The 55,088-nt window shown below is 68.9% G+C and carries 61 protein-coding genes (2 of these 61 running past the window's edge); 38 read left to right on the top strand and 23 right to left on the bottom strand.

What is annotated here, in order from left to right; translation table 11 throughout:
* The 3 genes from ACIBH2_RS21405 to ACIBH2_RS21415 form a co-directional block, all read right to left on the bottom strand.
* Positions 1-533: the beginning of a M13 family metallopeptidase gene (locus ACIBH2_RS21405; RefSeq protein ID WP_397119927.1), read on the bottom strand. 1,537 nt of this gene lie to the left of the window's left edge; the window shows 533 of its 2,070 coding nt (coding positions 1-533); its start codon is at positions 531-533; its stop codon lies beyond the left edge, outside the window.
* An 80-nt stretch (positions 534-613) separates the two neighbouring features.
* Positions 614-1,978 carry a glycoside hydrolase family 76 protein gene (locus tag ACIBH2_RS21410; protein WP_397119929.1) on the bottom strand — a complete coding sequence of 455 codons (1,365 nt, stop codon included), beginning with the start codon at positions 1,976-1,978 and terminating at the stop codon, positions 614-616.
* 53 nt (positions 1,979-2,031) lie between these two features.
* Positions 2,032-2,448, bottom strand: coding sequence for a VOC family protein (locus ACIBH2_RS21415; protein ID WP_397120951.1), 417 nt, complete (start codon positions 2,446-2,448; stop codon positions 2,032-2,034).
* An 85-nt stretch (positions 2,449-2,533) separates the two neighbouring features.
* On the opposite strand from ACIBH2_RS21415, the gene ACIBH2_RS21420 reads away from it, so the two are divergent.
* Together ACIBH2_RS21420 and ACIBH2_RS21425 are read left to right on the top strand one after the other, a co-directional pair.
* Positions 2,534-3,394: an LLM class flavin-dependent oxidoreductase gene (locus ACIBH2_RS21420; RefSeq protein ID WP_397119931.1), complete on the top strand. Its 861-nt coding sequence runs from the start codon at positions 2,534-2,536 to the stop codon at positions 3,392-3,394.
* A 294-nt stretch (positions 3,395-3,688) separates the two neighbouring features.
* Positions 3,689-4,480, top strand: coding sequence for a hypothetical protein (locus ACIBH2_RS21425; RefSeq protein WP_397119933.1), 792 nt, complete (start codon positions 3,689-3,691; stop codon positions 4,478-4,480).
* A 1-nt stretch (position 4,481) separates the two neighbouring features.
* Here the strand turns inward: ACIBH2_RS21425 and ACIBH2_RS21430 are convergent, their stop codons facing one another.
* Positions 4,482-5,348 carry a MinD/ParA family protein gene (locus ACIBH2_RS21430; protein ID WP_397119935.1) on the bottom strand — a complete coding sequence of 289 codons (867 nt, stop codon included), beginning with the start codon at positions 5,346-5,348 and terminating at the stop codon, positions 4,482-4,484.
* 317 nt (positions 5,349-5,665) lie between these two features.
* Between ACIBH2_RS21430 and ACIBH2_RS21435 the strand changes: the two genes are divergently transcribed.
* From ACIBH2_RS21435 to ACIBH2_RS21475, 9 genes are all read left to right on the top strand, one after another.
* Positions 5,666-6,505 carry an SDR family oxidoreductase gene (locus tag ACIBH2_RS21435; protein ID WP_397119937.1) on the top strand — a complete coding sequence of 280 codons (840 nt, stop codon included), beginning with the start codon at positions 5,666-5,668 and terminating at the stop codon, positions 6,503-6,505.
* 39 nt (positions 6,506-6,544) lie between these two features.
* Positions 6,545-6,874 carry a plasmid stabilization protein gene (locus ACIBH2_RS21440; RefSeq protein WP_397119939.1) on the top strand — a complete coding sequence of 110 codons (330 nt, stop codon included), beginning with the start codon at positions 6,545-6,547 and terminating at the stop codon, positions 6,872-6,874.
* Positions 6,875-7,006: 132 nt separating this feature from the next.
* Positions 7,007-7,282, top strand: coding sequence for a hypothetical protein (locus tag ACIBH2_RS21445; protein WP_397119941.1), 276 nt, complete (start codon positions 7,007-7,009; stop codon positions 7,280-7,282).
* A 100-nt stretch (positions 7,283-7,382) separates the two neighbouring features.
* Positions 7,383-7,940 (top strand): type 1 glutamine amidotransferase domain-containing protein, encoded by a 558-nt coding sequence (locus tag ACIBH2_RS21450; RefSeq protein WP_397119943.1) that lies wholly within the window; start codon positions 7,383-7,385, stop codon positions 7,938-7,940.
* A gap of 58 nt (positions 7,941-7,998) precedes the next feature.
* Entirely contained in the window at positions 7,999-8,712 is a 714-nt protein-coding gene (locus ACIBH2_RS21455) for a phosphatase PAP2 family protein (RefSeq protein WP_397119945.1), read from the top strand.
* A gap of 91 nt (positions 8,713-8,803) precedes the next feature.
* Positions 8,804-10,924, top strand: a complete 2,121-nt coding sequence (locus ACIBH2_RS21460; RefSeq protein ID WP_397119947.1) for a TRAP transporter permease — start codon at positions 8,804-8,806, stop codon at positions 10,922-10,924.
* Positions 10,921-11,910 carry a TAXI family TRAP transporter solute-binding subunit gene (locus ACIBH2_RS21465; protein ID WP_397119949.1) on the top strand — a complete coding sequence of 330 codons (990 nt, stop codon included), beginning with the start codon at positions 10,921-10,923 and terminating at the stop codon, positions 11,908-11,910. Before ACIBH2_RS21460 ends, ACIBH2_RS21465 begins: the two co-directional genes overlap by 4 nt.
* Positions 11,911-11,959: 49 nt before the next feature.
* Positions 11,960-12,994: an AraC family transcriptional regulator ligand-binding domain-containing protein gene (locus ACIBH2_RS21470; RefSeq protein ID WP_397119951.1), complete on the top strand. Its 1,035-nt coding sequence runs from the start codon at positions 11,960-11,962 to the stop codon at positions 12,992-12,994.
* A 122-nt stretch (positions 12,995-13,116) separates the two neighbouring features.
* Entirely contained in the window at positions 13,117-14,550 is a 1,434-nt protein-coding gene (locus ACIBH2_RS21475) for an amino acid permease (RefSeq protein WP_397119953.1), read from the top strand.
* A 20-nt stretch (positions 14,551-14,570) separates the two neighbouring features.
* Here ACIBH2_RS21475 and ACIBH2_RS21480 read toward each other — a convergent pair whose 3' ends face one another.
* Positions 14,571-15,479, bottom strand: a complete 909-nt coding sequence (locus tag ACIBH2_RS21480; RefSeq protein ID WP_397119955.1) for a DMT family transporter — start codon at positions 15,477-15,479, stop codon at positions 14,571-14,573.
* Positions 15,480-15,664: 185 nt separating this feature from the next.
* A complete protein-coding gene (locus ACIBH2_RS21485; protein ID WP_397119957.1) occupies positions 15,665-16,978 on the bottom strand; it encodes a DUF2786 domain-containing protein in 1,314 nt (437 codons plus the stop codon).
* A gap of 121 nt (positions 16,979-17,099) precedes the next feature.
* Between ACIBH2_RS21485 and ACIBH2_RS21490 the strand changes: the two genes are divergently transcribed.
* Positions 17,100-17,615, top strand: a complete 516-nt coding sequence (locus tag ACIBH2_RS21490) for a hypothetical protein (protein WP_397119959.1) — start codon at positions 17,100-17,102, stop codon at positions 17,613-17,615.
* Positions 17,616-17,732: 117 nt separating this feature from the next.
* Positions 17,733-18,149, top strand: coding sequence for a PPOX class F420-dependent oxidoreductase (locus ACIBH2_RS21495; RefSeq protein ID WP_397119961.1), 417 nt, complete (start codon positions 17,733-17,735; stop codon positions 18,147-18,149).
* Here ACIBH2_RS21495 and ACIBH2_RS21500 read toward each other — a convergent pair.
* Positions 18,146-18,949, bottom strand: coding sequence for an LLM class flavin-dependent oxidoreductase (locus tag ACIBH2_RS21500; RefSeq protein WP_397119963.1), 804 nt, complete (start codon positions 18,947-18,949; stop codon positions 18,146-18,148). The two genes, ACIBH2_RS21495 and ACIBH2_RS21500, sit on opposite strands and share 4 nt — an antisense overlap.
* A gap of 143 nt (positions 18,950-19,092) precedes the next feature.
* Between ACIBH2_RS21500 and ACIBH2_RS21505 the strand changes: the two genes are divergently transcribed.
* Together ACIBH2_RS21505 and ACIBH2_RS21510 are read left to right on the top strand one after the other, a co-directional pair.
* The gene (locus ACIBH2_RS21505; RefSeq protein WP_397119965.1) at positions 19,093-19,536 is read left to right on the top strand and encodes a hypothetical protein; all 444 of its coding nucleotides are present in this window, start codon (positions 19,093-19,095) and stop codon (positions 19,534-19,536) included.
* Between the two features lie 457 nt (positions 19,537-19,993).
* Positions 19,994-20,788, top strand: a complete 795-nt coding sequence (locus ACIBH2_RS21510; RefSeq protein WP_397119967.1) for a hypothetical protein — start codon at positions 19,994-19,996, stop codon at positions 20,786-20,788.
* Between the two features lie 41 nt (positions 20,789-20,829).
* On the opposite strand, the gene ACIBH2_RS21515 is transcribed toward ACIBH2_RS21510, so the two are convergent.
* Entirely contained in the window at positions 20,830-21,465 is a 636-nt protein-coding gene (locus ACIBH2_RS21515) for an SRPBCC family protein (protein WP_397119969.1), read from the bottom strand.
* Between the two features lie 121 nt (positions 21,466-21,586).
* Between ACIBH2_RS21515 and ACIBH2_RS21520 the strand changes: the two genes are divergently transcribed.
* Positions 21,587-22,222: a TetR/AcrR family transcriptional regulator gene (locus ACIBH2_RS21520; protein ID WP_397119971.1), complete on the top strand. Its 636-nt coding sequence runs from the start codon at positions 21,587-21,589 to the stop codon at positions 22,220-22,222.
* Between the two features lie 41 nt (positions 22,223-22,263).
* Positions 22,264-23,271, top strand: a complete 1,008-nt coding sequence (locus ACIBH2_RS21525) for a PHP domain-containing protein (RefSeq protein WP_397119973.1) — start codon at positions 22,264-22,266, stop codon at positions 23,269-23,271.
* Positions 23,272-23,276: 5 nt separating this feature from the next.
* Here ACIBH2_RS21525 and ACIBH2_RS21530 read toward each other — a convergent pair whose 3' ends face one another.
* From ACIBH2_RS21530 to ACIBH2_RS21540, 3 genes are all read right to left on the bottom strand, one after another.
* The gene (locus ACIBH2_RS21530) at positions 23,277-23,597 is read right to left on the bottom strand and encodes a PepSY domain-containing protein (protein ID WP_397119975.1); all 321 of its coding nucleotides are present in this window, start codon (positions 23,595-23,597) and stop codon (positions 23,277-23,279) included.
* Positions 23,598-23,731: 134 nt separating this feature from the next.
* The gene (locus ACIBH2_RS21535; protein WP_397119977.1) at positions 23,732-24,052 is read right to left on the bottom strand and encodes a hypothetical protein; all 321 of its coding nucleotides are present in this window, start codon (positions 24,050-24,052) and stop codon (positions 23,732-23,734) included.
* Positions 24,053-24,081: 29 nt separating this feature from the next.
* On the bottom strand, positions 24,082-24,921 hold the full coding sequence (locus ACIBH2_RS21540; RefSeq protein WP_397119979.1) for an NAD(P)H-binding protein: 840 nt from the start codon (positions 24,919-24,921) through the stop codon (positions 24,082-24,084).
* Positions 24,922-24,984: 63 nt separating this feature from the next.
* Here ACIBH2_RS21540 and ACIBH2_RS21545 point away from each other — a divergent pair, with 63 nt between their 5' ends.
* Positions 24,985-25,377, top strand: a complete 393-nt coding sequence (locus ACIBH2_RS21545) for a winged helix-turn-helix transcriptional regulator (protein WP_397119981.1) — start codon at positions 24,985-24,987, stop codon at positions 25,375-25,377.
* Positions 25,378-25,448: 71 nt separating this feature from the next.
* Complete coding sequence (locus ACIBH2_RS21550) at positions 25,449-26,591, top strand: serine hydrolase domain-containing protein (RefSeq protein ID WP_397119983.1); 1,143 nt, start codon at positions 25,449-25,451, stop codon at positions 26,589-26,591.
* 3 nt (positions 26,592-26,594) lie between these two features.
* On the opposite strand, the gene ACIBH2_RS21555 is transcribed toward ACIBH2_RS21550, so the two are convergent.
* Complete coding sequence (locus ACIBH2_RS21555) at positions 26,595-28,127, bottom strand: carboxylesterase/lipase family protein (RefSeq protein ID WP_397119985.1); 1,533 nt, start codon at positions 28,125-28,127, stop codon at positions 26,595-26,597.
* A gap of 59 nt (positions 28,128-28,186) precedes the next feature.
* Here ACIBH2_RS21555 and ACIBH2_RS21560 point away from each other — a divergent pair, with 59 nt between their 5' ends.
* Positions 28,187-29,419: an ROK family protein gene (locus ACIBH2_RS21560; protein ID WP_397119987.1), complete on the top strand. Its 1,233-nt coding sequence runs from the start codon at positions 28,187-28,189 to the stop codon at positions 29,417-29,419.
* On the opposite strand, the gene ACIBH2_RS21565 is transcribed toward ACIBH2_RS21560, so the two are convergent.
* Positions 29,416-29,622, bottom strand: coding sequence for a CsbD family protein (locus ACIBH2_RS21565; RefSeq protein ID WP_397119989.1), 207 nt, complete (start codon positions 29,620-29,622; stop codon positions 29,416-29,418). The genes ACIBH2_RS21560 and ACIBH2_RS21565 overlap by 4 nt on opposite strands.
* 212 nt (positions 29,623-29,834) lie before the next feature.
* On the opposite strand from ACIBH2_RS21565, the gene ACIBH2_RS21570 reads away from it, so the two are divergent.
* From ACIBH2_RS21570 to amaP, 9 genes are all read left to right on the top strand, one after another.
* On the top strand, positions 29,835-30,350 hold the full coding sequence (locus tag ACIBH2_RS21570) for an RNA polymerase sigma factor (RefSeq protein WP_397120953.1): 516 nt from the start codon (positions 29,835-29,837) through the stop codon (positions 30,348-30,350).
* Positions 30,341-30,934, top strand: a complete 594-nt coding sequence (locus tag ACIBH2_RS21575) for an Asp23/Gls24 family envelope stress response protein (protein WP_397119991.1) — start codon at positions 30,341-30,343, stop codon at positions 30,932-30,934. Before ACIBH2_RS21570 ends, ACIBH2_RS21575 begins: the two co-directional genes overlap by 10 nt.
* Entirely contained in the window at positions 30,931-31,299 is a 369-nt protein-coding gene (locus tag ACIBH2_RS21580) for an Asp23/Gls24 family envelope stress response protein (RefSeq protein WP_397119993.1), read from the top strand. Before ACIBH2_RS21575 ends, ACIBH2_RS21580 begins: the two co-directional genes overlap by 4 nt.
* Positions 31,296-31,610: a hypothetical protein gene (locus ACIBH2_RS21585; RefSeq protein WP_397119995.1), complete on the top strand. Its 315-nt coding sequence runs from the start codon at positions 31,296-31,298 to the stop codon at positions 31,608-31,610. The genes ACIBH2_RS21580 and ACIBH2_RS21585 overlap by 4 nt, the downstream gene beginning before the upstream one ends.
* A 93-nt stretch (positions 31,611-31,703) precedes the next feature.
* Positions 31,704-32,192, top strand: a complete 489-nt coding sequence (locus tag ACIBH2_RS21590; protein ID WP_397119997.1) for an Asp23/Gls24 family envelope stress response protein — start codon at positions 31,704-31,706, stop codon at positions 32,190-32,192.
* Positions 32,193-32,250: 58 nt separating this feature from the next.
* On the top strand, positions 32,251-32,439 hold the full coding sequence (locus ACIBH2_RS21595; protein WP_397119999.1) for a hypothetical protein: 189 nt from the start codon (positions 32,251-32,253) through the stop codon (positions 32,437-32,439).
* Positions 32,436-32,783, top strand: a complete 348-nt coding sequence (locus ACIBH2_RS21600) for an Asp23/Gls24 family envelope stress response protein (protein WP_397120001.1) — start codon at positions 32,436-32,438, stop codon at positions 32,781-32,783. Before ACIBH2_RS21595 ends, ACIBH2_RS21600 begins: the two co-directional genes overlap by 4 nt.
* A complete protein-coding gene (locus ACIBH2_RS21605) occupies positions 32,780-33,319 on the top strand; it encodes a DUF6286 domain-containing protein (protein ID WP_397120003.1) in 540 nt (179 codons plus the stop codon). The genes ACIBH2_RS21600 and ACIBH2_RS21605 overlap by 4 nt, the downstream gene beginning before the upstream one ends.
* On the top strand, positions 33,319-33,894 hold the full coding sequence (amaP, locus tag ACIBH2_RS21610) for an alkaline shock response membrane anchor protein AmaP (protein ID WP_397120005.1): 576 nt from the start codon (positions 33,319-33,321) through the stop codon (positions 33,892-33,894). The genes ACIBH2_RS21605 and amaP overlap by 1 nt, the downstream gene beginning before the upstream one ends.
* A gap of 29 nt (positions 33,895-33,923) precedes the next feature.
* On the opposite strand, the gene ACIBH2_RS21615 is transcribed toward amaP, so the two are convergent.
* The 5 genes from ACIBH2_RS21615 to ACIBH2_RS21635 all read right to left on the bottom strand — a co-directional run bounded on the left by ACIBH2_RS21615 (position 33,924) and on the right by ACIBH2_RS21635 (position 40,827).
* A complete protein-coding gene (locus ACIBH2_RS21615) occupies positions 33,924-35,090 on the bottom strand; it encodes a polyprenyl synthetase family protein (RefSeq protein WP_397120007.1) in 1,167 nt (388 codons plus the stop codon).
* 168 nt (positions 35,091-35,258) lie between these two features.
* A complete protein-coding gene (locus tag ACIBH2_RS21620) occupies positions 35,259-36,236 on the bottom strand; it encodes a terpene synthase family protein (protein WP_397120009.1) in 978 nt (325 codons plus the stop codon).
* A 71-nt stretch (positions 36,237-36,307) separates the two neighbouring features.
* Positions 36,308-38,071 carry an amidohydrolase family protein gene (locus ACIBH2_RS21625; protein ID WP_397120011.1) on the bottom strand — a complete coding sequence of 588 codons (1,764 nt, stop codon included), beginning with the start codon at positions 38,069-38,071 and terminating at the stop codon, positions 36,308-36,310.
* Positions 38,072-38,140: 69 nt separating this feature from the next.
* On the bottom strand, positions 38,141-40,384 hold the full coding sequence (locus tag ACIBH2_RS21630) for an acyl-CoA dehydrogenase (protein WP_397120013.1): 2,244 nt from the start codon (positions 40,382-40,384) through the stop codon (positions 38,141-38,143).
* Between the two features lie 11 nt (positions 40,385-40,395).
* A complete protein-coding gene (locus ACIBH2_RS21635) occupies positions 40,396-40,827 on the bottom strand; it encodes an SRPBCC family protein (protein WP_397120015.1) in 432 nt (143 codons plus the stop codon).
* A 135-nt stretch (positions 40,828-40,962) separates the two neighbouring features.
* On the opposite strand from ACIBH2_RS21635, the gene ACIBH2_RS21640 reads away from it, so the two are divergent.
* Positions 40,963-41,985, top strand: coding sequence for an AraC family transcriptional regulator (locus ACIBH2_RS21640; protein WP_397120017.1), 1,023 nt, complete (start codon positions 40,963-40,965; stop codon positions 41,983-41,985).
* Between the two features lies 1 nt (position 41,986).
* On the opposite strand, the gene ACIBH2_RS21645 is transcribed toward ACIBH2_RS21640, so the two are convergent.
* Both ACIBH2_RS21645 and ACIBH2_RS21650 read right to left on the bottom strand, forming a co-directional pair.
* Positions 41,987-43,009, bottom strand: coding sequence for a PrsW family intramembrane metalloprotease (locus ACIBH2_RS21645; RefSeq protein ID WP_397120019.1), 1,023 nt, complete (start codon positions 43,007-43,009; stop codon positions 41,987-41,989).
* Positions 43,006-43,548 carry a hypothetical protein gene (locus ACIBH2_RS21650; protein ID WP_397120021.1) on the bottom strand — a complete coding sequence of 181 codons (543 nt, stop codon included), beginning with the start codon at positions 43,546-43,548 and terminating at the stop codon, positions 43,006-43,008. The genes ACIBH2_RS21645 and ACIBH2_RS21650 overlap by 4 nt, the downstream gene beginning before the upstream one ends.
* A gap of 187 nt (positions 43,549-43,735) precedes the next feature.
* Between ACIBH2_RS21650 and ACIBH2_RS21655 the strand changes: the two genes are divergently transcribed.
* On the top strand, positions 43,736-45,241 hold the full coding sequence (locus ACIBH2_RS21655) for an amidohydrolase (protein ID WP_397120023.1): 1,506 nt from the start codon (positions 43,736-43,738) through the stop codon (positions 45,239-45,241).
* Here ACIBH2_RS21655 and ACIBH2_RS21660 read toward each other — a convergent pair whose 3' ends face one another.
* Positions 45,242-46,372: a glycosyltransferase gene (locus ACIBH2_RS21660; protein ID WP_397120026.1), complete on the bottom strand. Its 1,131-nt coding sequence runs from the start codon at positions 46,370-46,372 to the stop codon at positions 45,242-45,244.
* Positions 46,373-46,521: 149 nt separating this feature from the next.
* Here ACIBH2_RS21660 and ACIBH2_RS21665 point away from each other — a divergent pair, with 149 nt between their 5' ends.
* The 4 genes from ACIBH2_RS21665 (at position 46,522) to ACIBH2_RS21680 (ending at position 50,356) form a co-directional block, all read left to right on the top strand.
* Positions 46,522-47,157: a hypothetical protein gene (locus tag ACIBH2_RS21665; protein WP_397120028.1), complete on the top strand. Its 636-nt coding sequence runs from the start codon at positions 46,522-46,524 to the stop codon at positions 47,155-47,157.
* A 61-nt stretch (positions 47,158-47,218) separates the two neighbouring features.
* Complete coding sequence (locus ACIBH2_RS21670; protein WP_397120031.1) at positions 47,219-48,559, top strand: S1 family peptidase; 1,341 nt, start codon at positions 47,219-47,221, stop codon at positions 48,557-48,559.
* 18 nt (positions 48,560-48,577) lie between these two features.
* Positions 48,578-49,429: a DUF4239 domain-containing protein gene (locus ACIBH2_RS21675; RefSeq protein WP_397120034.1), complete on the top strand. Its 852-nt coding sequence runs from the start codon at positions 48,578-48,580 to the stop codon at positions 49,427-49,429.
* Positions 49,430-49,456: 27 nt separating this feature from the next.
* A complete protein-coding gene (locus ACIBH2_RS21680) occupies positions 49,457-50,356 on the top strand; it encodes a hypothetical protein (RefSeq protein ID WP_397120036.1) in 900 nt (299 codons plus the stop codon).
* A gap of 10 nt (positions 50,357-50,366) precedes the next feature.
* On the opposite strand, the gene ACIBH2_RS21685 is transcribed toward ACIBH2_RS21680, so the two are convergent.
* The gene (locus ACIBH2_RS21685) at positions 50,367-51,230 is read right to left on the bottom strand and encodes a MetQ/NlpA family ABC transporter substrate-binding protein (protein ID WP_397120038.1); all 864 of its coding nucleotides are present in this window, start codon (positions 51,228-51,230) and stop codon (positions 50,367-50,369) included.
* A gap of 91 nt (positions 51,231-51,321) precedes the next feature.
* On the opposite strand from ACIBH2_RS21685, the gene ACIBH2_RS21690 reads away from it, so the two are divergent.
* The 3 genes from ACIBH2_RS21690 to ACIBH2_RS21700 are packed head-to-tail and all read left to right on the top strand — an operon-like array spanning position 51,322 to position 53,932.
* A complete protein-coding gene (locus ACIBH2_RS21690; protein WP_397120040.1) occupies positions 51,322-52,233 on the top strand; it encodes a MetQ/NlpA family ABC transporter substrate-binding protein in 912 nt (303 codons plus the stop codon).
* The gene (locus ACIBH2_RS21695; RefSeq protein ID WP_397120042.1) at positions 52,230-53,243 is read left to right on the top strand and encodes a methionine ABC transporter ATP-binding protein; all 1,014 of its coding nucleotides are present in this window, start codon (positions 52,230-52,232) and stop codon (positions 53,241-53,243) included. The genes ACIBH2_RS21690 and ACIBH2_RS21695 overlap by 4 nt, the downstream gene beginning before the upstream one ends.
* Positions 53,244-53,269: 26 nt before the next feature.
* Positions 53,270-53,932, top strand: a complete 663-nt coding sequence (locus tag ACIBH2_RS21700) for a methionine ABC transporter permease (protein WP_397120955.1) — start codon at positions 53,270-53,272, stop codon at positions 53,930-53,932.
* Positions 53,933-53,975: 43 nt separating this feature from the next.
* On the opposite strand, the gene ACIBH2_RS21705 is transcribed toward ACIBH2_RS21700, so the two are convergent.
* On the bottom strand, positions 53,976-55,088 hold the 3' end of the coding sequence (locus tag ACIBH2_RS21705) for an Hsp70 family protein (RefSeq protein ID WP_397120044.1). The gene runs 1,449 nt beyond the window's last position; only the last 1,113 of its 2,562 coding nucleotides appear in the window; its start codon lies off the right edge, out of view; its stop codon occupies positions 53,976-53,978.

A 55,088-nucleotide genomic window follows, 5' to 3' on the forward strand; every position in this document is an offset into this window, starting at 1 on the left:
CGGTCGGCTTCGACGCGGAAACCGATGAGCCCCTGCACTCCCAGCCGGTTGAGCCGTCCCATCACCCGTGCGAGATCCGCCTTGCCGGAGGCGTTGTCGATCTCGCTCAGCAGATCGGCCAGTGGCGCGATTCCGGCGCGGTCGCGGGCTGCGGTATCGAGGAAGCTCGCGTAGATATCGCGCATCCGCTGTTCGTCGGTATCCGGCGCTGCGTCGGAAAGTCCTTCGAGGATGTCCCGCTGCCGTGTCTCGTTGCGGTCGATGAGTTCCTCGAAAGCCCCGTAGGAGGGCTTGTCGGCCGGTAATTGGAACTCCCGCAGCCAGGTTCCATTGATGTGCCGGTACAGGTCGTCCTGCGGTCGTACGGCCGCATCCACCCCTGACAGATCCGGTCCGGTCGCGCGCGGTGCGCTCGCCGACGAGCACGAGGCCAGTGTCGCGAGCAGCGGCAGCGCCGCCGCGGCCGCGAGAAACCCCCGCCGATTCGGTCGGAACCCCTGGTTGTCTGTCGAATCCTTGTCCCACCCAGTCATATTCGCGACTGTACGTATCGACGCGGCGCGTTGAATCGTCCTGAAGGCTGACCCGCACCCCGAGACGGACCCGGGGTCGACTACTCCGCGTTGAGTGCGTCGATGGCGGCCGCCTGGGTGGCGAAGGTCGGCGTGTCGTCGGGCTGTGCCGGTGCCTGCCAACGGAATCCGTACTCGTCGTCCACGCCCGGCAACGAGTTCGCCTGGCGAGCGAGGAAATAGGGAGACGCGCTCTGAGAGCGCCTGGTATCGACGAGTTCTCGATAGGCGCGCACGAAGACGCCCTTGAAGGTCTCCGCGTCCTTGCAGTCGGGGCCGGGGCAATCCTTGGCGGCGGATTCGACCAGGACACCGTCGCGCAGGAACGGCGATCCGGCACCGGTGCTCGCGGCCATGACCCGATCGGCGTCACGCAGCCGCGCCTTGTTGCCGGTGGCCCGGTACATGGCCACCAGGCCGCTGACCATCGCGCCCTGGCCGTAGGTCCACCGGGTGCCGACATCGGCTGGCACACAGGTGTCGCCCTGCTGGTCGAGGTGATCGTTGATCAATCCGGAGGGGTCGAGCAGCATTCGCCCGGCGCGCTGGGCGAACCACTCCCAGGTCTGCTGTGCCCGCGCGAAATACGAAGCGCGGGCGGCTGATTCGACCCGGATGCTCAATCGCGCGGTCGCCGTCAGGTACAGCTCGTTGGTGATCGAATTGACCTGGGTCCACGGCCGAAGATGCGGGTCGACGCCCCTGCGCGCCCACGCCAACCCACCGTCGCAGAATGTCGCGTGCTGATCATCGAGACTGTCCACGATCGTGCGGGAAGCCGCGAGGTAGCGCTGCTCGCCGGTGAGATCGAAGGCGTCCAGCCAGGCCAGCGCCCACCACAGCGCATCGTCGTTGTAGCCGGTGTCGCGGGGCAGCCCCGTCCGCGAAACCATTCCGTGCCTGTAGGTTTCGTCGAGATAACCGACGTACTGCCGATCGCCGGTGCGCGCCATGTAGCCGATGAGCGAGGTGAGGGCATTGGCGCTCTGCCACACGCTGGCGTCGCCGCCCCACCGGCCGTTCTCGTGGTCGTAGCGGTCGAGCAGTCGCTCCACCGCGCGCAGTCCGCGGTCCGGATTCGGATCGTGGCGGCCCATCCAGCGGGTGCACCGCACCTCCGGTCGGTCACCGGCGCGCCCGCAGGCCCGCAGCACACCGTCCTCGAAGCCGAAAGCCGCTGTGCGCGCGGCCGTCTCGTTCGCGGCCACCTCGATCTCGCCGAGCTGAACCTGCTCGGTATCGGTCCGCCGATCCAGCCACACCCGATCCCCGGGCCGCCCGTCCGCGATGGTCGCCGTCGCCGTGCCCGCCGCCGTGGTGAGCGTGATGGTGCGCGCCCACTGCCGAACCTGCGACACCGTACTGGTATCCGGTACGGGCCGCTCGTGGTGGAACAGTGGCCGCACGGCCAGGAATGTCCCGACCGCGAGTACGCAGCCGAGGACACCCCACCGCGCCCTCATACTTTGCGGACGACCAATTCGAGGGCGATGTTGTCCGGGTCGCGGAATTCCAGAATGTACATCGGCCCAAGGTCTTTCACGCCCGCGTGGGCGATGCCGAGTTCGTCGAGCAGCGTCGCCGCCGCCTCGAGGTCCGCGCGTGATTTCAGTGAGAAGGCGAGATGGTCGAGCCCTACGCGGTTTTCGTCGAAGGCGTCCGCGCCGACGGGCCGCAGCCCCAACAGCGTGTTGCCCATCTGGTAGATCACGCCGCCGAACAGGAACCAATAGCGTTCGCGGGTCTCGGCATCCGCGTCGGCGGGCATCTCCCAGGCGATCGGCCAGCCGAACACCGCCTCGTAGAAGGCGCGGGACCGGTCGATATCGGTCACCGTCAAACGGACATGGTCGAACGAATCGCAGGCAATCGGCACGTCCCGATGCTGCCACAGCACCGGGTGATCCGGCTCGACCACCGATCCGACCGGGGATGTCGGTGGGATCTGGTAGGCATGGGACATGACGATCCTGGGAGCGGTGTTTCGGCCGGAGACGCCACCGGAGCGCCTGCGCGAAGTGGTTCGCGTGGCGGATGATTCGGGGCTCGAGGAGCTGTGGCTGTGGGAGGACTGCTTCCTCGAAGGAGGCGTGTCGGCGGCCGCGCTCGCCCTGGCCTGGAGCGAGCGGGTGCGCATCGGAGTCGGTGTATTTCCCGTGCCGCTGCGCAATGTCGCGCTCACCGCCATGGAGGTCGCCACGCTGGAGCGGTTGTTTCCCGGCCGGGGCATATGGGGTGTCGGGCACGGCGTCCAGGACTGGATGGGCCAGGTCGGCGCACGGGTCGCCTCCCCGATCACCCTGCTGCGCGAATACCTCGATGCTCTGCGCGGACTGCTCGCCGGTGAGCGCCTGACCGTGAAGGGGCGCTACATCCAACTCGACGATGTGGCCCTGGACTGGCCCCCGGCCGCCGCCCCCGCGATCCTGGCCGCCGCCACCGGCCCGAAAACCCTGCGCCTGGTGGGCGAATCCGCCGACGGCCTGGTCCTCACGGCAAGCACCACCTCCGACGGCGTCCGTACCGCCCTCGACCTCGCCCGCCCCGAACCCAGCGCCGATCCCTTCCCCGTGGTCGTCTACCTCCTGACCGCCACCGGCCCCGACGCCGCCGACCGACTAGCCGCCGAGCTGCGCGCCGAACACGGCGACGCCGCCCCCGATGTCGGCGTGGCGGGTGATGCTCGGACCATCGCCGCGGCCGTCACTCGCTACGCCGAAGCCGGTGCCACCCACGTCATCCTCCAACCCACCACCACCGAACCCGACCCGGTCGGCTTCGTCCGCTTCGTCGCCGAACAGGCCCGCCCGCTGGTGCGCTGAGCCGTCCACCAGGGTCGCCAGGCGCGATACCACCGGTCGAGGCGGAGTCCGCCGCCGCGACCGGTGTGGTGCAGGCGGGGCTCGCTACCGCGAGTGGTGTGGTGCAGGCTTAGCCCGCCACCGCGAATGGTGCAGTGCAGGCGGTTTCGCTGCCGCGAAGGTGCACTGCCGGAGGGGTCCGCTGCCGCGAACGGTGTGGTGCGAGCCCGGATTACCGCAGTCGGGCGCGCTCGACGCACCGGCCGCAGCGGCGTACGACAACGGTGGGTGACGGATGGTCAGTAGCATCGGGATGTGAGCAACGGCGAGGTGTGGGGCTCGATCGGGTTGGCCGCGGTGGCCGCGTGCGCGCTCCTGACGGGGTGCGGCAGCGGCGACGAGCACGGTGGGCACGCGGCGACGACCACGCGGGCGGTGTCTTCGGTTCCGCCGCAGCGGGATTCGACCGGCACGACCACATCCACTGCGCCGGAGGCGACCGTGCCGGTGGGGGAGGTGCCCGGCAATCCCGCTGCCGCCGAGGCACTTCGGCCGTGGGTGCGCGACCTCGTGGCGGGGGACGTCGACCAGGTGGTCCGCAAGTGCTGGACCATCGAGCCCGACAACGCGCGGCGGATGTATGCCGACACCGACGGGATTCTCGCCGCCGTCGCGCAACCCGGGATCGACGGGCAGTTCGCGGTGTCGTGGCGGGGACCCGCGCTCACCGTCAGCGTCAAGCGGGGCGAGATCGCCTCCGGGTACGCGTGTCCTCGGGTCGCTCCGGCCGAGGCCACCTCGACGTTCAACGAGGCCGACGCGCGCTATGCCGTGCGGCGGTACCTCTCCCGATGGGTGGGCAAGCCCGTCGACCCGGACGACACCGAGGGCAGGTACCCGCTCGTGTGCGCCGGGTCCGTTCTGGCGAACAATCCCGGAAAGCTCACCGGGACAACCGCGTTCGGCGACCTCACCTCGAACCCCACGGGGATCTCCGATGTCGAGGTATCGGTACCGGTCACCAACTCCTCGGGCGTCACCCGGCCGGTGGTCTTCACCGCGACCATCCAGTCCGAGGGCTACTGCCTCACCGACGCGGTGGGCTGAGCTACCGCAACAGGTTCACGATCTTGCGGTACGCGGATCGAGTAGGCGGCGACAAGCGCTTCCAGGACATCGGGCCACCGGCGGCCAGATGCGCGTCATAGGGGATCTCGGTGACCGCGCGCACCAGCTTGCCCAGATAGTGCCGGGCGTGCTCGGCGATCAACGGCCCGTCGCTGCGGTGCTGGCGGGTGACCACGATGACCGCCTCGGCCAGATGGAACTGGCTGTAATTGTCATCGAGCCAGATCAGCGCCGGTTTGAGCCGGTTCACCGCGTCGGCGCGGGCGGCCAGCGTGATGACCAGCGCGATCCGGGAATCCGCCAGCAGCGGCGCGATCATCCGATTGCTGACCGGGGCCCCGCCATCGTAGATCGGCAGGCATCCGGCCGCGCACAGGTCGCGGTGCACCGAGGCGTAGGTCTCGCGCCGAGGCAGCGCCTCCGGCCCGCGCGGCAGCACCCCGAATCCGGCGCTGTTCTCCCCGGAACTGTCCAGCACCGACGGCGCGAGCCCGCGCGGGGTCATATTCAGCCAGTTCTGCACCGTCCCCGCGGCATCGATGGTGTCGCAGCCGCGCTGGGCCAGATCGCCGCCGGTGGCCGTGGCATCGACCACGATCGGCGAACGCTCCCCGTACTCCGCGGCGGCGGCCGAGGCGATCCCGAGTGCGGTGGTGGTGGCCCCCGCACCCCCGGAACTGCCGATCACCAGTGCGGCGGGTATTCCGGCCCACAGCAGAAACCCGTCCCCGCCGTGCGTGCGCACCAGATCGGTCGGCGATCCGGGGGGAGCCGGGCGCAACAGCAGTGAGAGGTCCGTCGGCGTTGTCGAAGGGTCGGCCGGATGATCGGGGAAATTGTCGAACACTGGAGATTCCTTTGTGCAAGCGGCAATTCGGATCTGCGGAATCGGGATGACGAGGGCGCGCCGATGCGCCCAACCCCCTGCGTGCCCCCTTCGGTCCCACTACCGATGCAGAGTCCAAAAGTTCTGCTGTTCAACGCCTTTCAGTGACGCAGAATATTACACGAATCGCGCCCGCGCGATGGTTCATCGGCAACCGTTCACCCGCCGGTTCCCCGGCCCCGTCGCCGCCTTCCCACCTGCCGCGCACGCTGCTGTTTTGCCGCCGCGTAGGCGGGTAGCGCTGCCATGTACGGGTTCCGACAGGAAGGGCAGCAGCCATGGGATTTCCCGAGCAGCAGCAACAAGTGCCCGGAACGCAGCAGCAGATGCGCCCGGCGCCGGATTGTGGTGAGGACAGCTACCAGGGTTCGGGCAAGCTGACCGGCAAGGTCGCCGTGATCACCGGGGCCGACAGCGGTATCGGTCGCGCCGTCGCCATCGCCTTCGCGCGCGAGGGCGCGGATGTGGTGCTGTCGTACCTCAACGAGCACGACGACGCCGCCGAGGTGGAGAAGTACGTGCGCGACGCGGGCCGCCGCGCGGTCCTGATCCCCGGCGATCTCTCCGACACCGCGCACTGCTATTCGATTATCGAGACCGCGGTGCGGGAATTCGGCGGCATCGACATTCTGGTGAGCAATGCCGCCTACCAGATGACGCACGAAACCCTCGAGGAGATCAGCGACGAGGAATTCGACTACACCTTCAAGGTGAATGTCTCCGCCTACTTCACCCTGGTGAAGGCGGCGCTGCCGCATCTGAAGCCCGGAGCCTCGATTATCGGCAGCTCCTCGGTGAATTCCGATATGCCCTCGCCGACGCTGGCCCCCTACGCCGCCACCAAGGCCGCCATCGCCAACTTCTCCGCCAGCCTCGCCCAGCTGCTGGGGCCGCGCGGCATTCGCGTCAACAGCGTTGCGCCCGGTCCGATCTGGACGCCCCTGATCCCCTCGACCATGCCGGTCGAGAAGGTCACCAAGTTCGGTGACGATGTGCCGCTGGGACGGGCGGGGCAGCCCGCCGAACTCGCCGCGGCCTACGTCCTGTTGGCCAGCGACGACGGCAGCTACATATCCGGCGCGCGAGTGGCGGTGACCGGCGGTCGCCCCATTCTCTGACGCGGTGACACACAGGAAAACGAGTCGAGGAGAAATGCCATGCCCAAGGAATGGACCGACAAGCAGGAACGACAATACGAGCACATCAAGGACTCCGCGCAGGACCGCGGCGCGAGCACCAAGCGCTCCAAGGAGATCGCGGCCCGCACGGTGAACAAGAACCGCGCCCAGGCCGGTCAGACCAAGACCGCCAGCCGCAGCTCGGTCAAGGACAAGTCACCGCAGCAGCGCGGCGGCCAGCGCTCGGGCCGCAGCGGACCCAAGGGTCCCACCCGCGACCAGCTCTACAACGAGGCCAAGAAGCGCAATATCAAGGGCCGGTCGAAGATGACCAAACACGAACTGGAGAAGGCCCTCGGCCGCGGCTGAGCGGCCCGATTCCAGACCGCCGCGCGATCGGACCGCGCACCGCCGAATCGGCGTGGCGTGGTTCGGTCGCCGGTTGCTGGGTATTGCCCAGATACGGGCAGGTCTGCACCGCCCGTCTACTGGAGGTGCGTCATGACACATGCATGGATGGGACGCGACCGGCGGATCCGCCACCACGCCGGAGAAGGTATCGAGGACGGCTACAACGTGCCGGGCATCGTCATGTGCGGTTTGGCCGTCGTGGCCTTGGCCCTGACGCTCACCGCCGCCGGATACGGCTACGAGGGATGGGCGATCATCGGCGCGATCGGCTGCGCGGTGCTGTTCCTCAGCGGCGCGACGTGGCTGTGGGCCGAGTATCGGCGCGAACGCCGACACCGTCCCGAGGAGATTCGCCAAGGGCACTGATCGCCCGCGAAACGATCTTGGACATATTGGTGCCGGGCCGCCGTTTCGGCGGCCCCGCGCCGGGTAGTGCGCACAGGTAATCGATCGAAGGAGGAAACCTGTGTCCGCACAACTCGACGGCGCGCGTGTCCTGATCGTCACCTCCAATGCGGGGGTGGAGCACGACGAATTGCTGGTGCCCCGCGACAAGCTGCGCGAACGCGGTGCCCGGGTGATGCACGCGGCCATGAAAGGCGAAGGAGTCCAGACCTATCGGCACGACCTCGAGCCCGCCGAGACGGTACAGCCGGATATGGCACTCGACGCCGTGGACCCGGCCGATATCGACCTGCTGGTGATTCCCGGCGGCACCGTCAACGCTGACAAACTGCGCATGGACGAACGCGCTCAGGATCTGGTGCGCACCCTCAGCTCCGCCGGAACGCCCGTCGCCGCGATCTGCCACGGCCCGTGGCTGCTCGTCGACGCAGGGGTGGTGCCCGGTAAATCGCTGACGTCCTACGCCTCGGTGCGCACCGATATCGTCAATGCCGGAGGCCGGTGGGTGGATGAACCGGTGGTGCGCGACGAGGAGAACGGGTGGACGCTCATCACGTCCCGCAAACCGGATGATCTGCCGGATTTCGTCGATGCCATCACCGACCGATTGACGAGCTGACGCGAATCGCGTTCGGCCTCTCACGGTTATCTCAGCTATTCGGTGGCATTGTCGAGATGTGCCGTTCACACCACTACTGCATCCCGAACACCCGACAGCCGCCACCGGACGACAACCGAGCGGGCGGCTGTTCCTCGCCGGTATCGCCACCATGGTGATGTGGTCGGTGATGTTCACCGGACTCACCGCCGTGGTGGTGCGGGCGAACGGTCCGACCGAGGTGGATATCGACGGCATGCAGTGGATCGTCCAGCACCGCACCAAGGCGCTCACGGTGGTGGCCGAGGTGCTGGCCATCCTCGGCGGGACGGTGTGTATGACCCTGCTCGCCATGACCGCCTGCGGACTGCTGATCTGGCAACGCCAGTGGGACGCGGCAATCCTGGTGGGGGTCACGGGCTTCGGGGCCGGGGTGCTGGTCGTGGTGCTGAAGTACCTCGTCGGACGCGATCGGCCGCCGGTGACGGGCAGCCTCGCCTCGGAGACCTCGCACGCCTACCCCTCCGGCCACAGTCTGGGCTCCTTCGTCGTCATCGGCATCGTGATGATCGTGGCGCTGCGCTTCCTGCACGGCATCGTGCACCGGGTGCTCCCCGCCGCGGCGGCGATCGTGGTGGCGGCCGTCGGACTCTCGCGCATCTATCTCGGAGTGCACTGGCCCACCGATGTTCTCGCCGGGTGGATACTCGGCGCGCTCTGGCTCACGCTGTGCCTCACCGTCTTCGGCTACGTGAGCACGGTGCTCGCCCGAGACGCGCTGCGCGAGTCCTGACTCCGCGAGCCCGGTCGTCCGGGAGCGCCGAGTCCACCCGGATACCCCCGTTTCGGGTGCCGACCACGCGGTCCGGTGTTAGTTTCTCGCCATGTCGGCCCGACACGATCTTGCGACACCGGCCGAACTGGGGGTCGACGACGAGGAGCGGCCCGCGCGGATACTCTCCGGGTGGGCCGAGCGCTTCGTCGCGATATGCGGTTTCGGTATCGCGATTCTGGTGCTGTGGCAGGTGTTTCGGCCCTTGCCGCAGGGGAGCCAGTACTACCTGGTGGTCTTTCTGGCCGCCACGCTGCCGCTGATCTTCCTGAGCTACCGGTCCGGATGGGGTCGCCTCGATCGCGGGCGGGGCCTGCTCGACCGCGATGACGGTCCGGCCGTGCTGGACTGGGTGCTGGCCGCGGTGGCGCTGGCGGTGTGCCTGTATCCGGTGCTGCCGTTCACCATTGGCAGCGGCGGGGGCGGGTACGACGCCTTCCTGGATCGGCAGGGGCTGCTCGATCCGGTCGATATCGCCATGGGCGCGGTGGTGTTGGCGCTCGTACTGGAGGCCTGTCGCCGCACCACCGGGTGGGTGCTGCCGGTGGTGTGCGGGCTGTTCTTGGCCTACGGCTACTACGGCGGATTCCTGCCGCAGGACTGGTCCATCGCCCACGCGGGACTGGATTTCGCGCAGATCGTCGACGCGCTGTACAACTCCGGCAGCGGGTTCTACGGGACGCCGCTGGATGTGACGGCCAGCTATATCGCGCTGTTCACCATTTACGGCGCGGTGCTCGAATTCTCGGGTGCGGCACGGTTTTTCGTGGATCTGTCGGTCGCGCTGTTTCGGCGGTCGCACAGTGCGGCGGGGCGCACGGCGGTGTCCTCCGGATTCCTGCTGGGCACCGTCTCCGGGTCGGGCACCGCCACGGCGGTGAGTACCGGCGCGGTCACCTGGCCGATTCTGCGCCGGGCTGGATATCGGCCCGAACAGGCCGGTGGCGTGCTGGCCGCGGCCGGTGTCGGCGCGATTCTCTCCCCGCCGACCCTCGGGGTGGCGGCCTTCATCGTGGCCGAGTACCTGGAGGTCTCCTACCTCACGGTGCTGCTGTGGGCCTCGATTCCGACCCTGCTGTACTACCTGGGAATCCTGCTAGCGGTCGAGATCGACGCACGCCGATTCCATTCGCGCGCAGTGGCACTCGGCCCGGACGAGGTGGGGGAGGAGCCCACTCCGGCCTGGAAGCTGCTGGCGCGCTTCGGCTATCACTTCCTGTCGCTGATCGCCATCGTGGTGCTCATGCTCCTCGGCATGGGCGCGACGCGGGCGGTGGTGTACGCGACGGCCCTGGCCTTCGTCCTCGCCGTCGCCGATCGGGCGGTGCGGCAGCGTGATTCGTCGAGTGGCGACCGGCTGCGGGAGTTCGCGGCCGGGGCGTTCACGGCGCTGTCGCACGGTATTCGGCAGGCGCTGCCCGTGGTAGCGGTCTGTGCCGCCGCCGGAACCATTACCGCCATGACCACCAAGACCGGGCTCGGCGCGCAGCTCGCCGCCGTCCTGGTGCGCGCCGCCGAGGCGGTCTCGGACAATGCCACCGTGGTGCTGGCCTGCACCATCGTGCTGGCCGCCGTGGCCTTGGCCCTACTGGGCCTTGCCATTCCGGTGACGGCCTCGTTCGTCATCGGGTGGGTGATCATCGCGCCCGCCCTGCTCACCCTCGGCGTCTCCGGACCCGCCACCGCCATGTTCGTCTTCTACTATTCGGTGCTCTCCGAGGTGACGCCGCCCACCGCGCTGGCCGCGGTCGGCGCGGCGGCGGTCACCGGGGCCAAACCCGTGCCGACCATGTGGCAGACGCTGCGCTACGCCCTGCCCGCCTTCCTGGTGCCGGTGGTCTTCGTCCTCACCGACACCGGGGAACGGCTGCTCGGTCGCGGGCCGATTCCGGGCATCGTGGCGACGGCCGCGGTGGTGGCGCTCGGCATCGCCGCGCTCGCGATGGCAACGGGCGGTTGGATTTTCGGCGTCGGCGAGGCACGCCCGCCCGCCCGGATCATGGCCGGGCTGGCCGGTCTCGTCCTGCTGTATCCGAGCCCGGTCACCCTCGGTCTCGGCGCGGCGCTGCTGGCCGTCGCCGCCGTGCTCACCCGAGTGCTGCGGACCGAACCCGCACCCGCACAAGCTGATTCACCGGCGCGCGTCGCCGATTCGACAGGAGGCATGTCATGAGGAGACTCGTCACGATGGCCGTGGCCGCGGCGGTGGCGGCCGCGCTGCTCACCGGCTGCGGGGGCAGACGCGATGCGCCACAGGCCGATACCGGCGGCGAGATCACCTGCGAGGTGAATCAGGAGACCCGCATCGGTATCGCCACCGGCAATGCCACCGGCGTCTACTTCGCCCTCGGCAACGCCTATGCCGAACAGATCTCCCAGGCCACCGGCGGCACGGTCAAGGCCACCGCCGCCGAGACCGGCGCCTCGGTGCAGAACATTCAGCAACTGGTGGCGGGCACCTATCAGGTCGCCTTCTCCCTCGCCGATTCCGCGGCCGACGCGGTGCTCGGGACCGGCGGTTTCGACGGGAAGCAGCCCGTGCAGGCGCTCTCGCGCATCTACACCAACTACACGCAGGTCATCGTGCGCGAGGGCGTGAACATCAACTCCGTCGCCGATATGCGCGGCAAACGCGTCTCCACCGGCTCCCCGAAATCCGGCACCGAGGTGATCGCCCAACGGTTGCTCCAGGCGGCCGGACTCGACCCGGACAAGGATGTCTCCGCGCAGCGGCTCGACCTCGCCAAGACCGTCGACGGGATGAAGGACGGCTCCATCGACGCCATGTTCTGGTCCGGCGGCCTGCCCACCCCGGGCATTACCGACCTGTTCACCACCGCCCGGGACAAGGTGCGCTTCCTCGACATCGCGAATCTGCTCGACCAGATGCGCACACTGAACCCGGTGTACGAGCGCGGCGTGATCCCCGCCGCCACCTACGGTTTGGGCGCCGACGTCCAGACCATCGTGGTGCCCAATGTCCTGTTGGTCCGCGACACCATCGACGCCAATCTCGCCTGTGTGCTCACCAAGGTGCTCTTCGACCGCAAACCCCAACTGGAGCAAGCCAATCCGGCCGCCAAGGGCATCGACAAAGCCGCCGCCGCGAATACCGACCCGGTCCCGTTGAACCGAGGAGCCGAGCACGCGCTGAAGTAAACCCACGATTCCGCCCGGGTCGACGCCGCGAGTTTGCGACGATTCGTAGGTGACGGAGGAGTTCACGCGGCTGAGGTCCATCACGAGTACCGCCCTGCTGGTCGATTTCGCGGTGGGGCGCGGGCTCGCCGTGGCGTCCGTGCTGGAGGGGACCGGCATCGAGCCCGCGGACTTACGGGATCAGGGCGCGGAAGCCACACTGGGGCAGGAGCTCGCCGTCATGCGCAATATCGTCGCGCGTATCGGTGACGAACCCGGGCTGGGGCTGCTGGCCGGACTGCTGTGCCATCCGCCGCGCATGGGCGTGCTCGGCTTCGCCATGATGAGCTCCCCGAATCTGCGCGCCGTGCTGGAGATCGGACTGCGCTATATCGATCTGTCGTTCACCATGGCCGATCTGACGCTGCGCCAGCACGGTGACGAGGTGCTCATCGTGCGCGAGGACCGGGTGTTGCCGCCGGATCTGCGCCAGTTCGCCACCGAGCGCGACCTCGCCGCCATCGGCACCATTCAGCAGGACCTGGTGCCCGCCCGGCTTCCGGCGGTCCATGTCGAACTGCCGCTGGACTCGCACCCCATCTACGAAACGGTCGGCACCCTGCTGGGTGCGGAGACGCTCGTCTTCAACGCCCCGCGAGCTGTCATTCGTATTCCCGCCAAGGCGCTGGAACTGCCACTGCCGCAAGCAGATCCGGCCACCACGCGCTACTACGAGGAGCAGTGCGCCGACCTCATCCAGCGCCGCCGCAATCGCGCGGGGCTCAGCGGGCGGGTGCGGCAGCTGCTCATTCGCCGGGGTGGTCTGGCCGAACAGGCCCGCATCGCCGCCGATCTCGATATCAGCGTCCGCACCCTGCGCCGCCGCCTCGCCGAGGAGGGCACGACTTTTCGCGAATTGAGCAGCGAGACAGTCGGATTGCTCGCCGAGGAACTGCTCGTGGCCGGACTCACCGTGGAGAATGTCGCCGAGCGGCTCGGCTACTCCAGCGTCTCGGCGTTCACCACCGCGTTTCGCGCGTGGAAGGGGGAGTCGCCCGGGCGCTTCGGGCGGGTGCACCGCGGCCATCCGACGGTATCGGCGTAGCGACGGGCGACCTGGACGGCCAGGATTACAAAAGGCCGACATATGGGATGAATTTGGCTCGGTGTCGGGATGCCGTGATCTAGGTTGGGCTGATTCGATCCCGTCGAAGAAGGGATGTCCGCATGTCCATCGCGGAATTGCGCAGCCAGATCATGCGCCGTAAACCCATTACCCGAGTCGAGGACGAGGCTCCGGCCGATGAACGGCTGGCCCGGTCGCTGGGACTGTGGCAGCTCACCGCCATCGGCGTGGGCGGCATTATCGGAGCGGGAGTGTTCTCGCTGGCGGGCGCGGTCGCCCACGATGTGACGGGCCCCGCGGTATTGCTCTCGTTCCTGGTGGCCGGAATCGCCAGTGCGGCGGCCGCCCTGTGCTACGCGGAATTCGCGGGGATGATTCCCAAGGCCGGATCGGCCTACACGTACGGATATGTCTCTCTCGGTGAGATTTTCGGCTGGTTCATCGGCTGGGATCTGCTGCTCGAATACGTGGCGGTCGCCGCCGTGGTCGCCATTGGCGTCTCCGGGTATTTCCGGTTCCTGCTCGATGGGATCGGACTCGAACTGCCGAATTGGATGATGGGCGCGCCCGGTACGGGCGAGGGGCATCAGGTCGACCTGTTCGCCATGCTGTTCTGTCTGGGCAGCGCGTTCGTGCTCTCGCGCGGGATTCGCAGCGTGGGACGGTTCGAATCGGTATTCGTGGCGGTGAAGGTCGCGTTGGTGGTGTTGATCGTCGTACTCGGCGTCTTCCATATCGACAGCTCCAATTACACGCCGTACTTCCCGTTCGGCACGGCGGCGGTGTTCACCGGTGCGGCGACGGTGTTCTTCGCGGTGTTCGGCTACGACGCCATGAGTACCGCGGCCGAGGAATCGGTGGATGCCGAGAAGCATCTGCCCAAGGCCATCATCTATTCACTGGCCATCGCCATGACGCTGTACGTGCTGGCCACGCTGGTGCTCACCGGAATGCAGAAGTACACCGAAATCAGCCCGGACAGCGGCTTTTCCACGGCCTTCGAATCGGTGGGCATGCCCGGGGTCGCCAATATCATCGCCATCGGCGCGATCGTCGGCATCATCACCGTGGTGCTCACCTTCATGCTCGGCGTGACGCGAGTGTGGTTCGCCATGAGCCGCGACGGGCTGCTGCCGGAATGGTTCGCCAAAACTCATCCGGTGCGCAAGGTGCCGACGCGGGTGACATGGATCGTTGGCATCGGGTCGGCCATCATGGCGGGTTTCCTGAATATCCGTACCGTCGCCGAACTCACCAATATCGGCATTCTCATGGCCTTCGTGGTGGTGTGCCTGGCGGTCATGGTGTTCCGCCGGACCCGGCCCGAGGTGCCGCGCACCTTCCGGCTGCCGCTCATGCCGCTGGTGCCGATTGTCGGCGTGGTGTTCTCGGTGTGGTTGATGGTGTCGCTGCGGTGGGAGACCTGGGTGCGGTTCGTGGTGTGGTTGTTGATCGGCTTGGTCATCTACTTCGCGTACTCGCGAACGCATTCGAAGCTCGCGCGGACCGCGGCCACGCCGACGGGGGATCAGTAGGCCCCCGTCGGCGCGGGTGGTCACCTCCGCACGGGCAGGGTGAGAACCACCAGGCCGGAGGCGAGAACCGCCAGCCCACACCAGGATTCGACGGACAGGCGTTCATCGAGAACGGCGACGCCCAACAGGGCGGCGACGGCCGGTTCCGCCAGGGTGAGGGTGGTGGCGACCTGAACGGCGGTGTGGCGCAGGCCGTATCCGAACAGGCGGTAGGCGAGGAAGGTGGTGCAGACCGCCAGGTGCAGGGCCACCGCCGCGCCGCGCGAGGTGACGAGCCAGGACGGTTCGTGTACGAGGACCACCGGGAGCACCAGCAGCGCCGCGCCGCCGAACATCGCGCCCATGACCGAGCCGGACGGGCGGCCGTGCGCGATGAGTCGCCCGCCGACCAGGGAGTACACGACGTAGGCGAATCCACCGCAGGCGGCCAAGGCGATACCGAGCGGATCGACGCTGCCGGACTTGGAGCCCAGGACCAGGACGGCGCAGCCGGTGACGGCGGCGGCCGTGGCCACGGTCCAGCGGGTGCTGGGTCGGGTGCCGCCGGTGAGCCAGGCGGCCAGTCCGGCGAAGACCGGTGCGCTGCCCAGCGCCACGACGGTGGCGACGGCGACGCCCGTTCGCGCCACCGCCGGGTAGAAGGTGACCGGGTATCCGGCCACCGCGACCGCGCCCAGGGCGAGCAGCCACCATTCTCGGCGGGCGCGGGCGGGGACGCCCCGGGAGGTGAGGAAGAGCAGCAGGCCACCCAGCGCCAGGCCCGCCGATCCGGTGGCGGCCGCCGGGACGCCCGAAGGGGCTTGGGAGGCAACGGTTCCCGTGGTTCCCCACAGCAGTGCGGCGGCGAGGATGGACAGGGGGCCGCCCAGTTGTCGTTGCTTCGATTCGTGAACGGCACGGCGCGTGGCCGTGCGAGAAGGATTCGGCACAGTCGTGAACTTCCGTTGGATTCCGACGGGGGATTCGCAACGGGCGCACGACGATACCGCCGAGGCTCGGCGGAAAGTGCTGTCAGGTGCGCCCGGTCAGGCGACCGGGGGCGGGGTGACGGCGTGCCAGTAGGTGTTCACCGGGTCGATGCTACTCGAGGACGGGGCGGTGGGCCACGGGGATCTCAGGTGTCGAGGCGGGCGCGGTCGGCGGCGGCGCGGCCCGCGTCCCAGCCCTCGGCGCTGCGAATGGTGACGCCGCGGCTGCGGGTGTGCGGGAACAGGGTTTCGAAGGCGGTGTCCACCGCGAGCTGATGGGAGGCCAGCACCGGCAGGAGGCGTTGCGGTGCGGGCGATTCCGCGATGGTGGCCGCGGTGGCCGCGGCCAGGCGCTCGCCGATGCGGGTGGCGTAGGCGACCAGGAAGGCTTTGCGGAAGGTGCGGCTGCGGGCCTCGTCGCCGTATTGCTCGCCGGTCGCGACCATGGCGCGGGTGGCTTGGACGAGCAGCGAGGTGGAGAGCAGTTCGATCGCGTCGAGGTCGGCGTCGTCGCCGACCACGGTGACGAAACCCCATTCCGCGACGAAGATCGCGCGGCTGCGGTTGGCGCGGGCGACCGCGTCGAGCAGCATGGCCTTGGCGTCGGTGTACGGGGTGTCGAGCCAAATCCGCCGTGCCCCGGGCACATCCGCGACCTGATTGTCGGCGTCGAGCAGCGCCCGGTCGAGCGCGTACTTGGTCATCAGCTCCTGGGCTTTGGCGGAGAGGGTCTCGGCCTCCTCGGGAAAGTCGGTCGATTCGGCCTTGGCGAGCAGCCCGCGCACGCGGCCGAGCACCTTCGCGTCGATGTGGTGGGTGGCGTGCGGTCGCGCCGTGCCCGGCAGCGGGGTGATGAGACCCACCTCGGGCAACAGCACCAGCAAGGCCAGCGCCTCGATCACGGTGGCGAGCGCCTCCTCCCGTGTCAGCAGGTGCTTGTCCGCCCACTGCGAGAAGTGCGGCTGCTCCGCCGCCCACCACACTCGCGCCTCGAGTTCCCGAATCTGCTCCCGCCACATCTCGTCGAGCGTCGTGAACGGCCGCACATGCCCCGCGATCGCATCCACCAGGAACCCGACCGCGAACTCGTCTGTCCGCCGCCGCGCCGCCTGCACGACATCCATTGGCAGCCAACCGTTCTGGAAGGTCAGCGCGACGATATGCCGTACCGTCGCGTCTACCCCGTCCCCGAGCATCGTGCCGAGATCGAGCGCCGCGCCGTGGTCGGGAGCTGCGGCCGCATCGGTCGTTCCCGCCGCGATCTGGGCGGCGAATTGTCGGGCCAGTGCCGAATCGCCGCGCGCCGCTTTACCTCCCGCTCCGGCGCGCGCTGTCGCCACGGCGGCTGCCGCGATCGCATCGGAGACTTGTTCCTTGGTCTCGAGGCCTGCCCACGACCCGGCCCCATCGAGACGTGCCCGCTGCTTGGCGGCCCGATGCTTTCGATTCGGCTTACCCATGACCCCGCAGCCTATGCCCCCTGCTCCGGGTTCACCCTGACCCGCCCGTCCCGGATTTGGGGGAGCGCACCGGATCCGATCACCGGCCATCCGCGCCTACCGTCGGGGCGAGGAGGCTCCCATGCGTTCCACCGCCATTCCCCTGGTTGTCCTCGGCCTGTACGCGGCCGTCGCCAGTTTCGTCTTCGCCGCCGCGACCACCGAGACAATCCTGCTGTACCCCAATATCTTCCGCGATGTTCCCGACTCCCTGGCGCTCAGCGAGCAGTTCATGTCCGAGGTTCGGGTGGGCGATGTCATGCGGCCCCTCGGCATGGTCGAAACCGCCACGGCGCTCATGGCGACCGCCATCGCCCTCTACTACCGCACCGCTCGCCGCTGGGTGCTGGCGTCTCTGATCCCCCTGATCGCAGGCCAATTCCTGCTGTCGGTCCTGTACCTGTGGCCCCGCGCCTCGATCCTCTACGACGATCGCACGGACCACACCCTCGCCGAAATAGAGCGCGCCGCAACGGAATTCCAAACAGGCGAACTGATCCGCATTCTGGCCGCCCTGGCCACGGCCGCACTCGCCGTCACCGCTGTCCTGGCGACCCACCGCACCTGGGTTCTGAACGGAAGACGTCGGGAAATCTAGCAGCGCTAGACAACATAGCGAGCCGATGTTATCGTTGCTTCAGTTTCTAGCGCCGCTAGAATCTCGGGTGATCGCCTTGGGCGCACCCGATCTCGAAGTCACCGAGGAGCAATGGACATGACCTTCACCAGCAACGAGCAGCGGTTCCTCGCGGAGGCCGGAATCGGTCGACTGGCCACGGTGTCGGCCGACGGCGTGGTGCAGAACAACCCGACCAACTACCGGGTCAACGCCGACGGGACCCTCGACATCGGCGGTATGCGGATGCGCGCCAGCCGGAAGTACCGCAATGTGGAGGCGGGCAGCCGGGTCTCGTTCGTCGTCGATCAACAGGTTTCGGTGGAGCCGTACGTGATTCGCGGCATCGAGGTGCGCGGGACCGCCGAGGCGCTCGAGGATGAAGAGCCGCCGTTCCCGCCCCAGGAGCGCGCCGTCATCCGGATTCATCCCGAACGGATCATCTCCTGGGGCATCGACGGCGGGTCCTTCGACTTCACCAGTCGCGTCGCCGCCGGGGTCTCGACCTCCAGCTAGTGTCCGGCGAGTTTGGCGACCACCGGGGCGAACCGGTCGGCCATATCGGCACCGAAGATGATGTAGGAGAACCCGATCTGCTCGCGCCGCCGCTGGATTTCCTCGACGGCGGCCGCCGGATCGTCCGGCAGGGCGCTCAGCGAGTCCGCGGCGTGCAGCGCGGCCGTGTCGGTGTCGGGAGGCGCCATGTGGGGCGCGACGGTGTGGCCGATGACCGGCACCGCGAGGGCGAGTTCGATATTCCGCGCGCGGAAATCGCCTGCCAGCTCGGCGATCTCGTCCCGCGGCCGATCGGGCATCGGAAAGGTGACCGTATCGGCGACCTCGGCCGCCAGCGCCCGCGCCTTCGGTCCCGACACGGCCATGGCGACAGGCGTGTGCCGGTCGGGACCGTCGAGCTCACGCAGCCTGCGCACGGTCTCGCGAATCCCTTCCAGCCGCCCGTTCGGCGGCGGCACACCCTCCACCCCCTTCTCCCGAAGCTCATCCGCGATCCCCGGCCGCCCGGTACCGATCCCCATCTCGAAGCGCCCCTCGGTCACCATCGACAACGAATGCGCCTCCCACGCCGTCAACCACGGCGCACGCAGCGGCGAGGCATACACCCACGTGCCCACCCGCAGCTCGGTCATGGCCGCGACACCGGCCAGCACGGGCCCGGGCGACGGTTGCATCAGCGGAAAATCAGGCATCAACAGCGTCGAGTAGCCACTGTCCGCGATCCGCCGCACCCGGTCCCGCCACGTCGCGAGATCACTGCGGATAGGAGCGACAATCCCGAATCGAAACGGCCGTGTCATACCGAATTCCTCTCTGCCTCGAGACCACCAGAGGCATGCTCATCGCATGCGTCGTCCACAGACAATGACGACCGTGCCGACCGAAACTCATCGGTACGGCCGAGACCCCAACCTGGTAACAGGCACCCGTTAGGCTCGTCGGTATGCGCACACGGCTGCGAAAACTGCACGCCGAAGGCCGAACCTTCGTGTGGCGAGCCAAGATTGGCACCGTGCGCGGCGACGGCGTCGACACCCACCGGTGCATCGACGTCCGAGTATGGGGCGCTGGCAAGAACAGCCGCGCACTCGTCGTCGACCTGCTCTCCAAGAGTATGGGCGTGGGCTGGACTCCCGCGGACACCGACGGGGCCTATCCGGACGCCAGCGACATTCGCAAGCTCATTACTCGTGGTCTGGAACTCGGCTGGGAAGTCGACGCCCGCGGCGGTGCGTTCCGGTTGACCGAGAGCTGCGGCCTGGACCTCCCGGCATTCCTGATCACCGACCGCCCCCAGCGTCCGGACGCGCCCGACCCGACCGCGCGAGTGATACAGGCCAACGAGCCTCATACGACACCGAATCCTTCGTCCACCGATCAGGCGTGAGACGGGCCAGCGAAGGGGCGCGTAGTCGGGTCCGAATGTCTTCGGCCCCATGTCGTTTCGAGACGGGGCTATACTCGCCGCCGAGCAAAGGGGCGGGTATGCGGTCGTGGGTTGGTCGTGGAATTCGAGGGGCGGCTGTGGCGGTGGTCGTGGCTGTTTTGGGGAGTTCCTGTTCCGAGGGGTCGGATATGCCGTCCGCGGCGGAGGGGTTCATGCCTCGGATAGCGACTTTCGTCTCCGCTGACGAGGGATGGGTGTTGGGGGGTGCGTCCGATATTCGACACACCAGCGATGGTGGGCGCACCTGGAGGCGCGTCGAGCCGCCTCTCGCGACGTCGATCGATCACTTGGTGTTCGCCACTCCCGTAATGGCTGGGCTACCGCGGAGAGCTCCGGGTGGTCGACGCACGATGGCGGTATCAGCTGGAATCCCATCGAGTTTCCCGAAGGTGTCGCCTTGGCTCGGGCGCGCGTTCAGCCTGTGGTCGAGAACGAGACGGTGCAGGTGGTGTCGTTCGATCCCAGTGGTGAGGTGCGAATTCTCAGTAGTCCCGTCGATGTCGACGACTTCACGGTATCGCCGGTCCATCGGATCGATGTTCGAGACAAGCGGCCCTCCGGGATCGAGCTACTGGTGCGTGGCGGTGGCACCTCCTGGTTGAGTGTCGCGATGGCTCCGAAATCCGGGGGCGACACCACGGTGTTCGCCGGTGCCCGACTCGTGAACGGCGAATGGACCAGTTGGACTCCGTTGTGTCTGGATTCCGGTATGCCGAGCTTGACCGCGGCGTCCGAGACCGAGCTCTTCGGAATCTGTGAACCCGTGCGCGCCGTTCGCTTCGATTCCGCCGAATACCATCTGTTCTCCTCCAGCGACGGTGGGTTGAGCTTCACGGATCTGGGGCTCGTCGGACCGACCGGCGCTGACCGGCAGCCAGTGGTCGCGGTCACTGGGAGCACGCTGGTCGTGGCCGTCAGCGAATCCGAATCCGAGTCCGGCATGATCCTGCGGACCTCCCGCGATGGCGGTCGCACCTGGACCACCACCCACGATCCGGCACCGGCCGCGAACTCCGACGCCAGCTTCCCGCAACTCGAATTCGTCACGGATACTTGGGGTTTCGCGCTCGAAGCCCACTACGGCGGCCGCGGGTTCGACGAAGACGGCGAGCTCGTGGCCATTCCGTACACGGGGCGGCTGCTCACCACCGCCGACGCGGGTGCGAGTTGGGCCACCGTCGAGTTCGACTGACCGGTGCCGCCGGATCCGCTGCGGTAGTGGGCCGTTCGCGGTCAGGCCTTGGCTTCGGCGGCGGCTTTCAGGTCTTTCAGCCAGGCCTCGAGGCCTGCGCCGAGGAGGGCGGTCGATGTGGGGACGTCGGCTTCGACCTGGGTGCCGGTCCAGTTCTCCTCGGTGCGTACCAGGACGCCGTCGTCGGTCTGGGTGAAGGTCCAGACGTGGATGCCGTTGTCGATGCGTAGGCCGTCGCCGACGGCGGGGCCGCTCCAGCGGATGCACGAATCGGGTTGCAGGTGGTGGACGGACGAGGTGATGGTCAGGGTGATTTCCGGGGTGGTGGCGGTGGCGGGTGCGGGGGTTGTCCACTGGAATTGGGAGCCGTCGCGTAGTGCGCCTTCGTCCAGGCGCTTGATGCTGGTGACGGGCTTCTGCCAGGTGGGCCAGCGTTCCACATCGGTTTGCAGGTTCCAGATGGTGTTCAGCGGCGCGTCGATCAAAGTCTCTGTGCGGTAGCGGATTCGGGCGGATTCGTCGATGCCCGCGCCGCCGCAGGTCACCACGTCCGCGGCGATGGGGGGTGTGGTGGCTGGGCTCGACGCGTCGCTGTCCGCGTCGCCGCACGCGGTGAGCGTGATCGCGGCTATGGGGGCAAGGAGTAGGGCGGTGCGGCGGGGGTTGCGGTTGAACACGGTCGGTCTCCTCGTTCAGGTTAAATCTATGGGGGCTCGATTTATTTAGAGGCTATAAGTGAATTGATCGACTGTCAATCGAGAAGCTGAGTGCGCATAGAGTTGGTGATAGGGTCTAAGGATGGGAACAGGTCGAACCGGTTCGCGGGAGCGCTATCGCGCCCAGGTGCGCGAGGAGATCAAGCAGCACGCGTGGGAGCAGATCGCCACGGCGGGCGTGTCCGCGCTGTCGCTCAATGCCATCGCCAAACGCGTCGGTATGAGTGGACCGGCCCTGTACTGGTATTTCGCCAACCGCGATGAGCTGATCACCGAGCTCATTCGCGACGCCTACCACAGCCTCGCCGACACGCTCCGAGAGCGGTCGCGGGCCGGTGCCGACGTGGCAGCGCTTGCCACCACCGTGCGGGAGTGGGCGCTGAGCGATCCGCAGCGGTACTTCCTCATCTACGGCACACCGGTCCCCGGCTACCACGCGCCCGACGACACCACCGCGATCTCCTCGGAGATCATGACCGTGCTCATCGAAGCCTTCGCCGCACAGCCGCCGGGCGAGCCCACCCCCTTCGACGCCCACCTGGAGAACCACCGCGACTGGGCCGACGGACACGCCGTGCCAGCCGTGACCCTGCACCGCGCCCTCTCGTTCTGGACCCGCGTCCACGGCGTCATCTCCCTCGAACTCGCCGGGCACTTCGCGGGCATGGGATTCGACCCCGCCCTGCTGTTCGCGGAGGAACTGAACACTCTGCGCTGACAGGCACTCGCCGAATCCGGTCGCGCGGGCACACTGGAGGTATGGATCCTGTCGCCGCTCTGCGCCAGATCGCGTACTACAAGGACCGGGCTCGCGAGGAACCCCGCCGGGTCATGGCCTACCGGAATGCCGCCGACATCGTCGAACGGCTCGACGACGCCAAGCGCGAACAGCTGGGGGAATCGAACGGGTGGCAGTCGCTGCCGGGAATCGGCCCCAAGACGGCGGCGGTCATCGCGCAGGCCTGGGCGGGGCGGGAGCCGGATGTGCTGGTCGAATTGCGGGCCGCCGCCCGGGATTTGGGCGGCGGCGAGCTACGGGCGGCGCTGAAGGGTGACCTGCATGTGCACTCGAACTGGTCCGACGGGTCGGCCCCGATCGCGGAGATGATGGCGGCCGCGCGGGCGCTCGGGCACGAGTACTGCGCCCTCACCGATCACTCCCCGCGGCTCACGGTCGCCAACGGACTGTCGGCCGACCGGCTGCGCGAGCAGCTCGATGTCATCGACGAGCTGCGCGAGCGGTTCGCGCCCATGCGCATACTCAGCGGCATCGAGGTCGACATCCTCGACGACGGATCGCTCGATCAGGAGCCCGAACTCCTCGAACGGCTCGATATCGTGGTGGCCAGCGTGCACTCCAAACTCAAGATGGAGCCCGCCGCCATGACCAGGCGAATGGTGCGCGCGGTATCGAGCGGCCAAGCCGATGTGCTCGGCCACTGCACCGGGCGACTCGTCGAGGGCGGCCGCGGTATCCGTCCGGAGTCGAAGTTCGACGCCGAACAGGTGTTCACCGCCTGCCGCGACCACGGCACCGCCGTCGAGATCAACTCCCGACCCGAGCGCCGCGACCCGCCGACCCGACTCCTGCGGCTGGCCCTCGACATCGGCTGCGACTTCGCCATCGACACCGACGCGCACGCCCCCGGCCAGCTCGAATTCCTCGCCTACGGCGCACAGCGCGCCATGGACAACGACGTCCCCGCCGAACGAATCATCAACACCTGGCCGGTGGACAAGCTCCTGGCGTGGGCGGCCTCCTCGTAAGGGTGTCAGTCGCTGTTCTGCTCGACCGACAGCACCGTGCCGGTCGCTGCGTCGACCTGCACCTCGTACGCGCCGCCGGTGCGGGTGACCACATCGACCTCCCACTTCGGGGCGCCGTCGCTCATCTCGAGCTCGACCGATTGCACCGTCGCACCCTGCAGCGCCTCCTGCGCCGCCATCAACGCCTCCTGGTCGTTGGCCACGGGCTGGACGGCGGGGGTGGCGAGTGCCGGTGCGGCCGCGGCGCCGCCCAGGGCGGCGGCGAGCACCGCTCCGAAGGAGAGTCGGCGCAGGGTGTCGGTGGCGTGGCGAGTGTTGACCGTCATGGTGGTGCTCCTTCTCGTTCCGTATCGCGACAACCTTTCGCCCCGGAACTACCACCGATTCGCCGGTCCATGCACGAATCATGATCGGGGCTCCGGGCGGGGGCGGTTTCCGCCCGGAGCTTGCTCCGCGGTGGCTAGCGGGCCACCGCCGACCAGCCGTAATGGGTCTGATAGGTCCCCGGCGGCACCACCGCGGTGGGCTCGCCCGTGCAGTCGCTGGTCGCGAAGACCAGGAAGTCGCGCTTGCTGCGGTTGTCGAAGGTGATGTCGCGCGGGAAGCCGCTGGCCCAGCACCGGTCCAGATCGCTGAGCTCGGCCTTCCCATCGATGATCACGACCTCGCGGCCGTCCCCGTTGCCGAAGGAGCCGGTGGGAAACGCGGTGGCGGAGGGGGCGGCGACCGCGAGGGCCGCGAGAGCGAGAGCGCTTGCCAGAGAAGGCTTTCCGAATGTCATTTCGTCGATGCTACAAGTTCGCGGCGGGTTCAGCGGAAGTCGGAGGCGTGATCGCGTGCCCACTCGGCGAAGGTGCGCCCGGGGCGGCCGGTGACCTCCTCGACGATCGTGGACACCTCGTGCGGACCGGTCAGGCCAGCCTGCCATCCGGCGAGGATGGCCTCGACGGCGAAGGGCGGCACCGTCTTTCGCAGGTCGGCGCGCGCCTCGTCGACCGAGACGACCTCGATGGCGATCTCGCGGTCGAGTGCGCTGCCGATGTGCTGTACCTGCTCCCGCAGGGTCGGTGATTCGGGGCCGAGCACCTCGTAAGCCTGGCCGTGATGCCCCGGCTCGGTGAGCGCCGTGATGGCGAGCGCGGCCAGGTCCCGTTCGTGCACGGGCGCTGTCCGCGCCTCCGGATACGGCAGGCGCACCGCGCCCTCCTCGCGGATCGAGCGCTGCCACCACCACAGCGCGTTCGAGGCGAACATGCCGGGGCGCAGGAAGGTCCACTCCATACGCGAACTCGCCAGCGCGTTTTCGACGAGGAGGTGCATGCGGGCGACCGGATTGTCCATGGGATCGGGCAGTGTGACCGCGCCGGAGGAGAGCAGCACCACGTGCCGTACCCCCGCCGCCTCGGCCGCCGCCACGAACCCGTCGATGCCCTCGGGTTTGGCGTAGAGGAACACCCGCTCCGCACCGTCGAGTGCGGCGGGCAGGGTTTCGGGGCACTCCAGATCGGCCGCCACGATATCCGCACCCGCCGGGAAACGCGCGGAGTTGGGATCGCGGCCGACCCAACGCACTTGCGCGCCTACGGAATTCAATCCCTCCGCGACATGACGTCCGACATTTCCACTGGCACCGAAGACAACCGAGGTCATGGCCGCAGCGTAGGCCGAGCGGCTAACCCGAAGTAAGGACATACCTCTGGGTAAGCTGCTGAGATGACGGTAGGTTCGCACGTCGCACGCCCCGAATGGTGGGGCGGGAGTGACGCATTCGACATCGAGTGCCCGGCCCGCGAGGTGCTCGACCACATCACCGGACGCTGGGGCGTGCTGCTGCTGACCGCGCTGGAACACGGCCCGCTGCGCTTCTCCGAGCTGCGCGCCATGATCGGCGGTATCAGCGAGAAGATGCTCTCGCAGACGCTGCGCATGCTGGTGCGCGACGGCCTGGTCGCGCGCACCGTGGAACCGACCACGCCGCCGCGCGTCAGCTATGAACTGACCGCCCTCGGGCGCGGGCTCACCGACGCGCTGCGCACGTTCCTGAACTGGGTGCATCGGCACAGCGCCGATGTCATGGCGGCGCAGCGGGAGCACGACCGCCAGTAGTGCTGGCACCACCTCGAAGTGGGGCGGCAGCAGGCTGCCGGTGGCGCGGCGTTCTCCGTAGCTTGAGGCGGGTGCGATGGAGACTTGCGGTGGTTGGGGTGGCGGCGTTGGCGGCGGCGGGCTGTGTGGACGAGGTGGTCGCGCCCAGTGAAGTGGGGCGGGCGGGGATTGTCGCGGCAGTGGATGATGCTGTGCGGCTGGGATATCCGGGTGCGCAGGCGGTGATCGGTGACCCCGGACATACGTGGACGGTGCGTGCGGGGGCGGGCGATCTGGCCACCGGCGAGCCGTTCGCCGACGACGCTCGGCTTCGAATCGGCAGTATTACCAAGACTTTCGTGGCGACGGTCGCCTTGCAGCTGGTGGGGGAGGGGAAGATCGAACTGGATGCTCCGGTCGAGCGGTATCTGCCGGGGGTCGTGTCGGGACCGGGTATCGACGGGAACCGCATCACCATTCGAAACCTCTTGCAGCACACCAGTGGTCTTCCCGAGTACGCGGCGGAGTTCGGCGCGAAGCCCGGCCCGGGCCAGATCGAGTTCATGTCCGACGACATCAGATGGCAGACCGCCGACCTGAATGCGGTGCTGCGCAATGCCTTCACCGTGCCCGCCGCCTTCGAGCCCGGCACGCGATGGGCGTACTCCAACACCAATTACATTCTCGCGGGCATGGTGATCGAGAAAGTCACCGGACACACGGTCGGCACCGAGATCACCCGCCGCATCATCGAGCCACTCGCCCTGACCGGCACCTACTATCCCGCCCCCGACGAAACCGATATCCGCGGCCCACACCCGCACGGCTACACCGAGATCGACGGTCAGCGGGTCGACTACACACTCCAGAACGTCTCGGCCGCCGGAGCGGCAGGGGCGCTGGTCTCGACCGGCGCGGACGTCAACCACTTCTTCACCGCCCTGATGGCCGGAAAACTGTTGCCCCCAGCGCAATTGGAGGAGATGCGGAACGTCAGACCCATGGCCGAGAACAGCGACGTCTCCTACGGTCTCGGCCTCATGCGCATCTCGATGCCGTGCGGACGAGACCTGTGGGGCCACACCGGCGGACTCCCCGGCGCGTTGACCGACGCCGGTGTAGTCCCCGAAACCGGCCGGGCCGTGACCATCGCCCTCAACCAGGACTACACCGACGCCGAGCGCGGCCCCGCCAGCTCCCGCGCCCTCATCGCCGCCGTCTGCCCGACTCCGTAGGTGTCACCGCAGCCAGAGGTCGCGCTGTGCCGCGAACGGATCGGAGCGCACATGTGGTGTCTCCGACCAGATCATGGTGTCGCGTTTGTCGAGGGTGTAGCGGGGCCAGGTCGGGCCCGGGTCGGTCGCGGTGATGAAGGAGACCCAGCTCTTGTGGAGAGCGTCGGCGAGGGGCTGGGGCGGGTTGTCGCCCGCGACGGCGGTGACGCCCTGGGTGCGCAGGAGGTCGAAGGCGAAGGGGATGTCGAGGCAGTGGAAGGAAGTGCCGTCGTAGGTGGGGGCCGTTGAGGTCCAGGTGAATTCGTAGAGCCAGGTCGGGAGGCCGCGGGCGGCCCGGGATTCGGCCACCCGGTAGGACGGGGCCCGCAGCAGCGTATCGCTGGTGGCCTGGCCGACCAGTTGGGCGGCGGTGTCGCCGGGGTAGGCGGCGCGGAACGCGTCGGCGTCGGCGGGGTTCAAGCCCAGGGCCGCGAAGGCGGCGGGGAGGGTGGCGTCGGTGACCGGCTGGTCTTCGCTCACGGCGTTGAACTCGTCGCGGGTGAAGCCGAGCAGCAGCGGGATATCCATGGCCGCACCGGATTTCAGCGCATCGGCGGAGGATTCGGGAATCAGGGATCCGTCGGCGAAGGGCGCCAGCGCCAGCATGGGTCCGCTGGCGCCGGGCTCGCCGAGCTTGTCCTGCAACGCCTGGAGCTGGTTTCCGTCGAGGTCGCGCAGCGCGGCCACGGTGGCGGGCACGCCGGTCTTCTCGGTGAACAGCCGCGCCACCTCGGCACCCGCCGCACGGTCGTTCGGTTGCGACAGCGCACCGGAGGCCGAAATCCCCGCGCGGAACAGACCTTTCGCGGACGGCGTCGCCATGAGCGCCCACACCGCGCCGCCACCCGCGGACTGTCCGGCAATGGTGACCCGATCCGGATCACCGCCGAATTCCGCGATATTGTCACGCACCCACCGCAATCCGGCGATCCAGTCCAGCACCGCGCGATTGTCGGGCGCACCCTCGACCGAGAGGAAACCCTCGATACCCAGCCGGTAGCCGAGGGACACCACCACCACGCCGTCGCGATTGAACGCCGCGCCGTCGTACCACGGGCTGGCCGCACTGCCCGCCACGAATCCGCCACCGTGAATCCACACCAGCACAGGCAGTTTCGCCGCCCGCGACGGATCCGGCGTGAACACATTGAGATTCAGCACCCCGTCGCCGGGAATGCTCGGCTCCGGGATCGCGGTCACCGCGCCGAGCTGCTTGCGCTGCGCCGTCGGACCGTAGGCGGTGCAGTCGCGAACGTCACGCCACGGTGCGGGCGGCACCGGCGCGGCGAAGCGCAGCTCGCCGACCGGCGGCTGCGCGTAGGGGATACCGAGGAAGGCGGTGCCGGTGTCGCGGCGCACCCCGCGCACCGGACCGTATCCGGTGGTGACCGTCTCCGGTGTCGCGTTCTCACCGCTGCGCGCCGGTGCGCACGCGGCCAGCGCCAACATGCCCGCTCCGGCCAACAGACTCCGACGGCCGATCTGTACTCCGGACATGCCCACCTCGAATTACGTCAATAGTTGAAAAAATTCATGGCCAGCATAATCTCTCCCTTGTGGACCACGCATCCTCGGGCATACCCAGCGACTCGGCCGCGGTGCGCCGCCGCAATCTCGGCCTGGTGCTGCGCCATATCGCGGAGCACGGCCCCTGCGCACGATCGGAGATCGCCACCGGCACCGGATTGGCGCACGGCTCGGTCACCGCCTTGGTCGCCGACCTGGTCGAACGCGGACTCGTCGGCGAGGACGACGCGGTGCGCGGCGGCGGGCGGGGACGGCCGGGCAGACCGCTGCGGCTGGAACCCCGCCGCGCCCTGGCGGTGGCCGTCCAGATCGGCGCGGAAGAGTTGCGCGTCGCCGTCGCGGATCTCGCGGGGGCTGTCGTGTGGCGCGAGACCGTCGCGCACCGGTGCGCACCCGGCACGCCCGAGGCCATGGCCGAGGAGGTGGCCGCGGCCGTCACCCGCGCCGAGACCGCCATCGTGGCCCTGCCCGGGGCCGTGCGCACCCGCGTCGTCATCGCCATGGCCGGTCCCATACGCGACGACGCGGACCAGACCGTGGCCATCGCACCGGATTTCGGCTGGCTGCGCCCGGTGCGGCTGGGCGCGCTCATCGCCGCGCGGCTCGCCGATCCGACCTGTCCGGTCGATGTCGTCAACGACGGCAATGCCGCCGCCCTGGCCGAATTCCATGCCCGCCCCCGCCCCACCCGCGGCCTGGTGCTCATCGAGGCGGGCACCGGCATCGGCGGCGGCGTGGTGCTCGACGGCCGCATCCATATCGGCAGCCAGGGCATCGCCGGTGAGCCCGGCCATATGCCGGTCGCTCTCGACGGCCCGCCCTGCGTCTGCGGCGCGCGCGGCTGCCTGGTGCGCTACGCCGGTCCGGAAGCGGTCCTCACCGCCGCCGGTCTGGACGGCGTCCTGCGCCGCGAGGGTCTCGCCGTCGCCTCCCGCCAGTTCGTCGCGGCCCTGCGCGCGGGCGACGCGGCGGCCGCGCGGGCCATCGAAACCGCCGCTCGCGCACTGGGTGTCGCGATCCTGTCGAGCACCGCGCTCCTCGATGTCGACGAGATCGTGCTGGGCGGCACGCTCGCGCACTGGTTTCCGTGGCTGGCCCCGATCATCGAAGCCCAGCTGGCGGGCCGCCGGGCACTGGCTCCGGCCCTCGAACTCGAGGTCGCCGAAGCCAGGCTGGGCGAGGACGCCATCCTGTACGGAGCCATCGAATCGGCCCGCCGCACAGTGCTTTCCGACCCCGCCCTGGTGCCCGCGGCGGGCTAGCGGTTCAGCTTGCCCTTCACCTTGTCGACGACATCCTCGATACCGTCCTTGATGTCCTCGACCGCGTTCTTCAGACCGGCGGAGGCCTGATCGGCCTTGCCCTCGGCCTTCAGATTCTCGTCACCGCCGAGATCGCCCGCGGCCTCCTTGGCCTTGCCGCCGAACTCCTCGGCCTTGTTGCTGATCTTGTCACTCAGAGACATCACGACCTCCTATCGAGTGTTCATGCCCGGACGGGCACATGAATACGACACCGATTCCCGGGAAACCCTCACGCGGCAACCAATGAGACAACGGTCACGGATAATGCGACGTGACGATTCCCGGCACTCGGTGTCGAATGAGGGAACGGTGAGGAGGCGCGGTGACCACAGTCGATGCGGGACCTGCCGCAGAACTCGACGATGCCACCCTGGTGAGTCGATCGCGGGACGGGGATGTCCGGGCATATGAACAGCTAGTTATCCGCTATCAGGGCCGAATGTTCCGTTTGGCCGATCGCATGCTCTCCGATCGCACGGAGGCCGAGGATGTCGTCCAAGACGCCTTCCTCACGGCGTGGCGGCGGCTCGCGCAACTGCGTGACGACGCGGCCTTCGCGGGCTGGCTCTACCGCATGACCACCAACCGCTGTCTGAACGTGCTGCGCCACCGGCAACCGGCGACCGATATCGACCCCGACACCACCGAGTCGCCGCGCACCGACACCCGCCCCGACCACGCCGTCGCGGTGCACAGCCAGTTGGAGGCGCTGCGGGCGGCACTGGACGAGCTGACGCCCGAACAGCGGGCCTGCTGGCTGCTGCGCGAGGTGCACGGCCGTTCCTACGAGGAGATCGGCGAGATCGTCGGCGCGAATGTCACCGCGGTACGCGGGCGCATAGCGCGGGCCCGCGCCCAGTTGGCGGAGGTGATGAAGGCATGGCGATAGTGAACGCGACGGATACCGACGAGGACTACCGGCTGCCCTGCGGGCGCGGTATGGACGAGGTGTGGCAGCGCCTCGACGCGGTGCAGGCGGGTAACTCCAACGCGCACGAGGCGCGCTGCGCCGACTGTCGGGCGGCCCGCGAGAGTCTGCTCGCCCTGCGCGCCGCGACCCAGGAGCTGATCGACGAACCCGATCCGCCGCCCCCGGATCTGCTGGGGCGCATCATGTCCGCCGTGCGCGCCGAGATGCGGCGCGGTCAGACGCTGGCCCTGCCGACCGAGCACGCGGGCGCCGTCGAGGTGAGCGAACAGGCGGTCGCCGTGGTGTTGCGCTATGCCGCCGACACCGTTCCCGGCGTGCGCGCTCGACGCTGCCGCATCACCAGCGTCGGCACCGGACCCGACGGCGAGCACATCGTGCGGGTGAGTATGGCCATCGCCGTGCGCATGCGCGGCGGCAGCCTGGACGGCCTGGTGCCGCTGGTGCGCCAGCGCGTCGCCGCCGCCCTGTCGACCCGCGCGGGGCTGCTGCTGGGCCAGTTGGATGTCACGGTCGTGGACGTCTACCAGGAGCGCGACCGGTGACCGCGGCCGAATACGTCATCGCCGACAGCGTGGTGGCGAGCGTGGCCGCGCGAGCCGCCGCGTCGGTGCCCGGTGTGGTGCGGTTGGAGCCGGGCCTGCGCGGCCTGGTCGTCGGCCTGGCCCGTTCCGGCCGACAGCTGCTCGGCCGAGCCGAATCGGCGCCCGCCGACGGCGTGCGGGTGACCCGGACCGCGAACGGCGGGTACGGCGTGCAGGTGGACCTGTCGCTCGGCGCCGGATGCCGCGCCGCGGAGGTCGGCGCGCGGGTGCAGGACGCGGTCGTGCGGACCGTACTGGAACAGACCGGTGTCACCGTGGACGAGGTCGCGGTGACCATTCTCGATATCGAACCGGGAGAACGGTGAACGTGGGGGAGTTGCTCGACAAGATCGTCGCGGCCGTCGAGGCCGTGGATGGATTGCGGCCCGCCGCCCCGTTCGGGCTCGAGGCCGTGAGCTGGCTGCCGCAGGGCGGAAGGTCCTATGCGGTCGATATCGACAAGGAGGTCGTCGAAATACGGGTGGTGGCAAGCCGATTACCGCTGCCGCCGCTGTTGGAGCGGCTCACCGCCGCCGTCGCACCGCTGCTGGCGGATACGGAATGGAGTACGGCCACCGTGCGCGTGGTGGTCGCCGCACTCGATGCCGCCGCCATCGGCAACGACACGGTTACCTAGATCACGTCGGGTGTGCGTGACGATCGCGCGCCCGCCGTGTCGAACTCACAGAAGCGTTGATCCACTGCACGACAACGACATCAGGAGGACGACATGACCGGAACCACGACCGAGAAGTCGACGGACAAGACCACCGTGAGCACGCGGGGTCAGTCGGACCGCAATGGCGCGGCAAAGGACGGCGCCCTGGTGACCGAGCAGGGTTCGACCACCATCGCCGATCTGGTGGTGCAGAAGATCGCCGGACTCGCCGCTCGCGAGGTGCGCGGCGTGCATGCCCTCGGCGGCGGCGCGGCCCGGGCCTTCGGCGCCATTCGCGACCGGATTCCGGGCGCCTCCGCCAGTGTGGGACAGGGCGTTTCGGTGGAGGTCGGCGAGACGCAGGCGGCGGTCGATCTGGAGCTCGTCGTCGAATACGGCGTCGGCATAGCGGAATTGGCGCAGGCGGTGCGCCGCAATGTCATCACCGCCATCGAGCAGATGACCGGGCTCGAGGTCGTCGAGGTCAATATCAATGTCAACGACGTCTACATCCCCGAGGACGACGACGAAGACCAGCCCGCCGCCAACCGCGTGCAGTAGCCCGCGGCGCGAATCCAGTTCTCGCACATCCCATCCTTCGTAGATCGAGGAGTCGCAGATGAACGCCACCACTATCGGCCTGGCCGTCGGCCTCGCCCTCGGATTCGCCATGGCCTTCGGCGGATTCGGCGCTTTCGCAGTCGTTCTGGTGTTCGCCGCTCTCGGCCTGCTGGTCGGCCGCTGGCTCGACGGCGAACTCGACGTGGCCGGGCTGATGCGCTCGGCCCAGGATCGGAGTCGGCGATGACGGCGCTGGCACTGGATACCGCCGCCGCGCTCGGCCGGACCACCGTCAGCGAACGCGCGGTCCGGCGCATCGCGGCGCGGGCGGCCACCGAGGTGGACGGCGTGGCGGCCGATGTGCGGGTGGACGCCGAGGTCACCGCCGACGCGGCCGCGCTGCGCGTCGGGCTGCCGGTGCGGTATCCGATGCCGGTGGCCCGGGTCGCCGAGGCGTGCCGCGGCCATCTGATGGCCCGCATCGCCGAACTCGCGGGACTGACGGTGACCGGCGTGGAGATCACCGTCTCCGCCATGCCGCTCGAGAACCGTTCGCCCGCGAGCGAACCGGCGCGCCGGAGGGTGAAATGATCCGGCGGCCGCGGCGGGTGGTCACGGCCGCACTCGTCGCGATCGCGCTGCTGGCCCTGTGTGTCGCCGTGGCGGTGGCGCTCATCCAACGGCTCGCGGGCGCACGGGAATTCGTCTCCTACGACAGTGTCGCGACTCGACTGCACGACACCACCTGGGGTGACCCCCTGGTGTTGGCGGTCGGTATCGGCGTCGCGCTGCTCGGGGCGGTGCTGGTGGCCAGCGCCCTCGTCCCGGGACGGGCCACGGTGATTCCGCTGGAACCCGTCGACGGCAGCGCCGCCGGAATCGAGCGCCGCAGCCTGCGCACGGCGCTGCGCCGCTCGGCCCTCGGCGTCGGCGGTATCGACTCCGCGCGAGTGCGGCTGCGCGGCAAAACCATTCGGGTCTCCGCGAATTCCGATCGGGTCGATATCCACGACCTGCCGGAAACCGTGCGCGCGGCCGTCGCGGACACGCTCGACCGTATCGGCCCTCGGGAGTCGCGCCAGGTTCTGCACACCAAGCTGCGGCCCGCGAAGACGAAAGGCGCATGATGACCACCGTCAACCGCCCCGCTCGCCTCAATCGGTCCCTGCTCGCCCTGATCGGACTGCTCTTGCTCGCCGCCGGTGGCTATCTCATCGCGGCGCAGCGCGGCTGGCTCGGCTGGGCGGACCGCTCCGAGCCGCTCACCCCGGGCACCGCCGCGCCGCCGACCTGGGTGTTCTACGCGATCGTGGTCGGCGCGATCGTACTGGGCCTGCTGTGTCTGCGCTGGCTCGGCGCACAGCTGTTCCGCATGCCCAATTCGGTGAAATGGCAACTGTCGGAAGACAAGTCGGCAGGCGACATCATCCTCTCCTCGTCGACCGCCGCCGATGCGGTGGCCGCCGATATCGAGTCCTTCGACGGCGTGCGCTCGGCCTCGGCGTGGCTGTCGGGGCCGGGGCGCGCCCCGGAGCTGCACCTCGTCGTCACCGCCGGGCCGGAGACCGACCTCACCGAGCTGCGTCGCCGCATCCTCGGTGAGGCCGTCGCCCGGCTGCGCCAGGCCCTCGAGGTCGGCGTCATCCCGGTGACCATGGAACTGCGCGTCGCCGAGGACCGCAAACCCGCCCGGGTGCGCTGACCGCGGTCCGTGAGCGTCGAGGACGAGTGTCACCGATTCCGGTGTGCCACCAGGTGAGCCAGCGCCAGCAGGTCACCGGAGGCGAGTTCGCGCGGTAGCGCGTCCACGGCATTGCGCATCGAGATGGCCGCCCGGTGCGCCGTGCGCTGTCGGCCTCCGGCCTCCTCCACCAGATCCGCCGCCCGGGCCGCTCGTTCCGGCGTCATCGGTTGGCGCGCTTGATAGATCCGCGCCAGCTCGCGCCCCGCCGCGGTGTCCGAGGCGAGGGCGGAGACCACCGGATAGGACTGCTTGCGGTGCAGCAGATCGCTGTGCGCGGGCTTGCCGGTGACGGCCGGATCACCCCAGATGTCCATGGCGTCGTCGACGAGTTGGAACACCACCCCCAGCTCTCGCCCGAAGGTGTGCATGGCCGACACCACGCGATGTTCGGCTCCGGCGCACAAAGCGCCCAGGGCGCAGGAACATCCGAGCAATGCCCCGGTCTTGCCCGCCGCCATGGCCAGGTACTCGTCCTCGGTCACCGTGCGGCGGGTCTCGAAGGCGCAGTCCTGGTACTGGCCCTGGCACAGGGCGACGGTGGTGCGGGCCAACCGGATCACCGCCTGCGCCGTCACATGTTCGGGCACGCCGTCGGAGAGCACGCCCAGGGCCAGCGCCTGCAGGGCGTCGCCGAGCAAGGTGGCATTGGTCTCGCCCCAGATCCGCCATACCGTGGCGCGCCCGTGGCGGGTGTCGTCGGCGTCCATCACATCGTCGTGGACGAGCGAGAAATTGTGCAGCAGCTCCACGGCCGCCGCCGCGTGCACGGTCCGCGCGGTATCCCCGCCGCAGGCGGTCGCGGCGGCGAAGGTCAACGCCGGTCGCAGCGCCTTGCCCTGGACGCCCGAGGTGGGCGTGCCGGAGGGGTCGCACCAGCCGAAGTGGTAGCCCGCCATACGGTCCAGCGGATCGGTGAGCGAGTCGACGGCGGCGCGCAGTACCGGTTCGATGGCGCCGCGGGCCTCGGCGAGCTGTCTGCGCACCGAATGCTCGCCGATCGCGGTCGCGCGCTCGCCCGGACCGCGGTAGGCGGTCTCGCTCGGACGCGTGTGCTCGATACCGGTGGCGGCACCCACCGGCCGGGCCGAGACAGGTCTCCGATTGGTCTGGAGACGCTGGCCGACAAGATGTTTGATCGAATTCGAGGCTCGCATAATCGGTCCCACTCGCTCGGACACGGCCTCCTCTGGCGCAACCGGCGGCAGCTGAGCGGCCATGCGTCGAAGAAGCTCATGGTCCCATCGACACCCGGAATCGCGGGGGCGCGATGGGATTTCAGTTCGGCAACGGCCACGATGTCGGGTGATCGGGCCGATATCTGGTCAGGTGAGCGGCAACCCGTGTTCGAGTGCCTCCACCGGTGCGCTCGTATATCTCGCCGCCTGATAGTGGTAGTCGAGATTGGCGCGCACGTAGACCGTGTAATTCTCGGCGGTGGCCAATGTGTCGTCGCGATCCCCACCGGTGATGCCCGCCACCTCGAGCTCCGCCGGTAGCCGTTCGATGGCGGCCGTCATGCGGTGAACCAACTGCGTGAGTAGGTGATTCACGTATTCACAGGCCTGCGCCCGGGTGTAATCGAAGTGCAGCTCGGCCAGCAGGACCGAGTTGTACAGATAGTTCGAGGCCTCGTCGGACTCCACCGAGAGCACATCGTTGAGCAGCCCCATATGCTCCACCGCGGCCTCGCGCAGCAAACGCATGGCGGGCAGCTGCCGGGCGGCCGGACACAGATCGACGCCCTCGGCGCGCTCGCTGATGTCGAGAAAGACGAACAGCGCCACCGAATCTCGGCGGTGTGCCCGGTAGACGTCCAGATCGGGCAGATGCCCGGCAATCCGTCCGATGCTCTCGGTGTAGTAGGTCCACAGCCAGGCGCGGATCTCGGCGCGTACGGCCTCGCGCCAGTCGCCGGAGCGGCCCGCGCACAGTCGCCGCCACAGATCCGCGAAGGCCACCGCGAGGACGCCGGAGGGCTGCCCGCCGTCGTAGACCGCGTTGAGGGTGGCGATGGTGTGCAGCGTCCTTGCCGGATCCGGGATTTCGATATCGAACTGATCGTCCACGATGAACGCCCACGCGGTGTACTGGCTCAGCAGCGCCAGCTCCTCCGCGTTCGCGGTCGGGCACCACAGCGCGTACATTCGTGCTGGTCGGGTGCGTCGCATGCGGCGGCGGGTCAATTCCGTCGGAACCAGATCGTAGGCCTCGAGCCAGGCCCACATCGCGGCCTCGGCCTCGCGCTCGGCAGGGTTGCTGCCAGCTGGCTCGAACGGCATGAAGAATTCGGGTGCGTCCATCGAAACCGCCTATCCCCCAAACAGTTTACCCGTCAATAGCGACAATACCGGCGTTTCCGGCGCACTGGGTATCATTCGTGGGATGTATAAGTTCTCGTCTCGCTGGTTGAGACGGTTCCGGCGGTGAGGAAGGTGCCCGCGTGCAGCGTGGTACCGAAACCCTCCGCGAATTCCCCGTATTCGTAGACCACGTGCCCGCCGACGATGGTCGCGGCGACGGCGGCGTCATTGCGGTTCACCATGCGCGAGACTCCGGCCCCGGGCAGTTCGGCCTCCGCGTACTCGCCACTGCCGCCGTCGAATCCGGCGGGATCGATGACGGCGACATCGGCGCGCCGACCCACCGCCAGATATCCGGCATCGAGGCCGTACCAGTCGGCGAGTTCGCCGGTGACCCGGTGCACGGCCTGTTCGAGAGGCATGAAACCGCGCCGGTGCACCCGCTCGAGCAGGCGCAGATTCGCGTTGTAGAAGGCCATATTGCGCAGGTGCGCACCGGAATCGGCGAAACCGATCTGGACCATGGGGGAGCGCTGCAGCCAGTCCAGCACATCCTCGCGGTCATTGGCGATGGTGGTGCGCCAGCGCAGCTTGTCGCCGTGCTCGACGGTGAGATCCAGCAGCGCGTCGGGGGCGGTGATGCCGCGGTCGGCGGCCACGTCGGCGAAGGAGCGACCGACCACCGTGGCGTCCGGGCAGGCCACGATCTGCGCGTCAGCCAAGTCGCGATGCCAGACGCGCGGGCCGAAGCGCTTGGCCAGATCCTTGCGGAACCGGCGGCGGTAGTCCTCGTCCCGCAGTAGCTCACTGCGGGCGAGCACCTCGCGAATGTTCAAAGCGGCCGCGCCGGAACCGAATTCCTCGAAGATCACCAGATCGATACCGTCGGCGTAGACCTCGAACGGCACCGGGAGATGCTGCCAGCGCAGATTCGCGCCGCCGAGGCGATTGACGGCCCAGGCCGCGCCCACGGCCGTCCGCGCCACGGTGCGATCGGCCTTGATATCGGCGGCCGAGAGCAGGGCGGTCTTGAGCGGACGGCGGCGGAGTACGCGACCCATGCTCTCGGTGAAGTAGTGCACCATCTCCACGCGCGAGGTCAGGTTCGGGGTGCTCTGGTGGACTCGACCGCGGTGGCGCAGAACGGAATTCAGTCGCCGGTACTCTGCCCATGAGGCGTAGGTGGACGGTAGCTGCCGGGCCGGGAAGCGCTTGCCCTCCAGTTTGGAGAAGGAACTGCGGATGGTGGAGAGCCCGACGAAGCCCGCGTCCAGGGCCTCGTCCAGCATGGCGGCCATGCGATCCAGCTCGGCGGCGGTGGGGCGCTCGGCGGCGTCGACGGCGCGGCCCAGGCCCATGACGGCGACGCGAATATCCGAATGTCCGATGAATGCCGCCACATTCACGCCCAGTGGCCGCGAACCGATCGCCGCCACATAGGATTTCGGGTCCGTCCAGGTCTTGTGCTCGGTGACCGCCTCGTTGACCACCTGCCAGGGCAGCGCCTCCACCCGCGCGAACATATCGGCGCAGTCCTCGGCCTCGGTGAAGACCGTGGAGAGCGAACAATTCCCGAAGATCACGGAAGTGACCGCGTGCCTGGCGGATTCGCCCAGACCGGGGCCGGTCAACACCTCGGCGTCGTAGTGCGTGTGCACATCGATCATGCCCGGGATCACCCATTTCCCGGTGGCGTCGATGACACGGCGGCCGCCGGACAGCTCGCCCAAGGCGACCACCTTCCCGTCGCGGATCGCCACATCGCCCACCATCGGCGCGGAGCCGGTGCCGTCGAAAACCGTTCCGCCCCGGATCACCACGTCGTAGTCGGCCATGACCGCGCTCCCATCCGCACAACTATCCGATACACCGAGTATCACAGTCGGTGCCGTCGGAAGTCGACCTCAGCGTCCTGGCTCCGGATCGCGTGGCAGGTTGAGAATGCGTTCGGCGATCACATTGAGCTGGATCTCGGTGGTGCCGCCGTACACCGTGCTGGGCCGCGCCGAAATGGTCTTCTCCATCCAGGTGTGGGCCTGCGGATCGGCCTGCGCGTAGCCGCCCGCCGCCCCGAGTTCGCCGTGGCACAGGTCCGCGATCTGTTGGCCGACACGCATATTCAGGTACTTGGCGACATTGGGAATCGCGCCCACCTCCGCACCGCCGAGCTGTTTCAGCACGGTGCGGCCGTTGAGCAGCAGCAGGGACTGGTTCTCGGCGACGATCTCGCCCACCCGGTCGAGGGGGATGTCGGCGGGGTCGCGGGTGCGGAAGAAGGCGAGCAGGTCCTCGATGCTGGCATTGAGCGGTGTGCCCTTGCCGAGGGCGACGCGTTCGTGCGAAAGCGTGCCGCGCGCGACCTGCCAGCCATCGTCCACCCGTCCGACGACACCGGAGTCGGGAATGAACACGTCGTCGAGGAAGATCTCGGAGAACATCGCACCGCCGCTGGCCTCGCGCAGTGGGCGGGCGTCGATGCCCGGACTGCTCATATCCACCACGAAGTACGTAATGCCCTGGTGCTTGGGCGCATTCGGGTTCGTGCGGGCCAGCAGCACACCCCACTGCGCCAGGAAACCCAGGGAGGTCCAGATCTTCTGGCCGGTGACCCGCCAGCCGTCGGCGACCTTCACCGCCTCGGTGCGCAGCGCGGCGAGATCGGAGCCCGCGCCGGGTTCGCTGAACATCTGGCACCAGATGATCTCGCCGCGCAGCGTGGGTGCGACGAGCTCGACGCGCTGCCGCTCGGTGCCGTGTTCGGCGATGGAGGGCAGCAGCCAGGTGGCCAGGCCCAACTGCGGGAGGGTGATACCCGCGCGGGCGATCTCCTCGGCGATCACCACCTGCTCGACCGGATCGGCGGCGCGACCCGAGGGCGGCGCGAGGAAGGGCATGACCCAGCCCTCGTCACCGAGGCGGCGCAGTTGTTCGCGCTCGTCGAGGGCGGCGATGTCGGCGAGTTCGGCGCGCACGCGCTGCCGGTAGGCGTCCGCCTCGGCGGGCAGTTCGTAGCCGACCGCGCGCCGCTCACCGGCCAGGGCGCGCCGGGCGAGGTCGGCGGCGCAATCGCGGGAACGGCCCAGCAGGCCGCGCAGCGTGACGGCGCGGCGGTAGTAGAGGTGCGCGTCGTGCTCCCAGGTGTAGCCGATGCCGCCGAGTACCTGTATGGCGTCGCGGGCGGCGGTGACGGCGGCATCGGGTGCGAGCAGGCGGGCTACGGCGGCGGCGTAGGCGGCGGTGTCGTCGCGGGCGTCCAGGGCGCGCGCGGCGTCCCAGACCGCCGCCCGGGCCTGTTCGAGGGCGACGAGAGCCTGGGCACACCGGTGCTTGACGCCCTGGAACTGCCCGATGGGGCGGCCGAATTGCACACGCACCCGGGCGTATTCGGCGGCGGTGGCGACGCACCAGGAGGCGACGCCGACCGCCTCCGCGCCGAGGATCACCGCGGCGATATCGGAGACCGCGGCGTCGGTGCTGTTGTCGAGCAGGTGGGACGGCGAGACCTCCTCGGCCGTGCAGAGGGTGATCGAGCGGGTGACGTCGATACTCGTCGCCTGGCGGACGCGCAGCCGATCGGTCGGGAGGGTCACCCACAGTCGCGTTGTGTGGGAGCCGGTTTCGCTCTCGGTCTCGACCTCGACGGGCGCCACGAGTATCCGTGCCAGATGCGCGCCGACCGCCGCCACTTCACCCGAGATGGTCAGTGCGCCGGTGGCATCGACGGTGCCGGTGAATTCCCCGGTGAGCGCGACCGCGCCCCGCGCCGCACCGTCCACCAGTGCGGGCAGCAGGTCGGCGGCGGCCTTCCCGCCGTCGGCGGCGAGTACCGCCGCCGCGAGCACGGTCGGCGTGACCGCGGCGGCACCGAGGTGGCGGCCCAGCACCTCCAGCACCACGGCCGCTTCGAGGAGTCCGGCGCCGGAGCCGCCGTGCACCTCGGCCACGTGCAGGCCCAGCAGCCCCTGCGCGGCCAGCTCGCCCCAGCACTGCGGCAGCTGTTCCGGCGCACCGGCGTCGATGCGCGCCACCGCCGCCCGCGCGGTCTCGGGCGGCAGATGGCGGCGGGCAAATCCCGCCACCGAATCCGCGAGATCGAGGTGGTCGCGGGAGATCCCCAGTCCGAGTTGGTAGTTCGCTGCCGTATCCACGCGCTCGCCTCTCATTCGACGAGCGCGGCCAGGCGGTCCAGCGACGCGCTCAGCTCCTGGCGCGCGGCCTTCTCCACCGCCGCGCCGATCGCGCCGACCATCATCTGACTGACGAAATCCACATCGGTCGACAGCAATGTGCCGTCGTCGAGCTCCTCGACCGACAGGGTGAGGGTGACCTTCGCGCCCGCCATACCGCCGCCCGACAGGGCGACGCGCGTGTGCGGCTCGTACTCCTCGACGGTCAGCGTGACCGCATTGGACATACCTATGACGGTCACGACCGCGGTCAGCCGATCACCCGGTTCGGGGACCTCCGGCGGTTCGCCCTTCCAACCGGTGAACAGGGTGTTCCACTCGTCCCAGCGCCGCAGGTCGCCCGCCACCTCCCAGACGCGCTCGAGCGGGGCCTGGATTTCCTTCTCCACATGCGTCGACGCCATGGCGGGCAACTCCTTTCGGGCAGCGGTGCCCTGCCTCGACGCTAGAAACCGAGGACCGATTCGCCAGTGACGCAACCGCTCGACTTTCTTGACCGAAACGCGCATTCGCCTGTCCCGAGCGCGAAGAATGGGGTGATGGCAGCGCGCACCGCCGACTACACGGTGCCCATCGCGCGCGTGCAGTCCTTCGTGGCCCTGGCGCTGCGCCGCGGCTGGGATATCGACACCATGATGCGGGCGGCCGGAATCTCACCGGTGTTGTTGGCGCAGGGGCGTTCTCGGGTCACCCTCGAACAGGCCAGTGCGCTCATCCGGCAGCTGTGGGCCGTCACCGACGACGAACTCCTCGGGCTGGGGCGAATGGCGGTGCCGCGCGGCACCTTTCGGCTCGTCGGCTCGGCCGTGCTGGCCACCGCGGACAATATCGGGACCGCGCTCGAACGCTACGTCGAGTTCAACAAGGTCATCCCGGGCACCCCGGAGGTGTATCTGGCGCGATCGGCGGGGGAGACCGTGCTCGCGGTGGACCTCGACCCGCTCGACCGGCCCATCGCGCTGCTCGTCGACGCCATGCTGGCCACGGGGCACCGGCTGCTGGAGTGGGCGACCGGACGCCGTATCGCGCTGCGCCGCGTGGAGGTGCCCTATCCGGAACCCGAGGATGTCGACGACTACGACCTGATCTTCGGCGCGCCCATGGTTTTCGAGGTGCCCCGAGCGGCCGTCGTCCTCGACAACACCGTGCTGCCCACCCCGCTGGTCCGCGACGAGAGCGAACTCGACCAGTTCATCGACCGCGCCCCCGCCGACCTGCTCGTCCGTCGTGACGGCGGCATCTCGCTGTCGGACCGCGTGCGGCGCGTCCTGGTCCGCGATATCGGTCACGAATGGTCCACCACCGAACAGTTGGCGGCCCGCTTCGCCATGAGCCCGCAGACGCTACGCCGCAAACTCCGTGCGGAGGGCACCAGCATTCGCGAGATCCGCGAGGGCATTCTGCGCGACGCGGCCATCGACAGCCTCACCCGCGGCACGGAAACCATCGCGGCGCTGTCACAGCGCCTCGGCTTCTCCGAGCCCAGTGCCTTCACCCGCGCCTTCCGCCGCTGGACCGGCAGCGCACCGCGCTCGTATCTGCCACGCGGACACCGGGATTGACCTAGCCGATGGTCTGCACCATATCGAGGAGCTGGCCCTGCCGGTGAACGAGGACGCGGCGCGGTGGAGCGCCGAGGCGGCGCAGCGCGGCGCGGGCCCGGCGGCGGGATCGACGGGAAATGAGCGTCGCCAATTCCTCGGACGCGGCGATGCCCTGTGCCGCAATGGTTTCCGAGGCGCGCCGGAACCAGCGGCGCTCATCGCGGCGCACCCAGAGATACACGGCGGCGAAGATCACGATGTAGAGCACCATCTTGCCGCCCAGGATCACCATGCTGTCGATACTCTCCGGACTCGGTGCGTCCCAGGCGAAATGCATGGCCGCGCCCAGCAGATAGAACTGCGCGAAGACCCGCAAGCGCCGCGCGCCGGACCATTCGCGGTGGGCGATGGCGAGCACGATGCCTATACCCGCCAGCGCGGTGAACATCCAGTGCGAGGTGACGCCCACGACGAAGCGCAGCAGGCCCACCTGCAGCGCCGCGACCGCATCGCCCTGCGCGGTGCTCAGACTCGAATTCGCCGAGTAGGTCAGGTCTTCCACCACCTGGAACCCCAAACCGGTGAAACCGCCGAGCAACAGACCGTGCATGGGCCGTCGCAGCAGCGGCCGCGCCAGCCAGGCGACGGTGAAGACACCCAGGCCCTTGATGCCCTCCTCGACAATGGAGGCCGAGATCGGGGCCGCCCAATCGGTGGCGAAGCCGTCACCGGCGAGATTCTGAATGGCTTGCATGTCATGGTCATTGGCCCACATGGCGATCCCCGGACCGACCAGGCCGCCCCACAGGAAACCCATGGCCAGGGGCAGGCGCATGCGGTGGTGCGCGCGCAGCGGATCCAGCCGCAGAATCAGCCAGCCGAAGACGAACAGGGTCGCGAGCGTGAACGGCATGGCCACGAATACATCGCCCAGGGTCAGCGCCAGCGTCGATGCCAGCTGCGCCAACGCGGCGAAGACGCCGAAGGGCAGCAGGACGAGGTAGACCCAGAACAGCAGCGACGACGGCCGCAGCGCGGTCACTGCTCGACCGCCAGGGTCTCCAGGACGGGCGCGAGCTGATCGAAGCTGGCGGTGCGGCCACTGAGCGCCAGGGTGACCACGAGATTGTCCTTGCCGACGATCGCGCACACCCCCGCCTGTCCGTCGCCCTGGCAGGTGGGACCGGCGAAACCGTTCGGGGTCTGGACCTGGCCGCCGTCGAACACGCCCTCGAAGCCTTGTAGCGCAAGCACTTCCAAGCGCCAGTCGGCCGCTGCCGGGAAGTCGGTGACGCCATTGGCCACGGTGACGATGAGTACCGTCTCCTCCGGACTCCGCACGACCGCCGTGGCCGGATCGCCGGTCGGACGCTGGGCCCAGCCGTCTACTCCGGCGAAGGTGACGGTGTCGGGTTCCTCGCCGGGCGCCGACACCGCGAGCCGTGTCCCGGCCTCGACCAGCGTCTCGCGCTCGGGCACCCGATTCGCGATGAGTGCCGGGATCGCGAGCAGGGCCGCGACGGCGGCGAGGACGAAGGCCGCCTGCTTCCCATCGTGGCCGGTACGCGGCGGCGCGCTCATGCGGGGTGCTCCTCTGATCGGCAGATACCGCCGATTCTCTGTCGCGGCCCAGCGCCTGCCATTGAGCGACACGCCAGCAACACGCGGTTGCTCGGGACATCTGGGGCGATTTTCCCGCGTGTCCGAAAAGGCCAGCGCATTCTGATGCCGGTAGCTACCGCATGGCAATGGTCCTCAGGAGCGCTGGATGGATACACCCGATCTCATCTTCACCGACGGCTCGATCATCACGGTCGACCCCGAGACGGAAGGGGCGACGGCCGTGGCGGTACTGGACGGCCGTATCCACGCCGTCGGCGGGCGCGAGCTGCTGCGCATGCGCGGTCCGGGCACCGATGTCATCGAACTGTCGGGGCGCTGCCTCATGCCGGGATTCGTCGAGGCGCACATCCATCCGGCCCGCGACCAGCTCATGTTCAGCGAGTCGGTCATCGATATCCGGCCCATGGTGTGCGGCTCGGCCGATGCGGTGCGCACCGCCGTCCACGCGGCGGTGGCGGCGGGTGGCACCCGGCCGCTGTTGTGCTACGGCCTGGATCCGGTGCTGCACAGCGGTTTTCCCGAACCCACCCGGGAGTGGTTGGACGAGCTGGCTCCCGGTCGGCCGCTGGTGATGTGGCAGAACTCGGGGCGCGTGGCCTGGGCGAACACCGCGGCCTTGGCCTTGGCCGGATTGAGCGCCGACGCGGCCGATCTGCCCGACGGGCACTTCGACCGGGACCGGTTCGGGCGACCAACCGGGAAAGCCTATGGGACACCGGCGATTCTGGCGCTGGTCGGTCGGATCGTGGGCGAGCAGCTCGACTCCGGCCTGCTGGCCAAGGAACATCAGCACCTCGCCGCCCGGGGCGTGACCCTGTGCGGCGATATGGGTTTCGCCGACGAGATGCGGGTGCTCACCGCTGGCCTGTACCGGCGCGGGCTGGCGAAGGTGCGCACCCGTTTCTACGAAATCTCCTCACCCGGGTTGGAGACCATCTGCCCGCTCGACAACGGCGACGATCTGTTCCGCCAGATCGGTATCAAGATCCGGGTGGACGGCGGCGCGACGGCCGCGACCGCCGAGCGACTACGCGCCATGGTGCGCGCCTACCACCCGCACGGCTGGCAGATCGCCTGTCGCGCCGACGATCACACCGCCACCGAGGTGGTGCTCGACGCGTACGACTCGGTGCTGCGCGAGTATCCGCGCGACGACCACCGGCTGCGCCTGGAGCACTGCGGTGCGATGACCCCGGAACAGTACCGGCGCGCCGGACGGCTGGGCGTCACCTGCTCGCTGTTCATGGACCACCTCTACTACTGGGGCGACACCGAGCCCGAGTGCGAAACACAGTGTGTGCGAGCCAGATCCGCGCTCGAGGCCGATGTGCGCATCTCCTTCCACAACGACAGCCCGGTCACCCCGGAGGAGCCGCTGCGCAATATGGCCTGCGCCATCACCCGCACCGCCCGCTCCGGTCGGGTGCTCGCCGCCGAGGAGGCCATCAATCTGGACCAGGCCATTCGCGCCCAGACCATCGACGCCGCGTACCAGCTCTTCGCCGACGACATCACCGGTTCGATCACCCCCGGCAAGTACGCCGATCTCGTTGTGCTGGAATCGGATCCGCACAGCGTGGCACCCGAGGAGCTGGCCGATATCGCGGTGCACAGCACCTATCTGGCGGGCAGGCTCACCTACCGGCGCTGATCACACCGAGCCGAGCAACTCCAGCATTCCGGCCACGGCGGCGGGCCAGGTGAACTGTTCGGCGCGACTGCGGGCCGCGTGGCGGCGCTGCTCGGCCGGTCGGGCCAGCACATCGGTGACCGCCGCCGCGAAGGCGAGCGGATCGTCGGCGGCGACCGCGCCGCAGTCGGCGGTGACGATATCGGCCAGTGCGGAGGAGCGACTCGCCACCACCGGGGTGCCTGCGGCCAGCGCCTCGAGCGCGGCCAGTCCGAAGGTCTCGTGCGGGCCGGGCGCGAGCGAGACGTCCGCGGTGGCCAGCAGTGTCGCCAACGCCGTTCGGTCGTCGATGAATCCGGTGAAGTGCACGGCCGAACGACCGTCCGACAGCGCCGGAATCGCGCGGGCGCGGCGTTCCAACGAGTCCCGGCGCGGACCGTCACCGGCCACCACCAACCGCGCGTCCACACCCTCGCGCCGCAGCGTGCCCACCGCCTCGATACTGCGGTCCACCCGCTTCTCCACCGACAACCGCCCGCAGTGCACCAGCAGCGGCAGGCCGTCGGCGGCCAGATCGGTGCGCAGCGCGCGGTCGTGGCGGTGCGGGCTGAACAGGTCCAGATCCACCCCCAGCGGCACCAACTCCACATTGGCGGCGTCGATGCGCTGGAACTCCTCGCGCGCGAAAGCCGTTGTGCAGACCACCATGTCGTAGCTCGCGGCGGTGCGGCGATTGGCCATATCGGCGGCCCGCCGGGCGGCCGGACCCGGCAGCACCTGGCCCAGCAGCCGGTCCAACCGCTCGTGCGAGATCATCACTCCCGCCACATCACGCTGCCGCGCCCAGTGCCCGAAACCCCGCAGCGTCAACCGATCCGAGACCTCCAGCACATCCGGCCGCAGCCCCGCCAGCACATCGGCCACCCGTCGCGGATCGGCCGCCCGGTAGCCGCCGGTCAACGGAATTCGCGGTGCGGGCACGGTGATTCGCAGGACGCCGGATGGCAGCATCTCCTCGCCGCGGCGCGCCCCGGGCACGATCAACACCACCTCGTGGCCCGCCGCCACATATCCCTCGCCCAGATGGTGCAGTGCGGTACGCAGACCCCCAGAGCGCGGACCGTAGAAGTTCGCCAGCTGAACTATGCGCACGTCGCCGATCGTGCAGGGCCTCGGGTTACCGGTGGCACCCCCGCGCCCAACGCCAGGTGAACACGAGCGAAATACCGGCTGGCGGCACAGCTTTTGCCCTCCTCGACGGCCTGGGATAGCTTGGCTGGGCTGGAGGGGGATCGACATCGATGGACGCGAAAGACAGACGGCGTTTACTGATCGCGCTGGCCGTCGTGGGGCTGGTGGCGGTCGGGGGCATGACCGCCGTGATCGGGCGCGCACTGCCGAGCGGCGCGACGGTCGCCGGTACCGCGGTGGCGGCCTCACCCGGTCTGGTGCCCGCGGTCGCGCCGAGCACCACCGCCCCCGCGGCCACCACCGTCGAACCCGACCCGCTGACGCTGTTGCGCCCCGGCGACTGTGTGGCGCTCGCGCCGGTCGCCGACGAACCGCCCGAACCCGCCGAGTGCACCTCGTTCGAGGCGAACTACCGGGTGTTGCAGACGGGTCCGGCGCCGTGCACCGGGCCGCTGTACAAGGTGGAGGCCAGCCGCAAGGACCGGGCCGGGAATTACGTCTACCACCTGTGCCTGGCCTACGACTGGCGGGTCGGAATGTGTTACGACACCGCCAATATGGACGAGCCCACCAAGGTCGACTGCGCGAGCTCCGGCGAGCATGTCGTGCGGGTGACCGCCGTCCTCCTCGACACCGTCGACGGCTCGCGGTGCCCGACCGACCAGAACGGCGCGGTGGCCGTCAGCTGGGACCAGCGACAGATGACCGTCTGCTTCCGAGGGTCGGACAACCCGGGCGGTCGATGACACGCCGACCCCGCGTCGGTGTTGTGGCCGCGGTCACAAATCGGACTTTACAGTCTCTGCCATGTGTCGATCGCGCTCGCGCCGCACGGCGATTGCCACGGCCGCCCTGCTGGTGACCATGCCCGCGGTGATCGCGAGCGCGGAGCCCGCACCCTCGGTCGGGCTGGCCGCCGCGGTCGAACGCGATCTCGGCATCAGCGTCGCGGAGTTCACCCGGCGCGCCCAACTCGCCGAACGGGTGGCGCTGTTCGCCGAGGACGCGCGGCAGCGCTATCCGCGCGCCTTCGCCGGAGCGTGGCTCGAGAACGCCACGCCGATCGCGGCGCTGACCGCCGGGCAGGGGGCCGAGCAGGCTCGAAAAGCCGCCACGGCAGCGGGTTTGACGGTGCGCACGGCCGCCAAGACCGAGGCGACGCTGGGGCAGCAGAAGTCGGCGTTCGAGGAGTGGCTCGGACAGCAGAGCGACGCCGTCGCCGGGGTGGTGCACGGGGTCGCCGTCGATCTGGTCGGCAATCGAATCGTGGTCTGGGCCGACCGGGCAGAGATCACCGTGCCCGACTACATCGACCCCGCGAACGTCATCGTCCGGGCGCGGGCGGTGGCCGAACCGCTGCCCAGTGGCAGCGCGGAATCCGGCAGCCTGGCCGCCCCGCCGGGAGCGCTGGCGCGTGACTACTGGCAGAACACCCCGCGCACGCCGAGCGGAGCGGTGGCCGGTGGCGATCCGTACGTGGGACATCAGGGCAGGCGGCTCGGGCACTGCTCGCTCGGATTCCACGCGGTGGACCGGTCGGGAGCGCCGGTGAACATCACCGCCGGACACTGCGATATGGCCGCGGAGGCGGCGGGGACGCCGGAGGCCACGGCGGTGCACGAATGGATTCCCGGCGAGGATTTCGGCGCGGCGCTGGGCGCGTTCGAGAAGTCGGTGTTCGGCGGTCTGGACTATGGGCTCATTCGGGTCGCCGACGCGGCGCGCGATCGCTTCGGCGGCGCGGCGGTGCGGGAGCCGGGCGCGGCGGATATTCGACTCGACGGCCACGCGATACCGGTGGTGGGCGCACCCGCGTGCAAATCGGGCGCGACCACCGGCTACACCTGCGGTGTGGTGCTCGAGGTGGACGTGACCAATGACGTGGGCGGTCACGGGCAGGCCCCGGTGCAGGTGAAGGGATTGTTCCGGACCGATATCTGCGCGCTGCCCGGTGACAGCGGCGGACCGGTCATCACCGGGACGAAGGCGCTCGGGATCTCCAGCAATGTCACCTCGGAGACGTTGACCGAGTGTCCGATTCGCGAGCCGATCACCGCCGGGTCGTTCGGGGCGCAGGTGCGCTTGTCGGCCCAGCCCATTGCCGCCGTACTGGCCGAGCATCCGGAATTGACGCTGCGCACCAACTGACCGGTTCGCGGTGCGTTCGTGACCGGTTGGTCCGCGAGCGCAATCCGAGCGATCGGCGGCCGCGAATACGCCTATATGGCGAAGGATCTCATCGTCCCCCTCGTGGTGCCCATGCTGTTCGCGGTCATCGCGGTCATCGTCTTCCTGGTCGGTGACCGGCTGCGGCCGGACAGCTGGCGGCAGAGCGACGACGAGGCCTCGCACGGCCTGGTCCTGGATCTGGTGAACATGTTCTTCGCGGCGGTCGTCGCCTTCGTGGTCGTGATCGCCTGGCAGCAGTACGACAACGCGCACGCGCACACCGTGGACGAGGCCAAGGCGCTGCTCGAAATCCACGCGGCGGCAGGGGAACTGGACGGGGCCGAGGGGCCGAGGATCCAGGAACTGGCGCAGGCCTACACCGACGAGGTGGTCTCGCGCGAATGGGCGGTCATGGACGAGGAGGGCAGGCTCAGCGCCGACGCCCAGCAGCGCCTCGACGCGCTCGGCGCCGCCGTGACGGCCGTACCGGCGACCGACCCGCAGGTGGCCGAGGTTCGCACCGGCATGCTCACCGCACTGGGCACGGTCGAGGAGGCGCGCTACGACCGCGCCTTGGACGCCGAGTACCATATGCCCCGATTCCTCTACATCGCATTGTGGTTGGCCACGGCCATGCTCTTGAGCGCGACCGTGCTCTCCGGCGTCGTGGTCACCCGCAAGAGCGTCATCATGACCGCGCTGTTCGGACTCGTCGTCGGCGGCGTGATCATCGCCGTCTATCAGCTCGACCGTCCCTTCTCGGGCGGCAACGTGGTCTCCAAGGACGCCTTCGAACTGACCCTGTCGCGCTTCGCCGACCAGGCGGGCGATACGGGAACGGGCAGCTAGCGACGGCACGGGACGAGGGGTCCGCAGATGGGAATCGGTGATACGCGAACGCGCAGGGCCGCACGGGGTTTCGGTGCGGTCTCGGTGCTGACGCTGCTGGCGGTGCAACCCGGTGTGGCACTGGGGGATCCGGGCCCGCCGCCGTGGCCGCCGGTGGATATCGCCAGCGGAAGCGCGGCACCCGGGCTCGCCGAGGCGGGGACCGGGGCCGGTAGCAGCGGGGTCGAGTTGGGTCTCGGCGGTCCGGTCGTGGCCGGTCTGGATCTCGGATCCAGCGGTGGCGCAACGGGTTCGGGGTATCGCGGCGGAGGTGTCGAGCTCGGGGTCGCGGAGACCGGCAGTGCCGCCGTCGAATCACCGACGGTGGAGCCGGTCGGTGGCACCGCCGGTGAGCTGCTGGGATTCGAACCCGGCAGTGTGCTCACCGCCTGTACCGGCAGCGCGGTACTCGGCAGTGCCGCGCTGATGCTGGGATCGGCCACGGGCAGTGCGTTGGTGGGCTTGGGTTCGAGTGGTTCCGGGTGGGTCGGGGCGGGGTCGGGACTGCTGGTGCCCGGCCTGCTCATCGGCCCGGGTTCGGTCGGCGGCGGAGCGGGCAGCGTCGTGGTGGGCAGCGCCGCGCTCGGCAGCGCGCTGCTCACCTGCCTGCTGCTGCTCCCGGTTCCGGACCCGCCGGGGATTCCGCTCGGGCTCGGGCCAGCGCCCGCGCTGGTCCCGGCGGCCGTCCCGGTCGCTCCGGCGGAGCTGCCTTCCCTCCAGTTCGTTCCGCCGGTGCCGCCGGTCCCGCCGCCTCCGGAACCGCCTGCGCCCGAATCGCTTTCACCGCCCGATTCGCGCGACTGGTCCGTGCTGCAAATGATGACGGTCATGATCATCAGCATTATCGCCGCGGCCCGCGTGAAGACCGCCAAGATCCTGCGCGGCTGAACCGCGTCGGCTATCGCGAGAACTTCGCCTCGAGTTCGGTCGCGGTGGCCTGGAGGTCGGCGCGGTCGTTGTACTTGAAGATCCCGTCGTAGCCGGATTCGGCCCGGATGGCGGCCTCCACGTCGGGGTCGTGGTAGATCTCGGTGAGCCGCAACAGGATCGGATCGTCCTTGTCCTCGGCGCGGGCGGCGAAGATATTGATGTACTGCTTCAGCTCGGGACGGTTCGGGTCGTCGGTGTAGATGACCTCCCGCTGGGTCAGCCCGGCCGGAACGGCGAAGGTGTCGTCGACGAACGCGGCGTCCACACTGTCCAGGGACTGCGCGGTCAGGGTCGGGTCGATGGTGGTGAGCCGCACCCGCGACGCGGCGGTGTCGACGTCCTCGATCTTCGAATCCCAGGTCGCGCCGCCCTTCAGCACGATCAGTCCGGCGGCGGCCAAACTCAACAGCGGCCGCACCTGATTCGCGGGATTGTTGCTGAGCGTGATCTCCCCGCCCACCGGGATGGCGGCCACATCCTTGTGCTTCTTCGAGTAGAGCGTGAGCGGGAAGATCTCGGTCGCCCCGATCGGCACCAGGGTGTCGTTGTTGCGGGCGTTGTAATTGGCCAGGTAGCGCACGTGCTGGAACTTGTTGAGATCCACCTGACGTTGCCGCAGTGCGGGATTGGGCTGGTTGTAGTCGGAGAAGTTGGTGAACTCGACCGCGATACCGGCCTCGGCCGCCTTGCGTTCGAACACCTCCCAGTGCGCAAGTGCGAGGTCGTTCACACCGATGCGCACCACGTTCTCGTCGTGCCTCGTGCCACAGGCGGCCGTCAGGGTCATGGCGAAGAGTAGGGGAATCGCCAGGTAGCGGCGCAGTTTTCGCATTCGCGCCAAGGTAGGAGAACGAGCCGGTCGCGCGCGAGCCTTTCATTCGGCCGGATCGCAATCATTGCCGCGCGGTAGCCCGTGCCGTTTCATGGCCGGGTTCGATTGCGACGAGAATTCGGGAGAACGAGTGAATTTCCGACGGGTACTGGCGATCCCGGTACTGATGGCGGCGGCCGCGGCGCTCACCCTGACAGCGTGCGGCGATGAGGAGAGCTCGGGCACCTTGGTGCGGATCGGGACCACCGAGACCGACCCCCAGTGGGATGTGTTCGAGGAGAAGGCGAAAGAGCAGGGGATCACCTTGAAGATCACCCGCTACTCCGACTACTCCCAGCCGAACGCGGCACTGTCACAGGGGCAGATCGATGTGAATCTCTTTCAGCACCTGCAATTCCTGGGGCAGTACAACGTGGCCAACGACGAGGACCTGACGCCGATCGGGGCGACCCAGATCGTGCCGCTGGGGCTGTATTCGAAGAAGTACACGTCCGTGGCGGACTTCCCGGCGGGTGCGGAGATCGCCATCCCCAACGACCCCACCAATCAGGCGCGGGCGCTGTTCGTCCTGCGGAAGGCGGGGCTGGTGAAGCTCTCCTCGGAGACCCGCGCGCCCTCGCCCGCCGATATCGACAAGGCTGCCTCCAGGGTGCGGGTGACCCCGGTCGACGCCGCCCAGACGGCGCTGTCGCTGAACTCCGTGGACGGGTCGATCGTCAACAACACCTTCCTGCTGAAATCCGGCATCGACCCGAAATCGGCGGTGTACCAAGATGATCCGAACGACCCAGGGGCGGAGCCCTATATCAACGCCTTCGTCACCCGCGCCGAGGACAAGACCGATCCGACCTATCTGAAGCTGGTGGAGATCTTCCACGACCCCGACGTGCAGCAGAAGGTGCGGGAGAATTCGAAGGGCACCGCGGTCGAGGTCCGCCGCGACGGTCCGGCCCTGGAACAGATTCTGTCGCGGGTGCAGCAGACCATTCGCGAGCAGAAGTGAGCGACTCGACCGCCGCTGTCGAATTCCGTTCCGTCTCCAAGGTTTTCCGAGTCGGCGGGCAGGAACACACCGCGCTCGCGGGGATCGACCTGCGCATCGAGCAGGGTGAGATCTTCGGCGTGATCGGCTATTCGGGGGCGGGCAAGAGCACCCTGGTGCGGTTGATCAACGCCCTGGAGAAGCCGACCACAGGCACAGTGCTCGTCTCGGGCACGCCCATCACCGGGGTGCCGGAGTCCCAGGTGCGGCGGCTGCGTCGCGATATCGGCATGGTGTTCCAGCAGTTCAACCTGTTCCGGTCGCGCACGGTGCGCGGCAATGTCGAATATCCGCTGAAGGTGGCGGGCTGGTCCCGCGCCGACCGCGCGGCACGGGTGGCGGAACTGCTGGAGTTCGTGGGGTTGTCGGACAAGGCGCGCAGTTACCCGGACCAGCTGTCGGGTGGGCAGAAACAGCGCGTGGGCATCGCTCGCGCACTGGCCACCTCACCGAAACTGCTGCTCGCCGACGAGGCCACCTCGGCCCTGGACCCGGAGACCACGGGTGAGGTACTTCGCCTGCTGCGCAAGGTGAATCGCGAACTCGGCATCACCATCGTGGTCATCACCCACGAGATGGACGTGATTCGCGCGGTGGCCGATCGGGTGGCGGTGCTGGCCGAGGGGCGCATTGTCGAATTGGCCGACACCTTCGACGTGTTCGCCGCGCCGCGGGCCGCGCCCACCCGGTCGTTCGTGGAGACGGTGCTGCGCACCCGACCCGGGGCCGAGGAGCTCGCGCGACTGGCGGACCGGCATGCCGGGCGGCTCGTCACCGTCGATGTCGACGACCACCGCGGGCTCGGTGACGCCCTCGCCACCGCCGCGCACGGCGGGGTGCGGGTCGAGGTCGTCTACGGCGGCGTGAGCACCTTGCAGGACAAGACCTTCGGCAGCGTCACCCTGGCCCTGGACGGCCCCGACGGCGCCGTGGCCACGGTGGTCGACGAATTGGAACGGAGGGGCGCGTGAACTCCGCTGTCGTGAATCTCGCGGCCGTGCAGACGGATTGGGACAAACTGCGGCCGGTGCTGTGGGAGGCCATCGGCACCACCATCTACCTGGTGCTGCTCACGTTCGTGGTGGGCGGGCTCATCGGGCTGGCCTTGGGCACGGCGCTGTATGTCACCCGCAAGGGCGGTCTGTTGGCCAGCGCGCCGGTGCATCTGGTGCTGAACGTCCTGGTGAACGTGGTGCGGCCGATCCCGTTCATCATTCTGCTCGCCGCGCTGGGCCCGGTCACCCTCGAGGTGGTCGGCACCACCATCGGCACCGAGGCCGCCGCGTTCGTCATGATCGTGGCCGCGTCCTTCGGAATCGCCCGCATTGTCGAACAGAATCTGGTGACCGTGGACCCGGGCGTGATCGAAGCGGCCCGCGCCATGGGCGCGGGACCGCTGCGCATCATTCTCACCCTGCTGATCCCGGAAGCCTTGGGCCCCTTGGTCCTCGGCTACACCTTCGTGGTCATCGCCATTGTCGACATGTCCGCCATGGCGGGCACCGTCGGCGGCGGGGGACTGGGCGATTTCGCGCTGGTGTACGGGTATCAGCGCTTCGACTGGCAGGTCACGCTGGTGGCGACGCTGGTGATCATCGCCGGGGTGCAGGGCATCCAGTTCCTCGGCAATGCCCTGGCCCGAAAGGTGCTGCGCCGCTGAGTCACCCGTACCGGGGAGCCGGAATGCCCACCGCGACAGGCCCCTACTGGGACCTGCGCATTCCGGCTTCCCGGCCCCAACTCGCCACCCGGCGTTTCAAGGGCTCGAGCTGCTCGAAGTAGAGGATGCGCAACTGCTCCGGCGCCGAGGCCCGGTCGCCGTCCACCTGCTCCACCGACATCGCGATCACCGCCAGTTCGGCGAGGAAGTCGTCGCGCTGGCGCGGCAGTCGCGCGTGGTCCTGTGGCTCCAGGCGCGAATCCATCCGCAGCTCATCGTGTTTGCGGCGAATCTCGGCATCGACGCCGTCGATGCGCTCCCGCAGCCAGCGGCGCAGAACGGTCGGCGTCTGCTGCATGACGACGATCTCGCGAATGGACGGGATCTGGAAGACCTCCTGGCGCAGATCGTCGAGCTTCTCGTTGACGCGTGGCCAGCTCACGAAGTCGCCCGCGTCGTAGGCGGCGCGGCCCTGCTTCTCCAGCTCGTCGAGGCGCAGCCGATACCGCGGGGCCGCCGCCGGATCGGTGCGCTGAACGAGCAGCACCACACCGGTGAGCTCGTCCACCGTCTCCTCGAACTCGCTCAGCGGCGGCTCCAGGTAATCGTCCGGCCCGCGGCTGGTGAGCAGACCCTGCACGATGGTCTCGGTCTCGAGCAGCAGGTGATGCGCTTTGGCCTGGTCTTGGGTGCGGCCGACCAGCGCGTCCAGGGTGGTGAGGCGGTGTTCGATCTCCGGGGCGACCTTGGCGGCCTCGGCATGGTGGACTTCGCGGCGGATCTGCGCCCACTCGGCCCGCACGCCGGTGGCCCGGGACCGGATCCGCTCCCACGGCGCGACCTCGCGCACCGGAATCTCGATGACGGCGGTGGCGGAGCGGTCCAGGTGCGGAATGCGCACCGAGGCGTGAATGGTCCAGCCCGCCGCGAATTCGAGGGTGAGCTCCACCGCCGCGCCCGGATCCATATCCTCGGGCAGATCGCGAATGCGCACCGTGCCGATGGGAATCCAGCCCTCGTACAGCCGCACGGCGAGCGTGGTGCCGCGGGTGGCGGTCTCCAGGCGTTGATAGACGCGGTGCGGAATCTTGGTGCCCGCCTTGGCGACTCGGCACAGCTGCCGATCCAGCAGCTCCACCGAGAAGTCGTGGGCGAG

This window comes from Nocardia sp. NPDC050406 (assembly GCF_044459025.1).
Classification (GTDB): domain Bacteria; phylum Actinomycetota; class Actinomycetes; order Mycobacteriales; family Mycobacteriaceae; genus Nocardia.

What these genes read in the sequence shown, in the direction of transcription:
- ACIBH2_RS21520 (WP_397119971.1), top strand. Translation starts at nt 21,587, where the DNA reads ATGGGAACAGGTCGAACCGGTTCGCGGGAGCGCTATCGCGCCCAGGTG.
- ACIBH2_RS21440 (WP_397119939.1), top strand. Translation starts at nt 6,545, where the DNA reads ATGCCCAAGGAATGGACCGACAAGCAGGAACGACAATACGAGCACATC.
- ACIBH2_RS21615 (WP_397120007.1), bottom strand. Translation starts at nt 35,090, where the DNA reads ATGCGAGCCTCGAATTCGATCAAACATCTTGTCGGCCAGCGTCTCCAG.
- ACIBH2_RS21655 (WP_397120023.1), top strand. Translation starts at nt 43,736, where the DNA reads ATGGATACACCCGATCTCATCTTCACCGACGGCTCGATCATCACGGTC.
- ACIBH2_RS21685 (WP_397120038.1), bottom strand. Translation starts at nt 51,230, where the DNA reads ATGCGAAAACTGCGCCGCTACCTGGCGATTCCCCTACTCTTCGCCATG.
- ACIBH2_RS21600 (WP_397120001.1), top strand. Translation starts at nt 32,436, where the DNA reads ATGACGGCGCTGGCACTGGATACCGCCGCCGCGCTCGGCCGGACCACC.
- ACIBH2_RS21620 (WP_397120009.1), bottom strand. Translation starts at nt 36,236, where the DNA reads ATGGACGCACCCGAATTCTTCATGCCGTTCGAGCCAGCTGGCAGCAAC.
- ACIBH2_RS21505 (WP_397119965.1), top strand. Translation starts at nt 19,093, where the DNA reads ATGCGCACACGGCTGCGAAAACTGCACGCCGAAGGCCGAACCTTCGTG.
- ACIBH2_RS21485 (WP_397119957.1), bottom strand. Translation starts at nt 16,978, where the DNA reads ATGGGTAAGCCGAATCGAAAGCATCGGGCCGCCAAGCAGCGGGCACGT.
- ACIBH2_RS21535 (WP_397119977.1), bottom strand. Translation starts at nt 24,052, where the DNA reads ATGACATTCGGAAAGCCTTCTCTGGCAAGCGCTCTCGCTCTCGCGGCC.
- ACIBH2_RS21525 (WP_397119973.1), top strand. Translation starts at nt 22,264, where the DNA reads ATGGATCCTGTCGCCGCTCTGCGCCAGATCGCGTACTACAAGGACCGG.
- ACIBH2_RS21680 (WP_397120036.1), top strand. Translation starts at nt 49,457, where the DNA reads ATGGGAATCGGTGATACGCGAACGCGCAGGGCCGCACGGGGTTTCGGT.
- ACIBH2_RS21490 (WP_397119959.1), top strand. Translation starts at nt 17,100, where the DNA reads ATGCGTTCCACCGCCATTCCCCTGGTTGTCCTCGGCCTGTACGCGGCC.
- ACIBH2_RS21475 (WP_397119953.1), top strand. Translation starts at nt 13,117, where the DNA reads ATGTCCATCGCGGAATTGCGCAGCCAGATCATGCGCCGTAAACCCATT.
- ACIBH2_RS21575 (WP_397119991.1), top strand. Translation starts at nt 30,341, where the DNA reads ATGGCGATAGTGAACGCGACGGATACCGACGAGGACTACCGGCTGCCC.
- ACIBH2_RS21540 (WP_397119979.1), bottom strand. Translation starts at nt 24,921, where the DNA reads ATGACCTCGGTTGTCTTCGGTGCCAGTGGAAATGTCGGACGTCATGTC.
- ACIBH2_RS21595 (WP_397119999.1), top strand. Translation starts at nt 32,251, where the DNA reads ATGAACGCCACCACTATCGGCCTGGCCGTCGGCCTCGCCCTCGGATTC.
- amaP (WP_397120005.1), top strand. Translation starts at nt 33,319, where the DNA reads ATGACCACCGTCAACCGCCCCGCTCGCCTCAATCGGTCCCTGCTCGCC.
- ACIBH2_RS21665 (WP_397120028.1), top strand. Translation starts at nt 46,522, where the DNA reads ATGGACGCGAAAGACAGACGGCGTTTACTGATCGCGCTGGCCGTCGTG.
- ACIBH2_RS21565 (WP_397119989.1), bottom strand. Translation starts at nt 29,622, where the DNA reads ATGTCTCTGAGTGACAAGATCAGCAACAAGGCCGAGGAGTTCGGCGGC.
- ACIBH2_RS21495 (WP_397119961.1), top strand. Translation starts at nt 17,733, where the DNA reads ATGACCTTCACCAGCAACGAGCAGCGGTTCCTCGCGGAGGCCGGAATC.
- ACIBH2_RS21530 (WP_397119975.1), bottom strand. Translation starts at nt 23,597, where the DNA reads ATGACGGTCAACACTCGCCACGCCACCGACACCCTGCGCCGACTCTCC.
- ACIBH2_RS21465 (WP_397119949.1), top strand. Translation starts at nt 10,921, where the DNA reads ATGAGGAGACTCGTCACGATGGCCGTGGCCGCGGCGGTGGCGGCCGCG.
- ACIBH2_RS21420 (WP_397119931.1), top strand. Translation starts at nt 2,534, where the DNA reads ATGACGATCCTGGGAGCGGTGTTTCGGCCGGAGACGCCACCGGAGCGC.
- ACIBH2_RS21690 (WP_397120040.1), top strand. Translation starts at nt 51,322, where the DNA reads ATGGCCGGGTTCGATTGCGACGAGAATTCGGGAGAACGAGTGAATTTC.
- ACIBH2_RS21500 (WP_397119963.1), bottom strand. Translation starts at nt 18,949, where the DNA reads ATGACACGGCCGTTTCGATTCGGGATTGTCGCTCCTATCCGCAGTGAT.
- ACIBH2_RS21435 (WP_397119937.1), top strand. Translation starts at nt 5,666, where the DNA reads ATGGGATTTCCCGAGCAGCAGCAACAAGTGCCCGGAACGCAGCAGCAG.
- ACIBH2_RS21635 (WP_397120015.1), bottom strand. Translation starts at nt 40,827, where the DNA reads ATGGCGTCGACGCATGTGGAGAAGGAAATCCAGGCCCCGCTCGAGCGC.
- ACIBH2_RS21460 (WP_397119947.1), top strand. Translation starts at nt 8,804, where the DNA reads ATGTCGGCCCGACACGATCTTGCGACACCGGCCGAACTGGGGGTCGAC.
- ACIBH2_RS21625 (WP_397120011.1), bottom strand. Translation starts at nt 38,071, where the DNA reads ATGGCCGACTACGACGTGGTGATCCGGGGCGGAACGGTTTTCGACGGC.
- ACIBH2_RS21445 (WP_397119941.1), top strand. Translation starts at nt 7,007, where the DNA reads ATGACACATGCATGGATGGGACGCGACCGGCGGATCCGCCACCACGCC.
- ACIBH2_RS21545 (WP_397119981.1), top strand. Translation starts at nt 24,985, where the DNA reads ATGACGGTAGGTTCGCACGTCGCACGCCCCGAATGGTGGGGCGGGAGT.
- ACIBH2_RS21640 (WP_397120017.1), top strand. Translation starts at nt 40,963, where the DNA reads ATGGCAGCGCGCACCGCCGACTACACGGTGCCCATCGCGCGCGTGCAG.
- ACIBH2_RS21670 (WP_397120031.1), top strand. Translation starts at nt 47,219, where the DNA reads ATGTGTCGATCGCGCTCGCGCCGCACGGCGATTGCCACGGCCGCCCTG.
- ACIBH2_RS21555 (WP_397119985.1), bottom strand. Translation starts at nt 28,127, where the DNA reads ATGTCCGGAGTACAGATCGGCCGTCGGAGTCTGTTGGCCGGAGCGGGC.
- ACIBH2_RS21650 (WP_397120021.1), bottom strand. Translation starts at nt 43,548, where the DNA reads ATGAGCGCGCCGCCGCGTACCGGCCACGATGGGAAGCAGGCGGCCTTC.
- ACIBH2_RS21590 (WP_397119997.1), top strand. Translation starts at nt 31,704, where the DNA reads ATGACCGGAACCACGACCGAGAAGTCGACGGACAAGACCACCGTGAGC.
- ACIBH2_RS21605 (WP_397120003.1), top strand. Translation starts at nt 32,780, where the DNA reads ATGATCCGGCGGCCGCGGCGGGTGGTCACGGCCGCACTCGTCGCGATC.